General features: G+C 68.8%; 55 protein-coding genes and 2 tRNA genes (2 of these 57 cut by a window edge). 18 read left to right on the top strand and 39 right to left on the bottom strand.

All coding sequences use genetic code 11. The features are described 5' to 3' along the window. Positions 1-956, bottom strand: partial view of a signal recognition particle-docking protein FtsY gene (ftsY, locus tag ACZYYX_RS22940; protein WP_463816922.1) — the 5' portion only. The gene continues 460 nt to the left of window position 1, outside the view; 956 of the gene's 1,416 nt are visible here — the first part of the coding sequence; its start codon is at positions 954-956; its stop codon lies off the left edge, out of view. A gap of 39 nt (positions 957-995) precedes the next feature. On the opposite strand from ftsY, the gene fni reads away from it, so the two are divergent. Next, the gene (fni, locus tag ACZYYX_RS22945) at positions 996-2,057 is read left to right on the top strand and encodes a type 2 isopentenyl-diphosphate Delta-isomerase (RefSeq protein ID WP_463816923.1); all 1,062 of its coding nucleotides are present in this window, start codon (positions 996-998) and stop codon (positions 2,055-2,057) included. Between the two features lie 31 nt (positions 2,058-2,088). Here the strand turns inward: fni and smc are convergent, their stop codons facing one another. From smc to ACZYYX_RS23015, 14 genes are all read right to left on the bottom strand, one after another. Continuing rightward, positions 2,089-5,676, bottom strand: coding sequence for a chromosome segregation protein SMC (gene smc / locus ACZYYX_RS22950; RefSeq protein WP_463816924.1), 3,588 nt, complete (start codon positions 5,674-5,676; stop codon positions 2,089-2,091). A 26-nt stretch (positions 5,677-5,702) separates the two neighbouring features. After that, positions 5,703-5,987, bottom strand: coding sequence for an acylphosphatase (locus tag ACZYYX_RS22955; protein ID WP_241204088.1), 285 nt, complete (start codon positions 5,985-5,987; stop codon positions 5,703-5,705). Beyond that, a complete protein-coding gene (locus ACZYYX_RS22960; protein WP_463816925.1) occupies positions 5,971-6,387 on the bottom strand; it encodes an OsmC family protein in 417 nt (138 codons plus the stop codon). The genes ACZYYX_RS22955 and ACZYYX_RS22960 overlap by 17 nt, the downstream gene beginning before the upstream one ends. Before the next feature lie 100 nt (positions 6,388-6,487). Continuing rightward, complete coding sequence (gene mutM, locus ACZYYX_RS22965) at positions 6,488-7,339, bottom strand: bifunctional DNA-formamidopyrimidine glycosylase/DNA-(apurinic or apyrimidinic site) lyase (RefSeq protein ID WP_463816926.1); 852 nt, start codon at positions 7,337-7,339, stop codon at positions 6,488-6,490. Continuing rightward, positions 7,332-8,033, bottom strand: a complete 702-nt coding sequence (gene rnc / locus ACZYYX_RS22970) for a ribonuclease III (RefSeq protein ID WP_463816927.1) — start codon at positions 8,031-8,033, stop codon at positions 7,332-7,334. The genes mutM and rnc overlap by 8 nt, the downstream gene beginning before the upstream one ends. Further along, positions 8,030-8,620, bottom strand: a complete 591-nt coding sequence (locus tag ACZYYX_RS22975; RefSeq protein ID WP_463816928.1) for a YceD family protein — start codon at positions 8,618-8,620, stop codon at positions 8,030-8,032. The genes rnc and ACZYYX_RS22975 overlap by 4 nt, the downstream gene beginning before the upstream one ends. A 68-nt stretch (positions 8,621-8,688) precedes the next feature. Next, positions 8,689-9,426, bottom strand: coding sequence for a cell division protein SepIVA (gene sepIVA, locus ACZYYX_RS22980; RefSeq protein ID WP_463816929.1), 738 nt, complete (start codon positions 9,424-9,426; stop codon positions 8,689-8,691). Between the two features lie 108 nt (positions 9,427-9,534). After that, positions 9,535-10,101 carry a hemerythrin domain-containing protein gene (locus ACZYYX_RS22985; protein ID WP_463816930.1) on the bottom strand — a complete coding sequence of 189 codons (567 nt, stop codon included), beginning with the start codon at positions 10,099-10,101 and terminating at the stop codon, positions 9,535-9,537. A gap of 75 nt (positions 10,102-10,176) precedes the next feature. After that, complete coding sequence (gene coaD / locus ACZYYX_RS22990) at positions 10,177-10,653, bottom strand: pantetheine-phosphate adenylyltransferase (protein WP_463816931.1); 477 nt, start codon at positions 10,651-10,653, stop codon at positions 10,177-10,179. 60 nt (positions 10,654-10,713) lie between these two features. Further along, entirely contained in the window at positions 10,714-11,280 is a 567-nt protein-coding gene (rsmD, locus tag ACZYYX_RS22995; RefSeq protein ID WP_463817190.1) for a 16S rRNA (guanine(966)-N(2))-methyltransferase RsmD, read from the bottom strand. Further along, the gene (locus ACZYYX_RS23000; RefSeq protein WP_463817192.1) at positions 11,277-14,702 is read right to left on the bottom strand and encodes a pyruvate carboxylase; all 3,426 of its coding nucleotides are present in this window, start codon (positions 14,700-14,702) and stop codon (positions 11,277-11,279) included. Before ACZYYX_RS23000 ends, rsmD begins: the two co-directional genes overlap by 4 nt. A gap of 40 nt (positions 14,703-14,742) precedes the next feature. After that, positions 14,743-15,381, bottom strand: coding sequence for a vitamin K epoxide reductase family protein (locus tag ACZYYX_RS23005; protein WP_463816932.1), 639 nt, complete (start codon positions 15,379-15,381; stop codon positions 14,743-14,745). After that, positions 15,378-16,145 carry a DsbA family protein gene (locus ACZYYX_RS23010; protein WP_463816933.1) on the bottom strand — a complete coding sequence of 256 codons (768 nt, stop codon included), beginning with the start codon at positions 16,143-16,145 and terminating at the stop codon, positions 15,378-15,380. The genes ACZYYX_RS23005 and ACZYYX_RS23010 overlap by 4 nt, the downstream gene beginning before the upstream one ends. Positions 16,146-16,189: 44 nt before the next feature. Beyond that, positions 16,190-17,284 carry an alpha/beta hydrolase gene (locus ACZYYX_RS23015; RefSeq protein WP_463816934.1) on the bottom strand — a complete coding sequence of 365 codons (1,095 nt, stop codon included), beginning with the start codon at positions 17,282-17,284 and terminating at the stop codon, positions 16,190-16,192. Between the two features lie 134 nt (positions 17,285-17,418). On the opposite strand from ACZYYX_RS23015, the gene ACZYYX_RS23020 reads away from it, so the two are divergent. The 4 genes from ACZYYX_RS23020 (at position 17,419) to ACZYYX_RS23035 (ending at position 20,653) form a co-directional block, all read left to right on the top strand. After that, the gene (locus ACZYYX_RS23020; protein WP_463816935.1) at positions 17,419-18,258 is read left to right on the top strand and encodes an aldo/keto reductase; all 840 of its coding nucleotides are present in this window, start codon (positions 17,419-17,421) and stop codon (positions 18,256-18,258) included. An 18-nt stretch (positions 18,259-18,276) separates the two neighbouring features. After that, positions 18,277-18,801 carry a hypothetical protein gene (locus ACZYYX_RS23025; protein ID WP_463816936.1) on the top strand — a complete coding sequence of 175 codons (525 nt, stop codon included), beginning with the start codon at positions 18,277-18,279 and terminating at the stop codon, positions 18,799-18,801. A 135-nt stretch (positions 18,802-18,936) separates the two neighbouring features. Then, positions 18,937-20,337 (top strand): PepSY-associated TM helix domain-containing protein, encoded by a 1,401-nt coding sequence (locus ACZYYX_RS23030; RefSeq protein WP_463816937.1) that lies wholly within the window; start codon positions 18,937-18,939, stop codon positions 20,335-20,337. 58 nt (positions 20,338-20,395) lie between these two features. Then, positions 20,396-20,653, top strand: a complete 258-nt coding sequence (locus ACZYYX_RS23035; protein WP_463816938.1) for a hypothetical protein — start codon at positions 20,396-20,398, stop codon at positions 20,651-20,653. 2 nt (positions 20,654-20,655) lie between these two features. Here ACZYYX_RS23035 and ACZYYX_RS23040 read toward each other — a convergent pair whose 3' ends face one another. From ACZYYX_RS23040 to ACZYYX_RS23050, 3 genes are read right to left on the bottom strand one after another with little or no spacing between them, the layout of a single operon-like run. After that, positions 20,656-21,363: an HNH endonuclease family protein gene (locus tag ACZYYX_RS23040; RefSeq protein WP_463816939.1), complete on the bottom strand. Its 708-nt coding sequence runs from the start codon at positions 21,361-21,363 to the stop codon at positions 20,656-20,658. Further along, positions 21,360-23,597 carry an ATP-dependent DNA helicase RecG gene (recG, locus tag ACZYYX_RS23045; protein WP_463816941.1) on the bottom strand — a complete coding sequence of 746 codons (2,238 nt, stop codon included), beginning with the start codon at positions 23,595-23,597 and terminating at the stop codon, positions 21,360-21,362. The genes ACZYYX_RS23040 and recG overlap by 4 nt, the downstream gene beginning before the upstream one ends. Before the next feature lies 1 nt (position 23,598). After that, positions 23,599-25,236 carry a DAK2 domain-containing protein gene (locus ACZYYX_RS23050; protein ID WP_463816942.1) on the bottom strand — a complete coding sequence of 546 codons (1,638 nt, stop codon included), beginning with the start codon at positions 25,234-25,236 and terminating at the stop codon, positions 23,599-23,601. 221 nt (positions 25,237-25,457) lie between these two features. On the opposite strand from ACZYYX_RS23050, the gene rpmB reads away from it, so the two are divergent. Further along, on the top strand, positions 25,458-25,652 hold the full coding sequence (rpmB, locus tag ACZYYX_RS23055; protein ID WP_014815134.1) for a 50S ribosomal protein L28: 195 nt from the start codon (positions 25,458-25,460) through the stop codon (positions 25,650-25,652). A 25-nt stretch (positions 25,653-25,677) separates the two neighbouring features. Here the strand turns inward: rpmB and ACZYYX_RS23060 are convergent, their stop codons facing one another. From ACZYYX_RS23060 to ACZYYX_RS23070, 3 genes are all read right to left on the bottom strand, one after another. Beyond that, positions 25,678-26,007, bottom strand: a complete 330-nt coding sequence (locus ACZYYX_RS23060; RefSeq protein ID WP_463816943.1) for a hypothetical protein — start codon at positions 26,005-26,007, stop codon at positions 25,678-25,680. A gap of 71 nt (positions 26,008-26,078) precedes the next feature. Then, positions 26,079-26,756 (bottom strand): uracil-DNA glycosylase, encoded by a 678-nt coding sequence (locus ACZYYX_RS23065; RefSeq protein WP_463816944.1) that lies wholly within the window; start codon positions 26,754-26,756, stop codon positions 26,079-26,081. Positions 26,757-26,783: 27 nt separating this feature from the next. Then, on the bottom strand, positions 26,784-27,740 hold the full coding sequence (locus ACZYYX_RS23070; protein ID WP_463816945.1) for a thiamine-phosphate kinase: 957 nt from the start codon (positions 27,738-27,740) through the stop codon (positions 26,784-26,786). 128 nt (positions 27,741-27,868) lie between these two features. Here ACZYYX_RS23070 and ACZYYX_RS23075 point away from each other — a divergent pair, with 128 nt between their 5' ends. Together ACZYYX_RS23075 and ACZYYX_RS23080 are read left to right on the top strand one after the other, a co-directional pair. Next, positions 27,869-28,123 (top strand): Lrp/AsnC ligand binding domain-containing protein, encoded by a 255-nt coding sequence (locus tag ACZYYX_RS23075; RefSeq protein WP_463816946.1) that lies wholly within the window; start codon positions 27,869-27,871, stop codon positions 28,121-28,123. 9 nt (positions 28,124-28,132) lie between these two features. Further along, positions 28,133-28,681 (top strand): DUF3515 domain-containing protein, encoded by a 549-nt coding sequence (locus ACZYYX_RS23080; RefSeq protein ID WP_463816947.1) that lies wholly within the window; start codon positions 28,133-28,135, stop codon positions 28,679-28,681. A gap of 3 nt (positions 28,682-28,684) precedes the next feature. Here the strand turns inward: ACZYYX_RS23080 and ACZYYX_RS23085 are convergent, their stop codons facing one another. The 3 genes from ACZYYX_RS23085 to ACZYYX_RS23095 are packed head-to-tail and all read right to left on the bottom strand — an operon-like array spanning position 28,685 to position 31,899. Continuing rightward, positions 28,685-29,797 carry a D-alanine--D-alanine ligase family protein gene (locus tag ACZYYX_RS23085; RefSeq protein ID WP_463816948.1) on the bottom strand — a complete coding sequence of 371 codons (1,113 nt, stop codon included), beginning with the start codon at positions 29,795-29,797 and terminating at the stop codon, positions 28,685-28,687. A 12-nt stretch (positions 29,798-29,809) separates the two neighbouring features. Beyond that, positions 29,810-30,922 (bottom strand): cystathionine gamma-lyase, encoded by a 1,113-nt coding sequence (locus ACZYYX_RS23090; protein WP_463817194.1) that lies wholly within the window; start codon positions 30,920-30,922, stop codon positions 29,810-29,812. Continuing rightward, a complete protein-coding gene (locus tag ACZYYX_RS23095; RefSeq protein ID WP_463817196.1) occupies positions 30,922-31,899 on the bottom strand; it encodes an NAD(P)H-dependent glycerol-3-phosphate dehydrogenase in 978 nt (325 codons plus the stop codon). Before ACZYYX_RS23095 ends, ACZYYX_RS23090 begins: the two co-directional genes overlap by 1 nt. A gap of 53 nt (positions 31,900-31,952) precedes the next feature. On the opposite strand from ACZYYX_RS23095, the gene cofC reads away from it, so the two are divergent. Genes cofC through mutT1 form a run of 3 tightly spaced genes read left to right on the top strand, consistent with a single transcriptional unit; the run spans position 31,953 to position 35,828 of the window. Next, positions 31,953-32,636 (top strand): 2-phospho-L-lactate guanylyltransferase, encoded by a 684-nt coding sequence (cofC, locus tag ACZYYX_RS23100; protein ID WP_463816949.1) that lies wholly within the window; start codon positions 31,953-31,955, stop codon positions 32,634-32,636. A 54-nt stretch (positions 32,637-32,690) separates the two neighbouring features. Then, positions 32,691-34,898: an RNA degradosome polyphosphate kinase gene (locus tag ACZYYX_RS23105; RefSeq protein ID WP_463816950.1), complete on the top strand. Its 2,208-nt coding sequence runs from the start codon at positions 32,691-32,693 to the stop codon at positions 34,896-34,898. A 33-nt stretch (positions 34,899-34,931) separates the two neighbouring features. Further along, positions 34,932-35,828, top strand: a complete 897-nt coding sequence (mutT1, locus tag ACZYYX_RS23110; protein ID WP_463816952.1) for an 8-oxo-(d)GTP phosphatase MutT1 — start codon at positions 34,932-34,934, stop codon at positions 35,826-35,828. 83 nt (positions 35,829-35,911) lie between these two features. Here mutT1 and ACZYYX_RS23115 read toward each other — a convergent pair whose 3' ends face one another. The 3 genes from ACZYYX_RS23115 to leuC form a co-directional block, all read right to left on the bottom strand. Then, entirely contained in the window at positions 35,912-36,583 is a 672-nt protein-coding gene (locus ACZYYX_RS23115) for an HU family DNA-binding protein (RefSeq protein WP_463816953.1), read from the bottom strand. Positions 36,584-36,784: 201 nt separating this feature from the next. Next, positions 36,785-37,378 carry a 3-isopropylmalate dehydratase small subunit gene (leuD, locus tag ACZYYX_RS23120; RefSeq protein ID WP_463816954.1) on the bottom strand — a complete coding sequence of 198 codons (594 nt, stop codon included), beginning with the start codon at positions 37,376-37,378 and terminating at the stop codon, positions 36,785-36,787. Between the two features lie 17 nt (positions 37,379-37,395). Then, complete coding sequence (leuC, locus tag ACZYYX_RS23125; protein WP_463816955.1) at positions 37,396-38,841, bottom strand: 3-isopropylmalate dehydratase large subunit; 1,446 nt, start codon at positions 38,839-38,841, stop codon at positions 37,396-37,398. A gap of 36 nt (positions 38,842-38,877) precedes the next feature. Between leuC and ACZYYX_RS23130 the strand changes: the two genes are divergently transcribed. After that, positions 38,878-39,579 (top strand): IclR family transcriptional regulator, encoded by a 702-nt coding sequence (locus ACZYYX_RS23130; RefSeq protein WP_335333765.1) that lies wholly within the window; start codon positions 38,878-38,880, stop codon positions 39,577-39,579. Between the two features lie 49 nt (positions 39,580-39,628). On the opposite strand, the gene ACZYYX_RS23135 is transcribed toward ACZYYX_RS23130, so the two are convergent. The 4 genes from ACZYYX_RS23135 to ACZYYX_RS23150 all read right to left on the bottom strand — a co-directional run bounded on the left by ACZYYX_RS23135 (position 39,629) and on the right by ACZYYX_RS23150 (position 42,227). Further along, positions 39,629-39,701 (bottom strand) — tRNA-Glu (locus ACZYYX_RS23135). A 61-nt stretch (positions 39,702-39,762) separates the two neighbouring features. Further along, positions 39,763-39,837, bottom strand: a tRNA-Gln gene (locus ACZYYX_RS23140). Between the two features lie 129 nt (positions 39,838-39,966). Next, positions 39,967-41,442 carry a glutamate--tRNA ligase gene (gene gltX, locus ACZYYX_RS23145; protein WP_463816956.1) on the bottom strand — a complete coding sequence of 492 codons (1,476 nt, stop codon included), beginning with the start codon at positions 41,440-41,442 and terminating at the stop codon, positions 39,967-39,969. Then, positions 41,439-42,227 (bottom strand): fumarylacetoacetate hydrolase family protein, encoded by a 789-nt coding sequence (locus ACZYYX_RS23150; RefSeq protein ID WP_463816957.1) that lies wholly within the window; start codon positions 42,225-42,227, stop codon positions 41,439-41,441. The genes gltX and ACZYYX_RS23150 overlap by 4 nt, the downstream gene beginning before the upstream one ends. Positions 42,228-42,345: 118 nt before the next feature. On the opposite strand from ACZYYX_RS23150, the gene ACZYYX_RS23155 reads away from it, so the two are divergent. Then, a complete protein-coding gene (locus ACZYYX_RS23155) occupies positions 42,346-43,584 on the top strand; it encodes an MFS transporter (RefSeq protein ID WP_463816958.1) in 1,239 nt (412 codons plus the stop codon). Here the strand turns inward: ACZYYX_RS23155 and ACZYYX_RS23160 are convergent. After that, on the bottom strand, positions 43,473-43,961 hold the full coding sequence (locus tag ACZYYX_RS23160) for a MarR family winged helix-turn-helix transcriptional regulator (RefSeq protein ID WP_463816959.1): 489 nt from the start codon (positions 43,959-43,961) through the stop codon (positions 43,473-43,475). The two genes, ACZYYX_RS23155 and ACZYYX_RS23160, sit on opposite strands and share 112 nt — an antisense overlap. A 60-nt stretch (positions 43,962-44,021) precedes the next feature. On the opposite strand from ACZYYX_RS23160, the gene ACZYYX_RS23165 reads away from it, so the two are divergent. After that, entirely contained in the window at positions 44,022-44,348 is a 327-nt protein-coding gene (locus ACZYYX_RS23165; RefSeq protein ID WP_463816960.1) for an antibiotic biosynthesis monooxygenase family protein, read from the top strand. On the opposite strand, the gene ACZYYX_RS23170 is transcribed toward ACZYYX_RS23165, so the two are convergent. The 3 genes from ACZYYX_RS23170 to serA are packed head-to-tail and all read right to left on the bottom strand — an operon-like array spanning position 44,315 to position 47,528. Then, a complete protein-coding gene (locus ACZYYX_RS23170) occupies positions 44,315-44,920 on the bottom strand; it encodes a hypothetical protein (RefSeq protein ID WP_463817197.1) in 606 nt (201 codons plus the stop codon). The two genes, ACZYYX_RS23165 and ACZYYX_RS23170, sit on opposite strands and share 34 nt — an antisense overlap. A 2-nt stretch (positions 44,921-44,922) precedes the next feature. Beyond that, positions 44,923-45,933, bottom strand: a complete 1,011-nt coding sequence (locus ACZYYX_RS23175; protein WP_463817198.1) for a 3-isopropylmalate dehydrogenase — start codon at positions 45,931-45,933, stop codon at positions 44,923-44,925. A gap of 8 nt (positions 45,934-45,941) precedes the next feature. Then, on the bottom strand, positions 45,942-47,528 hold the full coding sequence (gene serA, locus ACZYYX_RS23180) for a phosphoglycerate dehydrogenase (protein ID WP_463816961.1): 1,587 nt from the start codon (positions 47,526-47,528) through the stop codon (positions 45,942-45,944). A 35-nt stretch (positions 47,529-47,563) separates the two neighbouring features. Between serA and ACZYYX_RS23185 the strand changes: the two genes are divergently transcribed. After that, positions 47,564-49,012 carry a phytoene desaturase family protein gene (locus ACZYYX_RS23185; protein WP_463816962.1) on the top strand — a complete coding sequence of 483 codons (1,449 nt, stop codon included), beginning with the start codon at positions 47,564-47,566 and terminating at the stop codon, positions 49,010-49,012. A 433-nt stretch (positions 49,013-49,445) separates the two neighbouring features. After that, positions 49,446-50,720: a hypothetical protein gene (locus ACZYYX_RS23190; RefSeq protein ID WP_463816963.1), complete on the top strand. Its 1,275-nt coding sequence runs from the start codon at positions 49,446-49,448 to the stop codon at positions 50,718-50,720. Between the two features lie 82 nt (positions 50,721-50,802). Here the strand turns inward: ACZYYX_RS23190 and ilvC are convergent, their stop codons facing one another. Genes ilvC through ACZYYX_RS23205 form a run of 3 tightly spaced genes read right to left on the bottom strand, consistent with a single transcriptional unit; the run spans position 50,803 to position 54,234 of the window. After that, positions 50,803-51,804, bottom strand: a complete 1,002-nt coding sequence (ilvC, locus tag ACZYYX_RS23195; protein WP_463817199.1) for a ketol-acid reductoisomerase — start codon at positions 51,802-51,804, stop codon at positions 50,803-50,805. Between the two features lie 47 nt (positions 51,805-51,851). Then, entirely contained in the window at positions 51,852-52,352 is a 501-nt protein-coding gene (gene ilvN / locus ACZYYX_RS23200; protein WP_335333531.1) for an acetolactate synthase small subunit, read from the bottom strand. 31 nt (positions 52,353-52,383) lie between these two features. Next, positions 52,384-54,234 (bottom strand): acetolactate synthase large subunit, encoded by a 1,851-nt coding sequence (locus ACZYYX_RS23205; RefSeq protein ID WP_463816964.1) that lies wholly within the window; start codon positions 54,232-54,234, stop codon positions 52,384-52,386. A gap of 269 nt (positions 54,235-54,503) precedes the next feature. Here ACZYYX_RS23205 and ACZYYX_RS23210 point away from each other — a divergent pair, with 269 nt between their 5' ends. Then, complete coding sequence (locus ACZYYX_RS23210) at positions 54,504-54,893, top strand: PH domain-containing protein (RefSeq protein WP_463816965.1); 390 nt, start codon at positions 54,504-54,506, stop codon at positions 54,891-54,893. 3 nt (positions 54,894-54,896) lie between these two features. On the opposite strand, the gene ACZYYX_RS23215 is transcribed toward ACZYYX_RS23210, so the two are convergent. After that, on the bottom strand, positions 54,897-55,730 hold the full coding sequence (locus ACZYYX_RS23215; protein ID WP_463816966.1) for a DoxX family protein: 834 nt from the start codon (positions 55,728-55,730) through the stop codon (positions 54,897-54,899). Positions 55,731-55,897: 167 nt separating this feature from the next. On the opposite strand from ACZYYX_RS23215, the gene ACZYYX_RS23220 reads away from it, so the two are divergent. Beyond that, on the top strand, positions 55,898-56,633 hold the 5' portion of the coding sequence (locus ACZYYX_RS23220) for a PQQ-dependent sugar dehydrogenase (RefSeq protein WP_463817201.1). The gene runs 368 nt beyond the window's last position; only the first 736 of its 1,104 coding nucleotides appear in the window; its start codon is at positions 55,898-55,900; its stop codon lies off the right edge, out of view.

Consider the following 56,633-nt stretch of genomic DNA (forward strand, 5'->3'; position numbering starts at 1 on the left):
AGCTGATCGGCCGCAGCGGCTCGGAACGTGTCCGCGGCGCCCAACACGACGCGGCGGCCGTCGGCCACCAGCACGCGGGCCAGCTTGCCCACCGTGGTCGTCTTGCCTGTGCCGTTGACACCGACGACCAGCAGCACCGACGGCTTGTCCTCGTGGGGCAGGGCCCTGATCGAGCGATCCATATCGGCCTTGAGCTCGGCGATCAGCACGTCGCGCAGCACCGCGCGGGCGTCGGCCTCGGTGCGGACGTTGGCCGATGCCATTCGCGCGCGCAGTGCGCTCACCACCGATTCGGTGACCACCGGGCCGAGATCGGCGATCAGCAGCGTGTCCTCGATCTCCTCCCAGGAGTCTTCGTCGAGGTCACCGCCGCCGAGCAGGCCCAGCATGCTGCGGCCCAGCGTGTTCTGCGACTTCGCCAGGCGGCCACGCAGCCGGTCCAGACGGCCTTCCGCCGGCGCGATGTCGTCGATCTCGGGGGTGACCGCCGGGGCCGGCGGCTCGTCCGGGACGACCACGTCTGGTTCGGCAACGTCTGGCCCCACAACATCGGGAACCACGACGTCGGGAACCACGGTGTCCGGCGCCTCTACGGGCGGTTCAGGACGGGCCTCGGTGACGGGATCAGGCAGCCGCACGTCGGAGATGCGCCGTTTGGGTGCATCCCGCGGGATGGTGGCATCATCGCCGACGGCGGGCAGTCCGGTGGTGTCAATGCGCTCAGGCGCCTTCGCAGTGCGCGGCGCGGGCGGCTGAGGGGGCGCCTCGGTGGGCGCTGACGCCGAGAACGTGATGCCCGAGGCGGCCTTGTAGCCGCCCGACCGATCGACAGGAGTGGCGGTGTCTCGAGCGGACAGGCTGATGCGACGCCGGCGGTACCGCACCAGGCCCACCACGAGCGCGACGAGCAGCAGGACGGCGATGACCGCAATGGCGATCCAGAGACCCTCACTCACCCGGCCATTGTCGCAGGGGCCCGGAACGGGCCACAGCCGGTGAGCTTCAACCCGGGCTCGGCCCTGCATCAGCGCAAACGCCGCCACATCGATGTCTGCCTGACCGAGGCGGTCGACTACCAGACGGTGACCACGGGCTTCGAGCGCTACCGGTTGCCCTACAACGCGCTGACTCAGACCGACCTGCGTGCGATCGACCTGGGTACCGACTTCCTCGGCCGCCGGCTGCAGGCGCCCGTGCTGATCGGCGCGATGACCGGCGGTGCGGAGCTCTCGGGGATCATCAACCGCAATCTGGCGGCGGCGGCGCAGCAACTGGGCATCGGCATGATGCTGGGGTCGCAGCGGGTGATGATCGACGACGAGGGCGCCGCGGCCAGCTTCGCGGTCCGCGAGGTCGCGCCCGACGTGCTCGTGATCGGCAACGTGGGGCTGGCCCAGGTGTCCCCGGACATGGTGCCCGGGCTGGCGGCCGCGCTACAGCGTGTCGGCGCTGATGCCGTCGCGGTGCACACCAATCCGCTGCAGGAGGCCATGCAGCACATGGGCGACACGGATTTCTCCGGGTCACTGGGCCGGCTGGGCGACGTCATCGGAGCGCTGGACTACCCGGTGATGATCAAGGAGGTCGGGCACGGCATCGGCGCCGTCGCGGCGGCAGAGCTGGTGCGGTATCCGGTGGCTGCGGTCGACGTCGCCGGTGCGGGCGGCACCTCCTGGGCGCGCATCGAGCAGTTCGTCCGATACGGGGAAATCCGCCATCCGGCGCTGGCCGAGTGGGGCATCCCGACCGCACAGGCGCTGCAGGAGGTGCGTCAGACGCTGCCGGACATGCCGCTGGTGGCCTCGGGCGGAATCCGCACCGGCATGGACGCCGCCAAAGCTCTCGCCATGGGCGCGCAGGTCGTCGCCATTGCCCGGCCGTTACTCGCGCCGGCGATCGAATCCGTTGCCGCCGTGGTCGATTGGCTGGAAGTCTTCCTCGAGGAGCTGTTGATCTGCCTGCACGGCAGCGGCGCGGCCGACCTCGCGGCCCTGCGCGCCGCCGGCGTCACCCCCCACTCCGCCCAAACCGACGTTTGGGCGGGAAAGAGCGAGTAGAACCCACCATTACGTCGATCTGGACGCGGCCTCACGACGGGCTGGTGACCAGCTCCTGCCCTCGCATCCGCTGCGAGATGACCGTGGTGATGCCGTCGCCGCGCATCGTGACGCCGTACAGCGCGTCGGCGACCTCCATCGTCGGCTTCTGGTGGGTGATGACGATCAGCTGGGAGCGCTCACGCAGCTGCTCGAACAAGCTGATCAACCGCCGCAGGTTGACGTCGTCGAGCGCGGCCTCCACCTCGTCCATCACGTAGAACGGTGACGGCCGGGCCCGGAAGATGGCCACCAGCATCGCCACGGCGGTCAGCGACTTCTCCCCGCCCGAGAGCAGTGAGAGGCGCTTGATCTTCTTGCCCGGCGGTCGGGCTTCGACCTCGATGCCGGTGGTCAACATGTCGCTCGGGTCGGTCAACAGCAACCGGCCTTCTCCACCGGGGAACAACGTCGAAAACACTTGGGAGAACTCACGTTCCACATCGTTGTACGCCTCGGCGAACACCTGCAGGATGCGGGCGTCGACTTCGGCGACCACATCGAGCAGATCTTTGCGCGCAGCCTTGACGTCCTCCAGCTGAGTCGACAAGAAGTTGTAGCGCTCCTCGAGCGCCGCGAACTCCTCGAGCGCCAGCGGATTCACCCGGCCCAGTTCGGCCAGCTCCCGTTCGGCTCTCTTGGCGCGCCGCTGTTGGGTGGGCCGGTCGTAGGGCATCGGCGCCGGCGCGGTGACCTGCTCGCCGCGTTCACGCGCCTGCTCGTACTCGGCCATCTCGAGCTCGGTCGGCGGCATCGCCACATCGGGCCCGTACTCGGCGACCAGATCGGCCGCCGCCATTCCGAATTGTTCGAGGACCTGCGCCTCGAGCTGCTCGATGCGCAGGGCAGCCTGCGCCTTGGCGACCTCGTCGCGGTGCAGTGCGTCGGTGAGCGCGGCGATCCGGGTGGTGAGCTCGGAGACTTCTTCGCGGGCCTTGCCCAGGGCTGCGGCGCGGACCTGACGTTCAGCGGCGATTTCGTCGCGCACCCTCGACGCCACGCCCACCGCGCTACTCAGCCGTGCCGCGACGAGTCGGCCGGACTCGGCCACCGCAGCGGCTACGGCCGCGGTGCGCACGCGCGCCTCGCGCGCATTCTGGGCCCGCACGCGGGCCTCCCGCTCGGCTGATGCTGCCCGACGGAGCGAATCCGCCCGTCCGCGAACGGCATTGGCGCGTTCTTCAGCCGTGCGGACCGCGAGCCGGGCTTCCACCTCCGCAGCCCGCGCAGCCTCGGCCGCGGCCGTCCATTCCTGGCGGTCGACGGGCTCGGCGTCGAACATCGGCTCCTGCTGGGCGTGGCGCAGTCGCGCCTCGAGCTCGCTCAGTTCGGCGATGGTGCGGTTGCGCCCCGCCTCCAGTTCGTCGCGCTGGGTGATCAGCCGCTGCCATTCGTCGTCGGCGGTGCGGGCCTCTTGCCCCAACCGGCCGAGCTGCTCGTAGATGGCCGAGATCGCCGTGTCCGACTCGTTGAGCGCGGCAAGGGCCTGTTCGGCCGCATCCTGGCGGCTGGCCTGCTCGGCGAGCGCACCGGACAGCGCAGCCGACAGTTCGGCGGTCTGCCGTTCGGCGTCGACGAGCTCGGACCGCGCCTTGTCGACCTCGGACTGGATCTCCAGTGTGCTCGGCTTGCGGTCCGACCCGCCACTGACCCAGCCCGCTCCCACCAGGTCGCCGTCGGCGGTCACAGCACGCAGATCTGGTTGTGCGGCAACGAATTCCAGGGCGGTGCGCAGGTCGTCGACCACCGCGACCCCGGCGAGCATCGCCGTCACAGCGCCGTGCAGGCGCGGCGCGGGTTCCACCACGTCACGCGCCCACACCGCACCGGTAGGCAACGACCGGGGGGCGGCACCCGTCGGCTGCGGCCAGTCGCCCAGCACCAGCGCCGCACGGCCGCCGTCGGAGTCCTTGAGGGCGCGCAATGCATCTGCCGCGCTGCCGATCCCGTCGACGGCAAGAGCGTCGGCGGCCGCGCCCAGCACGGCGGCGATGGCCGATTCGTGACCGGGGGCCACCTTGACCATCGCGGCCAGAGAGCCCAAAAGCCCGCTACCGCTGTGGTTCTGCTGCAGCCAGGCCGCTCCGTCCTTGCGATCGAGCCCGACGGAGAGCGCATCGATGCGGGCCTGCAGGGAGGCGACCTGCCGTTCGGCGGCGCGCTCCGCGGTCTGCAGCTCGGCGACTCGCTCGTCGGCCAGCCGCAGAGCGGTCACGGTCCTGTCGTGGTGTTCGTCGAGGCCGACTTCGCCGGCGTCGAGTTCACTGACGCGGGCCTGCACTGTCTCGAACTCGGCTTGGGCCTGCTGCGCCCGGGTAGCGGCGTCGTCGATGCCTGCGCTCAGCCGCGCAACGGTCTCGTCGATGGACTCGACCCGGGTGCGCATGGTGTCGACCTGGCCGGCGAGCCGCGCCAGACCCTCGCGACGATCAGCTTCGGCCCGCGCCGCCGCCATGTGGGCGCGCTCGGCGTCGGCGGCCACGCGCTCGCGCTCGGCGAGCTCGGCACGTGCGCCGTCGAGCCGTTCGCGCGATTCCTCGAGCTGCTCGAGCAGGGCCTGCTCCTGCTCGGCGATCTCGTCGGCCTGGGCCTCGAGCTCGTCGGGGTCAGGTCCGCTGGACCGCTCGGGTTCGGCGTCGAGGTACTGGGCGCGTTCGTTGGCGATGCGTACGGTGGCCGCGACTCGCTCGGCGAGCGCCGAGAGCCGGAACCATCGCTGCTGCGCGGTGTCGGCACGCTCGCTGAGGTCGGCCACCGCACTCTCGTGGGCGTCCAGTTCCAGGGTGCGAGTCTGCAGCCGCGCGCTGAGTTCGTCGTGTTCGCGGCGCAGCGTGGTCTCGGCCTGGTTGGTGTCGTCGAACTCGGACTTGCGAGTCACCAGGTCGTCTGCGGCAAGCCGCAGGCGGGCGTCGCGCAGATCGGCCTGGATGGTTTGCGCTCGCCGGGCCATCTCAGCCTGCCGGCCGAGCGGTTTGAGCTGACGCCGCAGTTCCGTGGTGAGGTCGGTGAGCCGAGCCAGGTTGGCCGCCATCGAATCGAGCTTGCGTACGGCTTTTTCCCTGCGCTTGCGGTGCTTGAGCACCCCGGCGGCTTCCTCGATGAACGCCCGACGGTCCTCGGGGCGCGATTCGAGGATCTCCGAGAGCTTGCCCTGGCCGACGATCACGTGCATCTCGCGGCCGATGCCGGAGTCGCTGAGCAGTTCCTGCACATCGGCCAAACGGCAACGGCTGCCGTTGATCTCGTATTCACCGGCGCCGTCACGGAACATCCGACGGGTGATCGACACCTCGGAGTACTCGATCGGCAGCGCGTTGTCGGAGTTGTCGATCGTCAGCGTCACCTCGGCGCGCCCGAGCGGCGCGCGCGACGACGTGCCGGCGAAGATGACGTCTTCCATCTTGCCGCCGCGCAGCGTCTTGGCGCCCTGCTCCCCCATCACCCAGGTCAGGGCGTCGACGACGTTGGACTTACCCGACCCGTTGGGGCCCACGACACACGTGATGCCCGGCTCGAAGCGAAGAGTCGTCGGCGAGGCGAAGGACTTGAAGCCCTTCAGCGTCAGACTCTTCAAGTGCATGACGCGTTACCCTACCGTCGCTGACCTCAGCGCTCGGTGAAGCCGGAGAGCGCGTCGGACGCCGCGGACCAGTCGGCGACGACGGTGTCGACACGGCCGGGCGTGTCACCGTGTTCGAGCAGGTCGAGGAGCTTTTCGCAGGCCTCCCGCGGGCCTTGCGCGACCACCTGGACGCGTCCGTCGGCCTTGTTCGCGGCGAAGCCGGTCAGCCCCAGTTCCAGCGCGCGAGAGCGCGTCCACCAGCGGAAACCCACCCCCTGGACGTGACCGTGCACCCAGGCGGTGAGGCGGACCTCACTCTCCCCCAACATCTTTGACCTCAAATGTCACTTCAGTTCCCGATTTCAACGTGCGTCCCACCGTGCACACCGAGTCGATCGCGCGTTCGACGACGGTCAGCAACCGGGCCTTCTCTTCGGGCGACAGGCTGGAGAGGTCGATCTCCAACGACTCCGCGAGATGCGGGTAGCGCTCCTGGTCGCGGTCAGCAGCGCCGGACACCCGGATCGTGGTGCGGTAGTCGTCGCCGAGGCGCCGCCGCAGCGGCTGATCGCTGGACATCCCGCTGCAGGCCGCCAGCGCGATCTTCATCAGTTCGCCGGGCGTGAAGACGCCGTCGACGTCTTCGGAGCCGACGAGGACTTCCGCACCGCGCGTGCTGCGCCCGGTGTAGCGCCGCAGGCCGGTGCGTTCCACCCACAGTTCCGTCATGCCCTATTTCTACAACCCCGTGCGGAATAGCATTCCTGGTCGCCCCCAGCGGCGTGGCGCAGCCATGGCTTCTCACCCGCGCAGGACAACGGCGGGCGCGTCAGCGAGTGCGCGGGCGCGGTTGGCACCGCGGGCAGTAGCACGACGAGCGGTTCATGAACTTCTCCCGCCGCATGATCGCCCCGCACCGCCGGCACGGTTGGCCGTCGCGACCGTACGCGTCCAGCGATCGATCGAAGTACCCCGACTCCCCGTTGACGTTCACATAGAGCGAGTCGAACGAGGTGCCGCCCTGACCCAGCGCGTCGGTCATCACCGCGGTGGCAGCCTCGAGCACCTCGGCCAGCTTGGCTTTCGACAGACCGGACGCCAGCCGCGCCCCGTTGACCTTCGCGCGCCACAGCGCCTCATCGGAGTAGATGTTGCCGATCCCGGACACCACCGTCTGATCGAGCAGTTGGCGTTTGATCTCGGAATGCTTGCGCCGCAACACCGCAACAACAGCGTCGCGATCGAAGTCCGGGTCGAGCGGGTCCCGGGCGATGTGCGCTACGGGCACGGGCACCTCCGTCCCGTCGATGGTCACCATGTCGGCGAGCATCCATCCGCCGAACGTGCGCTGGTCGACGAAGCTGAGCGTGGTGCCGTCGTCCAGCAGTGCGGCGATGCGCAGATGGTTTTCGTTGGGCACGGGACCCAAGAGCATCTGCCCACTCATTCCGAGGTGCACGACCACGGCCGATCCGTCGGAGAGCGTGAGCCACAGGTACTTCCCCCGCCGCCCCGTGCCTGTGATCGTCATGTCGAGCAGACGCGCGGTCAGGTCGGCAGGGCCAGCCTCGTGGCGGCGCACCGCGCGCGGATGGTAAACGCGGACGCCGGTGAGGGTCTTGCCGGTGACGTGCGCGGCCAAGCCGCGACGGACCACCTCGACTTCGGGAAGTTCAGGCATTCCGCTCTTCGGTCAGCGCGTTCCACGCAGCGGCGGCGGCTTTGAGCTCCGCTTCTTTCTTCGTCTTGCCCACGCCGGTGCCGTAGTCCCGCTCGGCGACGACGACGGTGGCGGTGAACTCTTTGTCGTGATCCGGCCCGGTGGAGGACACGACGTAGCTCGGCGCCCCGAGACCTCGGGCCGCGGTGAGTTCCTGCAGGCTGCTCTTCCAGTCCAGACCGGCACCCAATGTGGGTGCGGTGTCGAGCAGTTCGCTGAACAATCGGAGGATCACCTCGCGGGCTACCTCCGCGCCGTGCTCCAGATAGATGGCGCCCAGCAGAGATTCGACACCATCGGCGAGGATGCTGGACTTGTCCGCACCGCCCGAGTTCTCCTCACCCTTGCCGAGCAGCAGGTAGTTCCCCAGGCCCTTGTCCGAGAGCCGCCGTCCGACATCGGCGAGCGCCTGGGTGTTGACGATGCTGGCCCGCAACTTGGCCAGGTCGCCTTCGGACCGTTCGGGGTGACGGTGGTAGAGCTCCTCGGTGATGGTGAGACCGAGCACGGAGTCGCCGAGGAACTCCAGGCGTTCGTTGGTCGGCAGGCCGCCGTTCTCGTAGGAGTAGCTGCGGTGGGTCAGCGCGATCGTGAGCAGATCCGGGGCCAGCCGTACGCCGAGGGCTTCGATCAGTGGTTCGCGGTCGACCGTCACTGCTCGTCTCCGGTCGGCTCGCGGAGCTGGGCGAGTTTGGCCCACCGCGGGTCGATCTGGTCGTGGTGGTGCCCGGGCTCGGCGTCGGCCATCCTCACTCCGCATTCGGGGCACAAGCCGGCGCAGTCAGGGGTGCAGGCCGGGGAGAACGGCAGGGCGAGCCCCACCGCGTCGATGATCGGCTGCTCGAGGTCGACGGTGTCGGTGCCGCCGTCGCGGCCGACCCTGGGGATCTCGTCCTCCTCGGTGGTGGCCTCGGTGGTGCTGTCGGGGTAGGCGTACAACTCCGTCAGGTCGATCGAGACATCGCCGGTGACCGGTGTGAGGCAGCGGGCACACTCCCCTTGGGTGGGCCCGGAGACCGTGCCGGTGACCAGCACGCCTTCGGACACCGACTCCAGCCGGAGCTCCAGGTGCAGGGGCGCGCCCTCGGGGACCGCGATCAGGTCCAGCCCGATACGGAAGGGGCTCGCCACCGTATCCTCGACGGTGATCATCGAGCCGGGCCGCCTGCCGAGCCGGGAGATGTCGATGACCAACGGCGACCGTGATCCCCGGCGCGCCGCAGTGTTAACGCGCGTCGCCATGCCTGCATCGTAGACGCGCCGCCCCGGCGCAATACGGGTGTATGCCGCGAGGGCGGGCAGACGCCCGGTTAGCGGGATACGTAGTCGTGTGTACCGGCGGCGGTGCGCAGCTGATGCCGGCCGCGGCCGACCGATCGGATGGTCCCGTTGAGGAAGTCTTCGAACTCGGCGAGCTTGCTGTCGACGTAGATGTCGCATTCGCCGCGCAGCCGGTCAGCCTCGGCATGCGCCGAGTCGATCATCCGGGTGGCTTCCGCGGTCGCCGTTGCCACGATCTCGGTCTGGCTGACCAGCCGTTGCTGCTCCTTGATGCCTTCCTGGACAGCCTTCTCGTAGGCCATGTTGCCGCTCTCGATCAGGCGGTCGGCCTCCGACTTGGCCCGCCCGGTGCTGGCCTCGTACTCACGCTTGGCGGTGGCCGAGATCCGGGCGGCCTCCTCGCGGGCCTCGGCGACCATGCGCTCGCTGTGCTGGCGCGCCTCGGCGACCATGCGGTCGGCCTGGGCTTTCGCGTCGGCCAGCAACCGGTCTGCCTCCGCGCGGGCGTGGTTGACCATCGAATCGGCCTCGGCATTGGCCGTCGACACCGTCGATTCGGCGTGGTCCTTGGCTTCCCGCAGCATCCCGTCACGGGCATCGAGCACGTCCTGCGCGTCGTCGAGTTCGCCGGGGATGGCGTCCTTGATGTCGTCGATCAGTTCCAGCACGTCCCCACGGGGCACGACGCAGCCGGCCGTCATCGGCACGCCGCGGGCCTCTTCGACGATGGCACCCAATTCATCGAGCGCTTCAAAAACTCGGTACACGGCGACACCCTCCAGGCGTAGTTGTTAGTGACCAGTGTGCCTGGTGTTACGCCTGTGACTCGGCTTCCTGTCCGGTGTGTCGCCGTCGATTCGGCGGCGCGATCGTATTCAGCGCAGTGCAGCGCCGATCGCGTCCCTGGCGCGGTCGAGCATCGAGGCGAACGGACCCACCGCGAAGTTGAGCTTCGCCGATTCGACGCCCGGGTGCGGGCGCGTGGGCGCGATCGCCTCGGCGGCGCGCACCGCGGCGGCAAGTCCCCTGAGCTCGGTTTCGTCGAGGTCCTTCTTCAGTGAGGTGAACTCCTCGGTTTCCTCGCGCTCGGCGTGCTCGAGCACCGCCTCGCGGAACGCGGTCAATTCGACGATGAACTCGTCGGAGGCGATGTCGAGCGACTCCAGCTTCGACAGTTGCTCTTTGGCTTCGTGCTCCTCGCGCAGCCGGGCATCGACGACGGCGTCCCCGGCCGCTCCGTCGCGACGGGCGCGCGGATGTACGACCATCTCCTCGGCCGTCTCGTGAACGGCGAGAAGCTGGCGCAGTTCGACGAACGCCGTCTCGCGGGCCTTCGGCTCGGAGGCGTGCAGGACCTCCTCGAACAAGTCCTTGATCAGATTGTGCTGGTCGCGCAGGAACGCCACGACGTCGTCGGTCGATTGCACGAATGTCTCAACCACGGCAGATACCTCCGTCAACGGGATGCGGCGCGCGGGCTGTCGCGCCTGCGCTTTCACTACCCGCCGACGTCGGCGTCAACCGCTCAGTTTCGCCTGCAGTCGGGCGTTGACGGCCGCGGGCAACAGATCGGAGACGTCGCCACCCAGTTGGGCGACCTCTTTGGCCAGCGACGACGACACGAACGAGTACCGGGGCGTGGTGGCAACGAAGAACGTGTCCACGCCGGCGACGTGCTTGTTCATCTGCGCCATCTGCAGCTCGTACTCGAAGTCGGTGCCGGTACGTAGACCTTTCACGATCGCGGTCAACCCACGGTCCTTGACGAAGTCGACGACCAGGCCGCTGCCTGACTCCACGCGCAGATTCGACAGATGCGACGTCGATTCGGCGATCATCTCGATGCGTTCCTCGACGGCGAACATGCCCTTCTTCGCCGGGTTCACCAACACCGCGACGACGACCTCGTCGAACTGGGCGGCGGCGCGTTCGAAGATGTCGATGTGCCCCAGCGTCACCGGGTCGAAGGATCCCGGACAGACAGCTCCGCTCATGGACGACGACGCTAGCAGGGGGTGGGCGTACCCAGGCGGGGGTTGTGGTCGTGGTCGAACTCAGTCCGCGGTGCCGATCTCCAGGCGCGTGTCACCGTAGCGGCGGGGTGAGTCCGCCGACCATCCGGCGGGCCAGGCGATCTCGGCCGCGCCGGTGGGGCGTTCGACGACGGCGACCGCACCGGGCGCTGTCCAGCGGTGAGTGACCAGATCGCCCAGTAGCGCTTGCACCGTGGCGGTCGACACCTCATAGGGCGGGTCGGCCAGCACCAGGTCGACGGGCCGTGGCGCCGGACCCGCCACCACACTCGCTGCCGGCGCGCGCCGCACCTGCGCTCCCCGTGCTCCCAAAGCGGCGATGTTCTTCTCGATGACCGCGGCCGCCCGGGCGTCTGATTCGACGAACACCGCCGAGCGGGCCCCGCGCGAGAGCGCCTCGAGTCCCAGCGCGCCCGACCCCGCGAACAGGTCGAGTACGTCAAGTCCCTCGAAATCCACCCGCGCGGCGAGCATGTTGAACATCGACTCCCGGACGCGGTCGGTGGTGGGCCGGGTTCCGCGGCCGGACTTCTGTTGCGGCACGGCGATTCGGCGCCCGCCGTATGCGCCGGCGATGATCCGGGTCAGCTGGCGTCCTCGGTGTTCCCGCGACCCGCCGATCCGACGACCACGAGCAGGTCACCGCCCTCGACCTGCGCGGTGGCCGAAACAGCGACGCGTGCAACGGTTCCGGCCTTGGGTGCGGTGATCGCGGCCTCCATCTTCATCGCCTCGATCGTCGCGATGGTCTGGCCGGCCTCGACGGTGTCTCCCTCTGCCACGCCGACGGTCACCACGCCGGCGAACGGGGCCGCGACGTGGTCGGGGTTGGTGCGGTCGGCCTTCTCGGCGGCGGGGACATCGCTGGCGACGCTGCGGTCGCGGACGACGACGGGACGCAGCTGCCCGTTGATGATGCACATGACGGTGCGCATCCCGCGCTCGTCGGGATCGGAGATCGCCTCGAGCCCGATGAGCAGCTGCACCCCCCGCTCGAGCGTGACGCGGTGCTCGTCACCGTGGCGCAGTCCGTAGAAGAACTGGTTGGCCGACAGGCTCGACGTGTCGCCGAATTGTTCCCGGTGCGCCTCGAACTCCTTGGTGGGGCCGGGGAACAACAACCTGTTCAGTGTGGCCTGCCGCTGCGGGCCCTCCTGGCCGAGGGCTTTCTCGTCCTCGGCGCTGAGCTCTTCGGCCGGCTTGGCCGCCGCACGTCCGGCCAAGGCCTTGGTGCGCAACGGCTCCGGCCAACCCCCAGGAGGGTCGCCGAGTTCACCGCGCAAGAATCCGATGACGGAGTCCGGGATGTCGAAACGGTCTGGCTCGGCGGCGAATTCGTCAGCAGTCACACCAGCGCCCACGAGCGCCAGGGCGAGATCACCGACCACCTTCGACGACGGGGTCACCTTCACCAGCCGCCCCAGGATTCGGTCGGCACCGGCATAGGCGGCCTCGATCTCCTCGAAGCGGTCGCCGAGACCCAGCGCGGTGGCCTGCTGGCGCAGGTTCGACAGCTGACCGCCGGGGATCTCGTGGGTGTACACCCGCCCCGTCGGCGTCGTGGGTCCGGCCTTGGCGACGTCGAAGGGCGAGTACACCTTTCGCAGCGCCTCCCAGTAGGGCTCGAGCTCACAGACCGCCGCGAGCGACAGACCGCTGTCGTATTCGGTGTGCGCGGTCGCCGCCACGATGGAGCTCAGGGCCGGCTGGCTGGTGGTGCCTGCGAGCGGCGCCGAGGCGCCGTCGACAGCGCTCGCGCCCGCCTGCCATGCCGCAAGGTAGGTGGCCAGCTGCCCGCCGGGAGTGTCATGGGTGTGCACATGCACCGGCAGGTCGAAACGACTGCGCAAGGCGCGGACCAACATCGCGGCCGCCTGTGGCCGCAGCAGCCCGGCCATGTCCTTGATCGCGAGCACGTGCGCACCGGCGTCGACGATCTGCTCCGCAAGCTTCAGGTAGTAGTCCAGCGTGTAGAGGTTCTCCCCCGGGTCGGACAGGTCGCCGGTGTAGCTCATCGCGACTTCTGCGACGGCGGTACCGGTTTCACGCACTGCGTCGATGGCTGATCGCATCGAGTCGACGTTGTTGAGCGCGTCGAAGATCCGGTAGATGTCGATGCCGGTGGCCGTCGCCTCCTGCACGAAGGCATGCGTCACCGACTCCGGATAGGGGGTGTAGCCCACCGTGTTCCGGCCGCGAAGGAGCATCTGCAGGCAGATGTTCGGCACGGCTTCGCGCAGGGCCGCCAGCCGCTCCCAGGGGTCCTCCTTGAGGAAGCGCAGCGCCACGTCGTAGGTCGCACCGCCCCAGCATTCGATCGACAGCAGCTGCGGGGTCAGCCGCGCGATGTAGGGCGCGACCATCAGTAGGCCGGAGGTCCGGATGCGGGTGGCGAGCAACGACTGATGCGCGTCACGGAACGTGGTGTCGGTGATGCCGACCGACTTCGACTCACGCATCCACCGCGCGAACCCCTCGGGCCCGACTTCGGTCAGCAGGTGCTTGCTGCCCCGCGGCGGCATCGTGTCGAGGTCGATGGACGGCAGCTTGTCGTTCGGATACACCGACGATGTCCGCGGTCCGTGGGGCTGGTTGACCGTGACGTCGGCCAGATAGTTGAGGATCTTGGTGCCGCGGTCGGCGGGGGCACGCGCGGTGAGCAGATAGGGCCGTTCATCGATGAATGACGTCGTGACCCGGCCTGCACGGAAGTCGGGATCGTCGACGACGGCCTGCAGGAACGGTATGTTCGTCGACACCCCGCGCACCCGGAACTCGGCGAGCGCTCGATGAGCGCGGGCCACCGCGGTGTCGAAATCCCTTCCGCGACAGGTCAACTTGACCAACATGGAGTCGAAGTGGGCGCCGATCTCCGCGCCGAGCACAGCACCGCCGTCCAGGCGGATGCCCGCACCACCGGGTGACCGGTAGGCCGTGATGCGGCCCGTGTCGGGCCGGAACCCGTTGGCGGGATCCTCGGTGGTGATCCGGCACTGCATCGCGAATCCGCGAGGCGCGGTGAGCATGTCCTGGCTCAGCCCGAGATCGGCGAGCGTCTTGCCCGAAGCGATGCGCAGCTGGCTCGCCACCAGGTCCACGTCGGTGATCTCCTCGGTCACCGTGTGCTCCACCTGGATTCGCGGGTTGCACTCGATGAACACGCGGTGGCCGCGCTCGTCGAGCAGGAACTCCACGGTGCCCGCACACGAGTAGCCGATGCCGCGGGCAAACGCGACCGCGTCCTCGCAGATGCGCTGCCGCAGTTCGGCGGGCATGTTCGGGGCCGGCGCCAGCTCGATCACCTTCTGGTGTCGACGCTGCACGCTGCAGTCGCGCTCGAAGAGGTGCATGACGTTGCCGTCGGTGTCGGCGAGGATCTGCACCTCGATGTGGCGGGGGTTGAGTACCGCCTGCTCCAGGTACACCGTCGGGTCGCCGAACGCCGACTCAGCCTCGCGGCTGGCGGCGTCGACTGCTTCGGCCAGTGCGCCGAACTCGGTGACCCGCCGCATGCCGCGGCCGCCGCCTCCCGAGACCGCTTTCACGAAGAGCGGGAACTCCATGTCGCGCGCTGCGGCGACCAGCTCGTCCACCGACGAGGACGGTGCCGACGACGACAGCACCGGCAGACCCGCGGCCCGGGCGGCCTCGATGGCACGTGCCTTGTTGCCGGTCAGCTCGAGGACGTCGGCACTGGGACCGACGAAGGTGATGCCGGCGGCCGCACACGCCGCGGCCAGTTCGGGGTTCTCCGAGAGGAATCCGTACCCAGGGTAGACCGCGTCGGCGCCGGCCTCCAGCGCGACCCGCATGATCTCGTCGACCGAGAGATACGCCCGCACGGGGTGCCCGGTCTCCCCGATCTGATAAGACTCGTCGGCCTTGAGCCGGTGCAGGGAATTGCGGTCTTCGTACGGATACACCGCCACCGTGGCGATGCCCATCTCGTAGGCGGCACGGAACGCCCGAATGGCGATCTCACCACGATTGGCGACGAGGACTTTGGTTATCTGGCCGGGCACGGTTCACCTTAACCCGCGCTGGTGCAGGTCAGATCAGTGTCGACCAGTAGTTCCAGAACCGTTCCAGGATCAACAGCACCACCGCGGTGAACCACAGTGCCACCAGCGACCAGCGCCACGTGTAGACCCCGCGCACCACCACGTTGTCGCTGCGCTGCGGCGCCACGGCGATCGAGGTGGCGACCACGAGAAGCGGAATCGTCACGCTCCAGACCACCATGCAGTACGGGCACAGCGCCCCGATTCGGTAGAGGCTCTGGAAGATCAACCAGTGCACGAACACCGTGCCCAGCGCTGCGCCGACAGCCAGCCCCGCCCAGTACCAGCGAGGCAGCGCCACCCGGGCGACGGCCAACACACCGGTCACCACTACCACGGCGAAGCCGACGATGCCGAGCAGGGGGTTGGGGAAGCCGAACACCGAGGCCTGGGGGGTGATCATCACCGAACCGCAGGACAGAACCGGATTGATGCTGCAGGACGGTACGTAGTCCGGGTTGATCAGGATCTCGATCTTCTCGATCGTCAGCGTCAGCGCGGACGCGAGCCCGATGACACCGGCGATCAGGACCCACCACGCGCTGCGGCGCGACACCGCGACATCACCCGTCCCGCCGTCCGACGACGGGTCGGCCTGCTCGACGGGTCCTGCCGCGGTGACGGTCATGACGCGGGAGCCGGTGCGGGTGCGGGCGGTGCGGCCGCCAGACCGGGCACGTCACCGACGATGCTGCGCAGCTTGGTGATCAGCTCGTCAGGGGTGCTGTATTGATAGTCCTCGCCGTTGATCCGGACGGTCGGCGTGGCCTTGATGTTGGTGGCGCCCGCCAGCCCCTTCACCATGTCGACGAAGCGACCCTTGCTGATGCACTCGGGGACGGTGCCTGCCGCGCCGGCCTGCCGCGCCACCTCGATCAGGCGGGCGTTGTCGGGGTAGCTGGACCCGGTCTCGCTCGGCTGCTGGGCATACAGCGCGGCATGGAATCTGCGGAAGGCGTCGTTCGACTCCGCGGCCACGCAATACGCGGCCCCACCGGAGCGTGACGAGTAGTTCTGGTTCTGCGGCCGGTCGAGAATGCTGACCATGTAGTAGTCGGCGGCGATCACACCGGCGTCGACGAGCTTGTTGATCGTCGGACCGAACTGCTGCTCGAACGCGCCGCAGTGCGGGCACAGGAAGTCTTCGTACATCGACACCACGGCCTTCGGCTCGTCGGTGCCCTCCTTCTTGATGACACTCGCCGACGCCACCCGGATGGACTGCGCCTCGCCGGCGGTGGGCTGGTCGTCGGCGGACATCACGATGTAGAGCACCAAGACGACCGCGAAGACGACGACGACCGAGGTCAGACCGATCTGCACGAACAGGTTGCGCTTGCGATCGGCCGCCTTCAGGTCGTACCGCGCGTTCTTCTTGGGTTTCGTGGCCACGTGGACAGACTACCGGCGGCTCGATGGACGGGGCGGTGGCCTCATCAGACGCGACTCAGATGTGCCCGCATCGCCGAGATCACATCGGCGGTGGCCGTGGCGCTGGCCCCGCCGAGGGTGAAGAAGTTCGCGAACCCGTGCACGACGGCGCCGTACTCGCGGTAGTCGACCGGGGTGCCGGCCGCGCGCAGCGCGTCGGCATAGAGCCGACCCTCGTCGCGCAGCGGGTCGAAGCCGGCAGTCGCGATGAGCGCGGGAGCGAGGCTGGAGTGGTCGGCGGCGAGCAGCGGGGACACGTCAGGGTGGTCTCCGCCGACCGACGCGCCGTCGAGGAACCGGGTGGTGAACCAGTCCGTGTCACGTTGGGTCAGGAAGAAGCCGCTGGCGAACAGGGTCCGCGACCGGGTCTGGGCGCCGTGATCGGTGACGGGATAGAGCAGCAACTGAAGCGCGGGCTGCGGCGCGCCGAGGGCGCGGGCGCGTAGCGCCACCACCGCGGACAGATTGGCACCCGCGCTGTCGCCACCCACGGCGACCCGCTGCGGATCGGCGCCGAGTTCTGCGGCGTGGTCTCGGGCCCACAGGTAGGCCGCGCAGGCGTCGTCGGCGCCGGAGGGTGCCTTGTGTTCGGGCGCGAGCCGGTAATCCACCGACAGCACGTGGACCGCACCGGACCGGCAGATCTCCCGGCACAGGTCGTCGTGGGTGTCCATGCTGCCGATGGCGTGGCCGCCACCGTGGAAGAACACCAGCAGCGGAGCGTCGGGCTCGGCGGTGCGGTAGTGCCGGGCGCGGATCGGACCGGCCGCACCGCTGACCGTCAGGTCGCGCACCCGGGTCACCGGGATGCGGCGCGCGAAACTGGCAGACAACAGCTCCAACTGGGCACGCGCCGCCGCGACGTCATCGCCGTTGACCAGACCGTCGAGCCCGATGGCTTTCTGCCCGGCCAGCATCAACTGCAGGGTGGTGTCCAGGGTGTTGCCGTCGATGACGATCGATCGACCACCCAGCATCGCTCGCTTCACGGGTTCCGGGATGCGCGGCAGGGCGCGCAGTGTCAGACCCGCGATGGCGTTGGCGGCAACGTCACGACGCCGGGCCCGCGGCTGTGCGGTACGAGTGAGCGTCTCGGTCATGTGGTGGTCCTTTCGCCGGCGGAACCCGATGAGCGCAGGCCCTGCGGCATGGCGCTGATTATGCGGGGTAATACTGCGGCAATATAGTCAGTCATCACGCATCGCAAGCCCCCCACTTCAGCAGAGAAGGTGACATGACTTCGGCGGCCGCAATCCCCACAGTCACGCTCAACGACGACAACACGATGCCGGTGATCGGCCTCGGTGTGGGCGAGCTGACGGATTCCGAGACCGAACGATCGGTTCGCACGGCGCTCGACGCCGGCTACCGCCTCATCGACACCGCGGCCGCGTACGGCAACGAGGCAGCGGTGGGTCGCGCCATCGCGGATTCGGGCGTGCCGCGCGACGAGGTGTTCGTCACCACGAAGTTGTCGCCCGAGGAGTTCGGCTTCCAGTCCTCCCAGGATGCGCTCAAGGCCAGCCTGCAGCGGCTCGGGCTCGATTACGTCGATCTCTACCTGCTCCACTGGCCGGCCGGCGACGAGGGCAAGTACGTCGACAGCTGGGGCGGCCTCATGAAGGCCAAAGAGGTCGGCGACACCCGCTCGATCGGCGTGTGCAACTTCCACGAACACCACCTCGACGACATCATCAGCCTCTCGTTCTTCACCCCGGCGGTGAATCAGATCGAACTGCACCCCCTGCTGAACCAGGCCGAGTTGCGGGCGGTCAACGCCGGGCACGGTATCGCCACCGAGGCCTACGGCCCGCTCGGCGTCGGCCGGCTCCTGGAGCACCCCGCGGTGGCGGCGATCGCCGAGGCCCACAGCCGGACGCCGGCGCAGGTGCTGATCCGCTGGAGCATTCAGCTGGGCAACATCGTGATCCCCCGCTCGTCGTCGCCCGAACGCATCGAGGCCAACTTCGACGTGTTCGGGTTCGAGCTCTCCGACGAGCAGATGGCATCGTTGAACGGACTCAACGACGGCACCCGGTTCCGGCCGGATCCGGAGTCGTACACGGGCGCCTAGCCCGATAGGGTGCGTGGCGTGACCAGGCCCGCCGCGCGTGCGCGTCAGCTGCGAGGCGCGCTCGTCGGGGTCGCCTCGGCCATGATGACGACCGGCGCGCACGCCGCCGGCGGCGGTGGACTTCCGCGCGGTCCCGCGTTGATCGTCGTCCTGCTGATCTGCCTGACCGCCGGCGCTCTGGCCACCTGCGTTCGGTCGGACCGCGGGGCGTACGCCGTGACCGCGGCGGCCCTGTGCGGCGCGCAACTGTCAGGTCACCTCGCGATGGCGATGGCGGCCCACCACCATGGCAGCGCACTCGGTTGGTCGATGGCCGCGGCACATCTCGGCGCTGCCCTGCTGCTGGCGGCCGCGATCACATCCGTCGAATTCCTCTACGCGGTGTGTGTTTCCGTCCTGTGCTGGGTGCGTCTGTTCGCACGACGAGCACCGCGGCCTTCTGCACCCCGCACCCGCTATCGCGTGACGACGGCGCGGCCTCGCCCGGTTCCGATCGGCGGGACGGGTATGCGGGCCCCGCCGGCGCTGTCGCCGGCCTGCTAGCGGCCCCCACTTCCCGTCATCGACGCGCAGCGTGCGCTGCGCTCGTCTGTCGGCTGCGCCCGGATCACCGGCGCAGCCTTCCGTTCGTGTTCTTCCCCACCAGTGCGTCCGCGCGCCCATTCCGAAAGTCCTGTCATGACCCTGTCCGACGACACCGTCGAACCCCTGTCCCCCGCCGTCCCGTCACCTCCTTCTCGACGCGATGGGCGTCCCCTCCTCGTTCGCCTGCACTTTTATGCGGGCGTCCTCGTCGGGCCGTTCCTGGTCGTCGCCGCGCTCACCGGCGGCCTCTACGCCGTGGCGCCGAGCATCGAGCGCGTCGTCTACCGCGATCTGCTGTCCGTCGACACTCGGTCTCCCATCCCCCTCGACGAGCAGGTGCAGCGCGCGCGTGCCGCTCACCCGGATCTCCCGATCAGCTCCGTGCGCCCGGCGGCCTCGGCGGGTGACACCACACGCGTCTCGCTCGCTGATCCGGCACTGCCGCAGGATCATTCACGCACGGTGTTCGTCGACCCGGGCACCGGCCAGATCCTCGGCGAACAGGTGACGTGGTTGGGATATCTGCCCGTCAGCACGTGGCTCGACGGTCTGCACCGCCACCTGAATCTCGGCGAACCCGGCCGGATCTACAGCGAGATCGCCGCATCGTGGCTGTGGGTGGTGGCACTCGGCGGTACCGCGCTGTGGGTGAGCAAGGCCGCCCGGGACCGTCACCGCGGGCGCCGCGGCCGCATCGTCGGTGTGGAGCGCAGCGCCACCGGACGGACCCTCACGATGAACTGGCATGGGGCGACCGGCATCTGGCTGCTGGGTGGACTGGTGTTCCTGTCCGCCACCGGTATCACCTGGTCCACCTACGCCGGCGCGCACGTCACCGAGATTCGGTCGGCATTCAATTGGCAACGACCACAGGTGAACACGGAATCCGCCGATCCGCACGCCGCGCATCACGGCGGCGCGACGGCCGATGCCGGTGCGGTCGACTACTCCGGGCTGGTGGCTGCCGCGGCCGCGCACGGCGTGCACGCCCCGGTCGAGATCACGATGCCCGCCGAGCCTGGTCGAGCCGCCACGGTGTCCGAGGTCGACGCGCCGTTCCGCCTGACCACGAACGTGGCCGCCGTGAACCCCCGCGACCTCTCGGTGGGCAGCGTCGTCGACTACTGGCGGGACTACTCGACCATGGCCAAGCTCGCCGACTGGGGCATCCGGGCCCACATGGGCTTCCTGTTCGGCCTGCTCAACCAGCTCCTGCTGCTGGCGGTCGCGGTCGGCCTGTTGACGGTCATCGTGCGTGGATATCGAATGTGGTGGCAGCGCAGGCCCACTCGCGGCTCAGCCTGGGCACTCGGGCGGCCACCTGCCCGCGGCGGCCTGCGCGCGGTGCATCCCGCGGTTGCCGCTGTCGTCGTGGTCGGCGCGGTCGCGGTGGGTTGGTTTCTCCCCCTGCTGGGCTGGACCCTGGCCGGTTTCGTGGTGGCCGATGTCCTCGTCGGGTGGTGGAAACGTCGAGCCGCCGGCAGAAGCCTCTAGCGCGAGCGGCCGCGACGGGGTGCAATGAGAGCACGCTCTCTCGGCGAAAGGGACGACCATGCCGACACGGATTCTCATCACCGCTGCGCTCGCCGCGCTCACGATCGGTGCGGCGCTGTCGACCGTCTCGGCTCCGGCATCTCAGGTCGCCCAGCAGCCGTGGGACCCCGGCTGCTGGGGGCCGTTCGCCTGGGGCTCGAATGAGTGCGACTGGTCGCCGACCTCGGGCCCCTCGTCGGGTGGTCCCTGGGATCCGTCGGTGACCGGCCCCGGTCAGTTCAACCGGTCCGGAACCGGTTCTGGCTCGAGGCCCTGACCTCAGCCCGTCGGGCAGGTCGCTGCGGCATCGCGCAGCACCGGCACCGACGGCGCGTCAACCGGTAACCCGTAGCCGCGCAGAACGGCGATGAACTGCATCGCGTACTGGCAGTGGAAGGCTTGATTGGGGGGCATCCACAGGGCAGGCTCCTTGTCCCCCTTGTCCTGGTTCGCCGGGCCGTCGACCGCGAGCAGGTTGGCCGGATCGTTGGCGAACCGGGCGCGCAGGTCGTCCGGCCAGCCTCGCGCTCCGAGATCCCAGGCCAGCGCCAGCGGCACGATGTGGTCGATCTGGACGGCCGCGCCGACCTGATTGCCGCGGGTGAACGCCACCACGACGCTGGTGTACGGGTCGAGAAGGGTGCCTGTGGCCACCGCGGTGGGACACCGCTTGATCGCGACGTAGGTCTTCTCCTGCAAGTCCCGGTCGAGGATGTCATTGCGGGTGTCGCAGCCGTTGTGTCCGCCGGGGGCCGTGGTGTCGTCGGTCCACGATTCGCCGAACGCGTCTCGGCGGTAGTCGTGGCTGCGGACGCGCGCGGGGATCTCGGCGACGCCGGCGAGGACGTCGACACCGGGTGCGACAGTGGGAATGTCGGCCTGGGCGATGAACCGCGTCGCACCGCGCGGTGACGTGCCGACCTGGACGGCGACGACGACGGCCAGCGCGGTGGCGACCGTGAGCCACAGCAGCTGCCGACGGGTCACGACATGTCCAGGTACTGGACGCGGTCGGCGTCGACGAACGGCGCCGACAGCGTCGCCATCCCGGGGTCCTGCGGATCGTGTTCGAACACCTTCTCGCACAGCTCTTTTGCCGTCTCGATGATCTCGCGGTGGCTGGCCAGTGACAGGAAGCGCAGCGTGATCGCGCGGCCGGACTGGTGCAGGCCCAGCACGTCGCCTTCGCTGCGCTCGAGCAGGTCGAGGTCGGCGAGAGCGAACCCGTCCAGAGTGCCGGCGACGGCCGTGAGGCGCTGACCCGCCTTCGAGGTCTGAGGCAGGTTGGTGGCCAACAGGCACAGGCTGGGATGCTGCCCGCGCCCGATCCGGCCACGCAGCTGGTGCAACTGGCTGATGCCGAAGCGGTCGGCGTCCATCACCACCATCACGGTGGCGTTGGGCACGTCGACGCCCACTTCGATCACCGTCGTGCACACCAGCACATCGATGTCGCCGGCGCGGAACGCCGACATCACCGCGTCCTTGTCGTCGGCCGCGAGCCGGCCGTGCATCAGGCCGAGCCGCAGCCCGGCCAATGGCCCGTCGGCCAACCGCTCGAACATCTGGACCACCGTGACCGGCGGCGGCCCACCCTGTGCAGCGTCCCCGGTGTTGTTGCCGCCCTTGCCCTTGGCCGGTTTGTCGTTCTCGTCGATGCGGGAGGCCACCACATAGGCCTGCCGGCCGGAGCGGACTTCCTCCACGACCCGCTGCCAGGCACGCTGCAGCCACGCCGGCTTCTCCCTGACGAAGATCGCGGTCGTGGTGATCGGCTGACGGCCGCGCGGCAGCTCCCGCAACGTGGAAGTCTCGAGGTCTCCGTAGACCGTCAGCGCCACGGTCCTCGGGATGGGCGTCGCCGTCATCACCAGAAGGTGCGGCGTGATGCCCTCAGGAGCCTTGGCGCGCAACCGATCTCGTTGCTCGACCCCGAACCGGTGCTGCTCGTCGACGACGACCATGCCGAGGTTGTCGAATTCCACGCCGTCCTGTAGCAGTGCGTGCGTCCCGATCACGATGCCGGCGGTCCCGCTTGCCACCTCCCGGCGTGCATCGCGCTTCTGCTGCGCCGACATCGAGCCGGTCAGCAGCGCCACCGCGGTGGCCTGGTCGGTGGCACCGAGCTGCCCGGCCGTCGCCAGCGGGCCCAGCATGGCGCGGATCGACTGGGCGTGCTGGGCGGCAAGCACTTCGGTCGGCGCGAGCAGTGCGCACTGATAGCCGGCGTCGATCATCTGCAGCATCGCCAGCAGCGCGACAACCGTTTTGCCGGAACCGACTTCGCCCTGCAACATCCGGTTCATCGGGTGCACGCCGGCCAGCTCAGCGGAGATCACGTCGAGGACCTCACGCTGGCCAGCGGTCAGTTCGAACGGCAGCTGCGCCGCCATCGCAGCGGCAAGACCGTCGTCGCGGGGGTCGGCCGCGGGCCCGGTTCCGGAGAGCTCGCTGTGCCTGCGCACCACCAGGCCCCACTGCAGCCCGATCGCCTCGTCGTAGGTGAGGCGTTCGATCGCCCGTTCGCGTTCGCGGGTGTCCTCGGACATGTGCACTGCGCGCAGCGCGGCGTCCTCGGACATCAGATCGTGTTCTCGGACAACCCATTCCGGCAGCGGATCGGGCACCGGGTCGAGCACCGCGAGCATCTGACGCATGCAGGCGTAGATGTCCCAGGTCTGCACCTTGGATGTCGCCGGATAGATCGGGAAGTATTCCTTCTCGAACGCGGCCAGAACGTCGGTGCCGCCTGCGGCATCGGCGATCGTCGACAGGGATTTGGTGCCCTTGGCGGTACCGTCCTCGCGCAGGATCAGAAACGCGGGGTGGGTGAGCTGCATGACGCCGCGGAAGTATCCGACCTCGCCGGACAGCATCACCTTGGTGCCCTCCACCAGAGAGTGTTTGAGGTACTTGGCGTTGAAGAAGGTGGCGGTGACCTTGGGCTTGCGCCGCCCGAGCGTCACGACCAGGAATTCGCGCTTGGGCTGCCGGTTGGTCCACCGCAGGGTGGCCTCTGTGATGACGTCGACGAACGTGACGTGCTCGCCTTCTTCGAGGTCGAGCTCCTCCCCCTCGTCGCGCACGCTCATCGCGTCGCTGTACTTGCGAGGGAAGTACCGCACCAGGTCCCCGCAGGTGCGCAGCCCCAGATGCTCCTCCAGCGGCTCGGCAGCCTTACGACCCAGCACGAAGTCGAGCCGATCACTCAGTGTCGCCACGTCATTCGACTCCGATCAGCAGCACATCGCCGCCGTGGCCGGTGTGAAAGCTCACCATGTCGGTTCCCGGATGTTCGCGCCGGACGTGCTCGGCCAGGGCGTCGGCGACGTCGGGCTGCACGCCGGCACCGGTGAGCACTGTCACCAGCTCGCCACCGGCGGCCAGGAGCAGGTCGATCAGCCCTGCGCCCACGTCGGCCACGCTGTCGCTGACCAGGACCACCTCGTCGCCGGCGATGCCCAGTCCGTCGCCCGGCCGGCATGCACCCGCCCACGTCAGGGCCTCTTGCGCAGCGACGCGCACCGATCCGTAGCGAGCCCCCGCCGCGGCCCTGGCCATCGTGTAGCTGTCGTCGACGAGTTCATGACCGGGGTCGTGGACGGCCAGCGCCGCCAGACCCTGAACCATCGAGCCGGAGTACACGGGCACCATGGTGATCCCCCGGGCCGAGGCCACGGCCCACCCGGCGAGCAGCTCCTCGGCGGCGACGTAGCCGTTGGGCAGCACCATGACCTGTTCGGCGCCGGTGTTCACCAGCGCGTGCAGCAGGTGGTGTGCGCTCACGGGCAGTCCGGGTTCCGGCCGCAAGATCTGCGCACCCTCGCTGGTGAAGAGCTCCTCGGCACCGTCGCCGTCGACGACGGCCAGCACCGCGCGTTCCCGCGCCCACCCGCCGGCGGGATGGCGGTCGGCCCCTCCGGTCAGCGACGTGATCTGGATGCGGCTGGGCCTGCCGACCTGGAGGGCGGCCTCCACGGCGGCACCCGCGTCGTCGACGTGGACGTGCACCGAGTACTGGCCCGCCTCCGCCGAGGCGGCGATGGCGACGGACTCCCCGAGCTCGTCCAGGCGCGCGCGCAGCACCTCCACTGCCGCCCGCTCGGCGCCGCTGAGCAGGTACATCACTTCGAACTGCGGGGTCGGGGCGGTCGCCGCGTGGGCCGCCTCGACCGCGGGTGTCTCGACGGGTTCGGGCCGGTACCGCGGCCGCGGTCGGGCGTGCCCGGTGAGCGTGGTGGTCAGCGCGTCGAGGAGCACCAGCAGGCCGCGCCCGCCGGCGTCCACCACACCGGCGTCGGCGAGCACGTCGAGCTGGCTGGGGGTGCGGTCCAGCGCGGCGACGGCCGCCTGGGCGGCAGCGGCCACCACCGCGGCCACGTCCTCCTGTTCGTCGGCCTCACGGGCGGCGGCGTCGGCGGCGTCCTGCAGCACCGAGGTGATGGTCCCGGGGACGGCCTCACCCATCGACGTGACGACCAGGGTGACGGCGTGACGCAGCGCAGCGGCCAACAGCGGGCCGTCGATGTCGGCGATGACGCGGTCCTCGGTGGCAGCGGCGGTGACGTCGGCCACCGCACGCAGGATCTGCGACAGGATCACCCCGGAGTTGCCGCGGGCGCCGCGCAGTGCTCCGTCGGCCAGCGCGGCCGCCACCTCGGTGACGTCGTCACCGGCGCTGCAGGAGTCGGCCTGCGCCCAGGCGGCGCGCATCGTGAACAGCATGTTGGTGCCGGTGTCGGCGTCGGCGACCGGGAAGACGTTCAGTGCGTTGATCTCGTCGGTGTGGCTGATCAGGTCCGACACCGCGGTGTGTGCCCAGCGCCGCAGCGTCGACGCATCGAGCCGCCGAGCCGACATCCTCACCTCCGAACGCCTGGGCGCCGCTACGCCGGTGCATGCGCCGCGCCGGCGCCAGCCTAGCCATTGCGTCGGACAGGGAAGAGGGACGAGTTCGGTCCTGTTGACAGCCATGGATGCCGTTTTGGCGAACCTCGGGGCGGCCCGGTAGTCTGATCGGGTTGTCGGGTCACCCGTCAGGTCGTTGACCCCCAAGCACTGACTTACGAGGAGTTCTCACTATGGCTGCCGTGTGCGATATCTGCGGGAAGGGCCCCGGCTTCGGTAAGTCGGTGTCGCACTCCCATCGCCGGACGAGCCGTCGGTGGAATCCGAACATCCAGTCGGTGCGCGCGGTGGCCCGTCCGGGCGGAAACAAGCAGCGCGTCAACGTGTGCACGTCGTGCCTGAAGGCCGGCAAGGTCACTCGCGGCTGATCAAGCCGGCTCGACGAACCGCCCCTCAGGGGCACATGAACGCGAACGGCGGGCAGACGAACGTCCCCGGCGGAAGCGGACCTTCTGCATAGACGCCGGGTTGCCCGGACACCTGGTGATATTCGTGGCAGACATTCATGTCCCAGGTGGCAGCGAGCGCTTCGGTCCGAAAGCTGATCGGATCTCCAGGACACCACGTGCCGTGGCACGCCGGGTCGCATCGAACGTTGTCGGGCTGCGCCGCGGCGATCTGCAATCCCAAGGCAGGAAGCCACATCGTGGCGGCCGCGCCGACGGTCGAGAGTGCGGCGCCCGCGAGAATCCGGGTGAGCGAGCGGGTCGAGGTCGTGATCATGACGGAAGTACACACCGCGGGCACCGGCTACCGATCCCAATTCGCAGGATTCCCACAGGTTCGGCCGTTCGTCAGGGCAGTCGCCAATCCACGGGCTCCGCACCCATCTGCGCCAGCATGTCGTTGGCGCGGCTGAACGGCCTCGACCCGAAGAAGCCCCGCGACGCCGACAGCGGCGACGGATGCGCCGACTCGATCACGGCGGTATCCCCCAGCATCGGCTTCAGCGTCGCGGCATCTCGCCCCCACAGCACCGCCACCAACGGCCGGTCCCGGGCCACCAGGGCCCGGATGGCGCATTCGGTGACGGCCTCCCACCCCTTACCCCGATGCGAGGCCGGCGTGCCGGGTCGCACGGTCAGCACCCTGTTCAGCAGCATCACGCCCTGTTCGGACCACGGGGTCAGGTCACCGTTGGCCGGCGCCGGGTAGCCGAGGTCCTGCTGGTATTCGGTGTAGATGTTGGCCAGGCTGCGCGGCAGCGGACGCACATCGGCACCGACGGAGAAGCTCAGTCCGACGGCATGACCGGGAGTCGGATACGGGTCCTGTCCGACGATGAGGACGCGAACGTCGTCAAAGGGATAGGAAAAGGCCCGCAGCACCTGCGACCCAGTCGGGAGGTAGCGGTGTCCGGCGGCCAGTTCGGCGCGAAGGAACTCCCCCATCTCGGCGACGCGGGCATGCACGGGTTCCAGGGCAGCTGCCCAGGACTCGTCGATCAACTCCTGCAGCGGGCGTGCGGTCACGACAGGCCAACTTAGTGCCCCCGCGGTTCAGTAGGACTGCCAGCCCGCACTGCCCGGCCATGCCGCGCCGTCCACGGTGACCTCACCCGCGCCGAATGCCGCTGCGGGACCCTCGACCCGTCCGATGATCCGCCAGCCCGGCGGGGGCTCGGCAGGGAAGGTGGCCACCAGCGCGTGATCTTCACCACCGCCGAGAACCCACTGCCGAGCGTCCGCCGCTGCGGCTTCTGCAGCCGGTCCGAGCACGTCGAGGTCGGTGCGCAACAGCTCGAGGGACAGGTCGATGTGGACACCTGATGCGGCCGCGATGTGCCCGAGGTCGGCGAGCAGCCCATCGGAGACGTCGGTCATCGCGGTGGCACCCGCGCGGGCTGCGACGACGCCCTGACCGTAGGGCGGAGCCGGCACCAGGTGGCGCCGCCGCAGGGCATCGAATCCGTGGATGTCGTTGTGCCACAGTGCATACCCGGCACCCGACCACCCGATGTCCCCCGCCAGCGCGACCACGTCACCGGGCATGGCACCGCCGCGCAGCACCGGTGGGTGGCCATCGAGGTCACCCAGCACCGTCACCGAAATGACCCACTGCGGGGCGGCGACCATGTCGCCACCGACGATGCCTGCCCCCAGTCGCGCCGCCTCCTCCCACAGCCCGTCGGCCAGTGCAACGGCCTGACCGGTGTCGGTGTCACCCGGTGCGCCGAAGCCGACGACGAACGCGGTGGCGCGGCCGCCCATCGCCTCGATGTCGGAGGCGTTCTGCGCGATGGCTTTTCGGCCCACATCGTGCGGTGTCGACCAGTCGAGCCGAAAGTGCCTGTCCTGTACCAACATGTCGGTACTCACCGCGGTCGCGCCCCCGCCGGCGAGAACGGCGGCGTCGTCGCCCGGGCCGACGACGACGAACGGTGGTTGCCGGCGCCCGGCGACCAGACGGTCGATGACCGCGAACTCCCCGTCTCCTGCCAGCGTGCCGTCGGCCATGACTGCTCCCTCGCCTGTTGGATCGTGGCCTGAACCCTGGGCTCACCTGCGGTACGGTCCCCACAGAGCTTATGCGGCGCCGTCGACGCCGCCGGCGATGAGTACAGACCGAACGGAGGGATCGCGGCGTGGTCGAGGCTTTCGTGCTCATCCAGACCGAAGTCGGCCGTGCCGAGATCGTTGCCAAACAGCTCGCCGGTCTCGCCGGTGTGCTGTCGTCGGAGTCCGTGACCGGACCCTACGACGTGATCGTGCGGGTGGGGGCGCCGACGCTGGCCCAGCTGACGTCGGGTGTGGTGCCCGCCGTGCAACAGGTGGCGGGCATCACCCGGACGTTGACGTGCCCGATCGCCGTCCCGATTGGTGAGGTCGCCCGCCCGTAGAGTGTCGCCATGACCGACACGACCGGCGACGGTCCGCCCCGCGCTGCGCTCGTCGCGGCGATCGTGCTGGCAGTCGGAGCGGCCGTCGGCTTCCTGGTGTTCGCGACGGTCACACAGCACCGGCAGGGCCCCGCACCCGTAGCACTCTCGAGCGTGCCGGCTCCCCGTGCGGACGGTCCCGACTGCGCCGCTCTGGTGGAGAAGCTGCCCGACGAGTTGGGCGATTACCGGCGCGCACCACTGGTCGATCCCGCGCCGGCGGGGGCGGCCGCATGGCAGCGTGACGACGGCGGCGAACCGCTGGTGCTGCGGTGCGGCGTGGAACGCCCGACCGACTTCGTGGTCGGCGCCCCGCTCACCGTGGTCGACGCGGTCTCGTGGTTCCAGGTGCAGGATTCAGCCGACACCGAGCGAGCCACGTGGTTCGCGGTGGACCGGCCCGTCTACGTGGCGTTGACCCTGCCCTCCGGCTCAGGGCCCGACGCCATCCAGACGGTGTCGAAGACCCTGGCCGACGCGTTGCCGGCGCGACCGGTCGATCCCGGCCCGGCCACGTAGCGGCTAGCGCAGGCCGGTGCCGCGGGCGACGGCGGTGTCGACCATCGTGGCGAGCAGGGTCGGGTAGTCCAGCCCGCTGGCCGCCCACATGCGCGGATACATCGAGATCGTGGTGAAGCCCGGCATGGTGTTGATCTCGTTGATGACCGGGCCGTCGTCGGTGAGGAAGAAGTCGACGCGGGCCAGTCCCTGGCAGTCGATGGCCTGGAATGCCCGGATCGACAGTGCGCGGATCTCGTCGGCGACGTCGTCGTCCACCTTGGCCGGGACGTCAAGTTCGGCCGCGTCGTCGAGATATTTGGTCTCGAAGTCGTAGAAGCCGTCGTCGCGGCCACGCACACCGGCGACGCGGATCTCGCCGACCGTGCTGGCGCCGAGGCGGCCGTCGGGAAACTCCAGGACTCCGCACTCGAGCTCGCGGCCGAGAACGGCGGCCTCGACGATCACCTTCGGGTCGTGGCGCCGCGCCAGCTCGATCGCGGCCGGCAGCAGATCCCACGAAGTGACGCGACTGACCCCGATCGACGAGCCGCCGCGGGCGGGCTTGACGAAGACCGGCAGCCCGAGCCGCTCGCGGTCGGTCAGCGACACCAGCGACTCTGTGGTGTCCTGGGGCCGCAGCACGATCTGGTCTCCGATCGGCAGGTCGGCGGCGGCCAACAGCTTCTTGGTGAACTCCTTGTCCATCCCCACCGCGCTCGCGAGGACGCCCGCGCCGACGTACGGCACTCCGGCCAGCTCGAGCAGGCCCTGGATGGTGCCGTCCTCCCCGTAGGGGCCGTGCAGCACCGGGAACACGACGTCGACCGAGGCCAGTACCTCGCCGGCGGCCTCCCCCATGGACAGCAGTTGCCCGCGCCGGGCCGGATCGGGAGAGAGCGCGAGCGCGGTTCCGGACGCCTCGCTCACACCGGGCAGCGAGCCGTCGGTGATGGCCAAGCTCTCAGGGCGGCCGTCGCCGAGCACCCAGGATCCGTGCGGGGTGATCCCGACGGCGACCACCTCGAACCGCTGCGGGTCGAGGTTGCGCAGGATGCTGCCTGCGGAAACACACGAGATCGCGTGCTCAGAACTCCGTCCGCCATAGACGACGGCAACGCGGGTGCGGGCAGTCACAGTCTGGAGAGGCTACCGGCCGACCCCGGCGAGGGCCGACTCGATATCGGCGAGCAGGTCGTCGGTGTCCTCGATTCCACAGGAGATGCGGGCGAAGCCGGCTGGTACCGGATCGCCCCACCGCGCCCTGCGGTCGACCGAGGTGTGCACGCCGCCGAAGCTGGTGGCTCCGACAACCAGCGCACTGCGGCGCACCAGCTCGTGCACCGCATCAGCGTCGGCCAACTCGACCGAGACGATGCCCCCGAAGCGACGCATCTGCCGGGCGGCGACGGCGTGGGACGGATCGTCGGGCAGACCGGGGTAGCGCACGGCCGCGACCGCGGGATGCGAGCGCAACATCATCGCCAGCGCCGCGGCGTTCTGGCATTGCCGTTCGAACCGCAGGCCCAGGGTGCCCAGGCCGCGCAACACCAGCCACGCCTCGAACGCACCGAGGATCGGCCCGGCGAGGAGCCGCTCGCGCTGCAGCCGGTCCATCACGTCGGTCCGGTTACCGGCGACGTAGCCGGCGAGCAGATCGTGATGCCCGGCGAGCGCCTTGGTGGCGCTGGCCACCACGAGATCGGCGCCGAGCGAAAGCGGTTGCTGTCCCAGCGGTGTCGCCGTCGTGTTGTCGACCACGAGCAGCGCGCCCCGGGGCCGGCACTGCATCGCCAAATGGTGCAGATCCACGACATCCAGGACCGGGTTCGACGGCGTCTCGGCCAGCACCACGTCGGCGTCGCGGGCTGCCTCGCACATGTCCTCGCTGCGAGCCTGGACGACGGTGACCCCGCGGGGGGCGAGGTATTCGGTGGCGTAAGCCCGCACCAGGTAGTAGCCGTCAGCCGGAACGACGAGCGTGCTACCCGGTTCGCTCACCACCCGCAGCAGGGATGTGATCGCCGCCATGCCCGATGCGAACGTCACCGCTGCGGCGGCGCCTTCGAGCTGCGCCAGGGCCGATTCCAGCTGCCGCCACGTGGGATTGTGTCGCCGGCCGTAGCTGTCGAGCGCGTCGTCCTCGTCGGCATCGATGTGGTAGACCGACGCCGGCACCGGTACCGGACCCACCGGTTGACCGGGAACATGTTCGCCAGCAATCGCTTTCAAGCTCCGCGTGGAATCCCCGTATGTCATCATCACTCCGGTTTCGTCGAACGGCCGAGCAACAGAGACACTGCATCCTCCACCGACAGACCCTTGTGGCACACCCCGTGCACGGCCTCGGTCAGCGGCATCTCGACGTCGTAGCTCGCCGAGAGCGCCAGCACGGACCGGCACGAGGTCACGCCTTCGGCGACGTGGCCGCCGGTGGCGGCCAGCGCTGCCTCCATCGTGCCGCCCTGCCCCAACCGCTCTCCGAAGGACCGATTGCGCGAACGCGGGGACATGCACGTCGCGACGAGATCCCCGATGCCGGCCAGACCTGCCAGTGTCGCCGGTTTGGCGCCCAACGCGATTCCGAGCCGCATGATCTCGGCCAGCCCGCGGGTGATGATGGCCGCGGCGGTGTTCTCCCCCAGCCCCGCGCCCGCAGCCATCCCCGACGCGAGGGCGATCACGTTCTTGCACGCTCCGCCGATCTCGGCACCGATGACATCGGCGTTGGTGTAGGGCCGGAAGTACCCGGTGGCCAGCGCCCGCTGCAGCGCCACCGCGCGACCCGAGTCACTGCACGCGATGACGGTCGCGGCGGGCTGTTCGGCGGCGACCTCGCTGGCGAGATTGGGACCGGTCACGACGGCCACGCGAGCGGCGTCGACACCGGTCACCTGCACCACCACCTGGCTCATCCGCATCAGTGTGTCCAGCTCGATGCCCTTGGCGAGGCTCACCAGGGTGGTGTCCGCACCGAGATGCGGCGTCCACTGGGTCAGATTGGCGCGCAGCGTCTGCGACGGTACGGCGAGCAGCACGGTGCATGCGCCACTGAGCGCCTCGGCGTAATCGCCGGTGGCCCGAATGGAGGTGGGCAGCGGGCCGTCGACGTATCCGGGATTGCAGTGCGTCCGGTTGATCTCGGCGGCCCGCTCCGGATCACGCGCCCACAATCTCACCCCGTTGCCGGCATCGGCCAGCACCTTCGCCAGGGCCGTGCCCCATGCTCCTGCACCCATCACCGCAGCCTCGACCACGGCTGCAACACTAGTCGGGAATAACTGCTGGCAGGATGGCGCTCGTGACCGGCATGAACACCTTTCCGGGCGCGCGCGTGCGAAGCAGGGACGCGGGCGTCAGTGTGGTGATCGCGGTCAAGCGGCTGACCGCGGCGAAGACGCGCCTTGCGCCGGCGTTCCCGCCGGCCACCCGCGGCGGTGTGGTCCTCGCCATGCTCGAGGACACGATCGCCGCTGCCATTGCCGTGCCGGCTGTCCGGTCGGTCATCGTGGTCACACCCGACGCCGATGCCGCGGCCGCCGCCGGCCGCCTGGGCGCGCTGGCCCTGGAGGATCCGACACCGGCTGGTCATCACGATCCGCTCAACCACGCGTTGGCCGCGGGGGAAACGCTGGCCCGTGACAGCACCACCAATGTGGTTGCCTTGCAGGGAGATCTGCCCGCCTTGCGCGAGTCGGAGCTGGCCGAGGCGATCACCGCGGCGGGTGCGCACCGGCGAAGTTATGTGGCCGACCGCCATGGCACGGGGACGGCTGCGCTGTTCGCATTCGGCGTACCGCTTCGCCCTCTGTTCGGTGCTGACTCCGCCGCGCGCCATCGCCGTTCGGGTGCTGCCGAATTGACCGGCGCCTGGCCCGGGCTGCGATGCGACATCGACACCGCGCAGGACCTCGCCGACGCCCGTCATCTTGGGCTCGGGTCGGCGACCTCGCAGGTGATCGGCGCACTGCGGTGAGCGCGAGTCCCTTCTGCTAGCCGCGGCGCCGGTGGATAGGGAATCATCGGGGGCATGACCGAAGCGCAGACCCGGCCGGACCCCGCGGAGACCACGGCAGACACGGTGGCGGACTCCGTGGCGGACTCGGTGGCGGACACCACCGAATCGGCGGTGCCCGATACCGCACCCGAAGCGCCACCGGCCGCGACCGCGCCCCCGGTCGAGAACCCACTTCCCGAAGACCGTTATCTGAACCGCGAGTTGAGTTGGCTCGACTTCAACGCCAGAGTCCTCGCGCTGGCGGCCGATCCGTCACTGCCGCTGTTGGAACGCTTGAAGTTCCTGGCGATCTTCGCGTCCAATCTCGACGAGTTCTACATGGTTCGCGTCGCCGGCCTCAAACGCCGCGACGAGATGGGTTTGTCGGTGCGCTCGGCCGACGGCCTGTCTCCCCGTGAACAACTCCGCCGGATCAGCGAGCGCACCCAGCAGCTCGCCAGTCGGCACGCGCATGTGTTCCTGGACGCGGTGCGCCCGGCGCTGGCCGACGAAGGCATCGTGATCGTGACGTGGGCCGAACTCGACGACGACGAACGCAGCCGCCTCTCGACGTACTTTCACGAGCAGGTGTTCCCGGTGCTGACTCCGTTGGCCGTCGATCCTGCGCACCCCTTCCCGTTCGTGAGCGGCCTGAGCCTGAACCTCGCGATCACCGTCAAGCACCCGGACGGTGGACAGCACTTCGCGCGAATCAAGGTGCCCGACAACGTGGACCGCTTCGTCGAGCTCGCCGCCCGCGAGGGGACCACCGACGTCGCACGCTTCCTGCCGATGGAGGAACTGATCGCCGCGTTCCTCCCCGTGCTGTTCCCCGGCCTGGAAATCGTGGAGCACCACGCGTTCCGGATCACCCGCAACGCCGACTTCGAGGTGGAAGAGGACCGCGACGAAGACCTGCTCAAAGCCCTCGAACGAGAGCTCGCGCGGCGCAGGTTCGGTTCCCCCGTGCGGCTCGAGGTCTCCGATGACATGACCGAGGGCATGCTGGAACTGCTGCTTCGCGAACTCGACGTGGCCGCGGGCGACGTCGTGGAAGTGCCGGGACTGCTGGACCTCTCGTCGCTGTGGCAGGTCTACGGCGTCGACCGGCCGGCACTCAAGGACCGTCCGTTCGTGCCGGCCACGCCCCCGGCGTTCGGCGAACGGGAGACACCCAAGAGCATCTTCTCGACGCTGCGCGACGGTGACGTGCTGGTGCACCATCCCTACGACTCGTTCTCCACCACGGTGCAACGGTTCATCGAGCAGGCTGCCGCCGATCCCAATGTGCTCGCGATCAAGCAGACGCTCTACCGCACCTCGGGTGACTCACCGATCGTCAATGCGCTGATCGATGCCGCCGAAGCGGGCAAACAGGTCGTGGCGCTGGTCGAGATCAAGGCCCGGTTCGACGAACAGGCCAACATCAAGTGGGCGCGCGCACTCGAGCAGGCCGGCGTGCACGTGGTGTACGGGCTCATCGGACTCAAAACCCATTGCAAGACATGCCTGGTCGTCCGCCGCGAAGGGTCGATGATCCGTCGTTACTGCCACATCGGCACCGGCAACTACAACCCCAAGACCGCCCGGCTGTACGAGGACGTGGGTCTGCTGACGGCCGCCCCGGACATCGGCGCGGACCTCACCGACCTGTTCAACTCCCTCACCGGGTACTCCCGCAAGGAGTCCTACCGCAACCTGCTCGTCGCGCCCTTCGGCGTGCGCCGCGGCATCGTCGAACGCATCGACCGCGAGATCGCCGCCACCCGTGACGGTGCCGAGGGTCGAATCCGGTTGAAGGCCAACGCATTGGTCGACGAGCAGGTCATCGACGCGCTGTACCGGGCATCCCAGGCCGGCGTCCGGGTCGAGGTGGTGGTGCGCGGCATCTGCGCGCTGCGGCCCGGCGGGGAAGGATTCTCGGAGAACATCGTGGTGCGCTCGATCCTCGGTCGGTTCCTCGAGCATTCACGGATCATTCACTTCCGCGCCATCGATGAATACTGGATCGGCAGCGCCGACATGATGCATCGTAATCTGGACCGCCGCGTCGAGGTCATGGCGCAGGTCAAGGATCCGCGATTGACGACCTCGCTGAACGACATCTTCGAATCCGCCATGGATCCGCGGACGCGCTGCTGGGAGCTCGGCGCCGACGGCAAATGGACGGCATTGCCTCAGGAAGGACAGACCGTGCGCGATCATCAGGTCTCGATGATGGAAAGCCACCGCCATCCGTGATCGGCCGATTCACCAGAGTGGGTACGTGACGCCGTGAAGACCGAACCCATCCTGGCCGCCGGCGCTGTTCTGTGGCGCCCGCAGGAGTCCACGGGTCATCCGGAGATCGCTGTGGTCCACCGTCCGCGGTATGACGACTGGTCCCTCCCCAAGGGGAAACTCGAACGCGGTGAGATCGAACCGGTCGCTGCCGTTCGAGAAATAGAGGAGGAGACGGGCTTCCGCGCCCATCTCGGGCGTCATCTGACGACGGTCAGCTATCCCGTCAAGGACACCACGAAGAAGGTTCGGTACTGGGCTGCCCGCACGGTCACAGGCGAGTTCGCGGCCAACGACGAAGTGGACGAACTGAAGTGGCTTCCCCTGGAGCACGCGATGAGCCAGGTGGACTATGCGCTGGATCGCAAGGTGCTGCGCCGGTTCGGCAAATCGCCGGTCGACACATCCACGGTGCTCGTCGTCCGGCACGCCACCGCGGGAAGCAAGAAGCGGTACTCCGGCGACGATCGCAAGCGCCCGCTCGACAAGAACGGCCGCGCCCAGGCCGAGGCGCTCGTGGATCTCCTGCTGGCGTTCGGGGCCGGCCAGTTGTTCGCTGCCGACCGGGTCCGCTGCCATCAGACCCTCGGACCTCTCGCCGAAGAGTTGGGCGTCCCGGTGGTCACCGAAACCGCCTTGACCGCAGAGGCATACGCGGAGAAGCCAAAGAGGGCTCGCCAGCGGGTGTTGGAGATCGCCGAGACCGCGTCTCACCCCGTGATCTGCACGCAGGGCGAGGTCATCCCCGATCTGATCGCGTGGTGGTGTGAGCGCGACGGTGTGCGCCCCGCCAAGTCACGCAATCGCAAGGGCAGCACCTGGGTACTGACGCTGGCAGGTGGACAGCTGATCAGCGCTGACCACCTCAGCTCACCGCTGGCGTCCCGCTAGCCCGACACGCGACGACGCCGTGAGCCTTGGCTCACGGCGTCGCCTGAAACTGCGTCGTCTGAAACTTCGGTGTCTGAAACCGATTACTTGCGACCGCGCTTGGCCGGAGCCTTCTTGGCAGGCGCTGCCTTCTTCGCAGGTGCGGCCTTCTTGGCGGGAGCCTTGGTCGCGGCCTTCTTGGCCGGGGCCTTGGTCGCGGCCTTCTTGGCGGGCGCCTTGGTCGCGGCCTTCTTGGCAGGAGCCTTCTTGGCAGGCGCTGCCTTCTTCGCAGGTGCGGCCTTCTTGGCGGGAGCCTTGGTCGCGGCCTTCTTGGCCGGGGCCTTGGTCGCGGCCTTCTTGGCCGGGGCCTTGGTCGCGGCCTTCTTGGCCGGAGCCTTGGTCGCAGCCTTCTTGGCCGGCGCCTTCTTTGCCGCCTTGCGGGCGGTGCTCGATGCGGTCACTCCGCGCTTGACGGCGGGACCCTCGGCCGGAAGCTTCTGCGCACCGGAGACAACAGCTTTGAACTGAGCGCCGGGGCGGAAGGCCGGAACGGACGTGGGCTTGACCTTGACCGTCTCACCCGTGCGGGGGTTGCGGGCAACACGGGCGGCGCGGCGGCGCTGCTCGAAGACACCGAAGCCGGTGATCGTCACGCTGTCACCCTTGTGCACGGCGCGCACGATGGTGTCGACGACGTTCTCCACGGCGGCGGTCGCTTGCCGACGATCCGAGCCCAACTTCTCCGTGAGTACGTCGATGAGCTCTGCCTTGTTCATGCAAAACCTCCGGGAACTGTGGTCCTCTCTGGACCGACTAGAGGACACGGTAAACCCATTACCCGTTGATTTCCAAGAGCCACGCGCAATTTCAGGCCGCGTCAGCGAACTTTTTTCAATCCGCTTGGCCCCCTTCGGGTCCTACCGGGCCGCCGCAAAAGTGGATTGCAGAGCGGATATTTCACCGCGCAAGCCTGCCGTTCAGGACGTCAGAGTACGCGGTTTCCACTCTGGGCGGTGCGCCTCGTAATCCTCGATCTGATCGAGTTTCCGCAGCGTAAGGCCTATATCGTCGAGTCCTTCGAGCAGACGCCACGCGGTGTAGTCATCAATCTTGAAGGGCACCACCATCGTTTCGGCGGCGATGGTCCGATCTTGAAGATTGACAGTGATTTCCGTGCCCGGCCGCTGCTCGATGATTTTCCACAACAATTCCACATCGTCTTGTGCGACTTCGGCCGCCAACAGTCCGGCCTTGCCGGCGTTGCCCCGGAAAATGTCAGCGAATCGTGACGAGATGACCACCCGGAAGCCGAAGTCCATCAGCGCCCAGACCGCGTGTTCGCGCGACGAACCGGTCCCGAAATCGGCCCCCGCCACCAGAACCGAACCGCGGTCGAACGGCGACTGATTGAGCACGAACGACGGATCGTTGCGCCAGGCCGCGAACAAACCGTCCTCGAATCCCGTGCGGGTCACGCGTTTCAGATAGACCGCCGGGATGATCTGGTCGGTGTCGACATTGGTGCGGCGCAGCGGCACGCCGATCCCGGTGTGGGTGGTGAAGGCTTCCATGTCAGCGTCTCCGTTTTTCAGTGTGTGGGCGCGGGGATCAGATCGGCCGGGGACGACAGGGTGCCCCGGACGGCGGTCGCGGCGGCGACTGCCGGCGACACCAGGTGTGTGCGACCACCTTTGCCTTGCCTGCCCTCGAAATTGCGGTTCGACGTCGAGGCACAGCGCTCGCCGGGGGCGAGCTGATCGGGGTTCATGCCCAGGCACATCGAGCAGCCGGCCTGGCGCCACTCCGCGCCTGCGGCGGTGAAGATCTCGCCGAGACCTTCGGATTCGGCCTGAGCGCGCACCCGCATGGAGCCGGGCACGATCAGCATCCGGACGCCGTCGGCGACAGATCGATCGCGAAGCACGTCGGCCACCACCCGCAGGTCCTCGATCCGGCCGTTGGTGCAGGAGCCGACGAACACCGCGTCGACCGGGATGTCGCGCATGGGGGTACCCGCCGCGAGACCCATGTATGTCAACGCCTTTTCGGCAGTCTCCCGCTGGCTGTCGTCGAACATCGCTTCCGGATCGGGTACCGCGCCCGACAACGGCACCCCTTGGCCGGGGTTGGTGCCCCAGGTGACGAACGGGCTCAGCGTCGAGGCGTCGATGTGGACCTCGGTGTCGAATTCGGCGCCCTCGTCGGTGCGGAGCTCACGCCATGCGGCCACCGCGTCGTCCCACGCGGCACCCGTCGGCGCGTGCTGGCGCCCCTTCAGGAACGCGAAGGTGGTGTCGTCCGGTGCCACCATGCCGGCGCGAGCGCCCGCCTCGATGCTCATGTTGCAGATCGTCATCCGGCCTTCCATGGACAGCGATTCGATGGCGCTGCCCCGGTATTCGATGACGTGTCCCTGCCCGCCGCCGGTTCCGATCTGCGCGATCACCGCGAGGATGATGTCCTTGGCGCTGACGCCGGGCGGCAGTTCGCCGTCGACGGTGACGGCCATGGTCTTGAACGGCCGCAACGGAAGTGTCTGGGTGGCCAGCACATGTTCGACTTCCGACGTACCGATGCCCATGGCCAAGGCGCCGAACGCCCCGTGGGTCGAGGTGTGGCTGTCACCGCACACGACGGTCATGCCGGGCTGCGTGAGACCCAGCTGCGGACCGATGATGTGGACGATGCCCTGCTCGGCATCCCCCATCGGATGCAGACGGATCCCGAACTCGGCGCAGTTGCGGCGCAACGTCTCCACCTGAGTCCGGGACACCGGGTCGGCGATCGGCTTGTCGATGTCGACGGTAGGCACGTTGTGGTCCTCGGTGGCGATCGTCAGGTCGGGCCGCCGCACCGGCCGTCCCGCCATCCGCAGCCCGTCGAATGCCTGGGGGCTGGTCACCTCGTGCACGAGGTGCAGATCGATGTAGATGAGATCCGGTTCGCGGGCATCACCCTCACCGTTGCCCGCGACGACGACGTGATCACTCCACACCTTCTCGGCGAGAGTCCGCGGGTTGTTCGCGATGTCCATTGACCATCTCACAATCTGGGAAGCTAGTATCTCCTTGTGAGACAGGATAGCGGTATCGGCGTGCTCGACAAAGCGGTGGCCGTCCTGCACGCGGTCGCCGAGTCCCCCTGCGGTCTGGCCGATCTGTGCGATCGCACCGCCCTGCCCCGCGCGACCGCACACCGGCTTGCCGTCGGACTGGAGACGCACCGGCTGCTCGCGCGCGACGCCGACGGGCAGTGGCGCCTGGGCCCAGCGCTCGCCGAGCTCGGCAGCCACGTCCGCGACCCACTCGTGTCGGCGGGCGCCGTGGTGTTGCCCCGCCTGCGCGAACTCACCGGTGAGAGTGTGCAGCTGTACCGAAGGGACGGGACTGCACGCATCTGCATCGCCGCGCTGGAACCGCCTGCCGGTCTTCGGGATACGGTGCCGATCGGCGCGCGTCTGCCGATGACGGCCGGCTCGGGGGCCAAGGTACTGCTGGCATACGCCGACCCCGCCACCCAGCGCACCGTCCTTGCCGATGCGGCGTTCACCGACCGCGCGCTCGCCGAGGTGCGCAAGCGCGGCTGGGCGCAGAGCGCGGCAGAACGGGAACCCGGGGTGGCGAGCGTGTCGGCGCCGGTCCGCGACGGCCGCGGCGCCGTGGTCGCCGCTGTGTCGGTGTCCGGGCCGATCGACCGGATGGGACGGCGTCCGGGCGCGCGCTGGGCGGCCGATCTGGTGGCCGCCGCCGACGCCCTGACCCGGCGGCTCTGAAGGCCCCGACATGAAAAACTCGCAGGCCTTCAAGGCCTGCGAGCAGATGTACCCCCGATGGGATTCGAACCCACGCTACCGCCGTGAGAGGGCGGCGTCCTAGGCCGCTAGACGACGGGGGCTAGAACTCTTTCCGGACGGTCAGCATAGCCGAGACACACAGTGCTGACCTAATCCGCACATTGGCTGGGGTACCAGGACTCGAACCTAGAATGGCTGAACCAGAATCAGCTGTGTTGCCAATTACACCATACCCCATTGGCAGCCCGTCACCGCAGGTCACGGGCCATTTTGCGGCCCCAGCGCCTCGCGATGGTGCCGCGTTGCGCCGTTGTCCGGGCCGACGAGCACACTACCAAAGATTTCCGGGTGCTTTCTCCACCCCCGTCACACCGCCGCCGCAGCATGGTCTCGGCCTGCTCGCAGCCGCGCCAGCGTGCGGTCACGCCCCAGCAGCTCCAGCGATTCGTAGAGCGGCGGGCTCACCGACGAGCCGGTCACCGCGACGCGGACGGGTCCGAACGCCTTGCGGGGCTTGAGTTCGAGCCCGTCGATCAGCGCGACCTTGAGCGCCTCCTCGATCTGCGGACTGCTCCACTCCCCGAGCGCCTCGAGAACGCCCAGGGCGGCCTCGAGAACCGGCACCGCGTCGGGCCGCAGTTCCTTGCCTGCCGACTTCTCGTCGAGCGCGAAGGACCCGTCGTCGAGGAACTTGAGGAGCCCCCAGGCGTCGCCGAGAACCACGATGCGCGTCTGCACCAGTGCGGCCGCTTCGGCGAAGGCGGCGTCGTCGAGCCCGGTGTCGTGGTCGTGGGCGCGGAAATACTCGCCCAGGCGGCGGGTGAACTCGTCGGTCTCGAGCATCCGGATGTGCTCGGCGTTGAGTGCGTCGGCCTTCTTCTGGTCGAATCGGGCCGGATTGGAGTTCACGTCGGCGACGTCGAACGCCGCGACCATCTCCTCGATGCTGAAGATGTCCCGGTCGTCAGCGATCGACCAGCCCAGCAGCGCAAGATAGTTGAGCAGGCCCTCGGGAATGAATCCGCGCTCACGGTGCAAGAACAGATTGGACTGCGGGTCGCGTTTGGACAGCTTCTTGTTGCCCTCGCCCAGCACCGGCGGCAGGTGAGCGAACCGAGGCGCGCCGTCGGCGATGCCGAGCCGTTCGAGCGCGGCGTAGAGCGCCAGCTGCCGCGGGGTCGAGGGCAGGATGTCTTCACCCCGCAACACGTGGGTGATCTTCATCAGCGCGTCGTCGACCGGATTCACCAACGTGTACAACGGTTCTCCGTTGCCCCGCGTCAGCGCGAAGTCCGGGATCGAGCCCGCGGGAAAGGTCGTCTCTCCCCGCACCAGGTCGTCCCACGTGATGTCGGTGTCGGGCATCCGCAGCCGGATGACCGGCGAGCGGCCCTCGGCACGCAACTCCGCCCGCTGCTCGTCGGTGAGGTCGCGATCGAAGTTGTCATAGCCCAGCTTCGGGTTGCGCCCCGCCGCGAGATGCCGAGCCTCCACCTCCTCTGCGGTGGAGAACGCCTCATAGGCCTCCCCCGCCTCGAGCAGTCGCGCCAGAACATCGGTGTAGATCTCACGCCGGCCCGACTGCCGGTACGGCTCGTACGGCCCGCCGACCTCTGGCCCTTCGTCCCAGTCGAGGCCGAGCCACCGCAGCGCATCGAGCAGCGCCCGATAGCTGTCATCACTGTCACGCGCGGCATCGGTGTCTTCGATGCGAAACACGAAGGTGCCGCCGGTGTGCCGGGCGTAGGCCCAGTTGAACAACGCGGTACGGATCAACCCGACATGGGGGGTGCCCGTCGGAGACGGACAGAACCTGACTCTGACGTTCGGCGGGACGGTCACGATTTTCCTTTGCGCACAACGGGATTGGTGAGTGTTCCGATGCCTTCGACGCTGATGCTGACGCTGTCGCCGTGCTCGAGGGGGCCCACACCCTCGGGCGTTCCGGTCAGGATCAGGTCCCCGGGCAGCAGCGTCATGACCGCCGAGATCCACTCGATGATCGCGCCGATGTCATGGATCATCAACGATGTTCGGCTGCGCTGCTTGACCTCACCGTTGACCTCGGTGCGGATCTCGAGATCGGACGCGTCCACATCGGTGACGATCCAGGGGCCGACCGGACAGAACGTGTCGTGGCCCTTGGCGCGCATCCACTGGCCGTCCTTCTTCTGCTGATCACGTGCCGACACGTCGTTGGCGATCGTGTAACCGAGGATGTTCTCCGCGGCGCGCGAGGCAGGCACGTCCTTGCACGGACGGCCGATGACGGCGGCCAGTTCGCCCTCGAAGTGCACCGGATGGGCGTCGGCGGGGAGCTGGATCGGCGTGCGGGGTCCGATGATCGCGGTGTTGGGCTTGAGGAAGATGATGGGATCCTCGAAGGTGCCGCCGCCCATCTCCTCGATGTGGGCGGCGTAGTTCTTGCCCATGCAGACGACCTTGCTGGCCAGGATCGGCGCCAGCATGCGGACGTCGGCCAGCGGCCACTGCCGGCCGGTGAATGTCGGTGTGCCGAACGGGTGCTCGGCGATCTCACGGGCGATCGCCTCCCCGGGCTCGTCGACCGGCCCTTCGATGGAGACAAAGGCCACACCATCAGGGCTGGCGATTCGACCAAGACGCATGGCAGTCAGCCTAGCGCCAGCACCCCGCGCGCAAGCGGGCGCACAGCCGACGCGAAGCGGGTCTCAATATGTGAGATATCAGTTCAATAATGTGAGATGCCCGTGCCACCATGGCGGTATGGACACCTCCTCGATCAGCACCGCGCGGCGCTGGTCCATGTTGATCGTCGCTCTGGCCGCCACGTTGTGCGCCAACGTCTTCATCAACGGTGTGGCCTTCCTCATACCGACGCTGCATCGTGAGCGCGGCCTGGATCTCGCACAGGCAGGACTGATGTCCGCGCTACCCAGCCTGGGCATGGTGGTGACCCTGATCGCGTGGGGTTACGTCGTCGACCGGTTCGGCGAGCGGACGGTGTTGACCCTGGGTTCGGCGTTGACCGCCGCCGCCGGCTTCGGTGCGGCAGCCGCGGACTCGCTGCCGACGGTCGGAGTCTTCCTCTTCCTGGGCGGGATGGCGGCGGCGAGCAGCAACACCGCCAGCGGCCGCTTGGTGGTCGGCTGGTTCGACGCGGAAAAGCGTGGTCTGGTGATGGGCATCCGTCAGACCGCCCAGCCGCTGGGCGTCGGCGTCGGCGCGCTGGTGATTCCCCGACTGGCCGAATCCAGCGGGGTGTCGGGCGCGCTGCTGTTCCCTGCTGCCGTCTGCGCGGTCTCGGCGGTCGTGTGCGCCGTCGCGGTGCTGGACCCGCCGAGACCGGCGCGCGCCGAGGCCAGTGAGACCGACCTCGCCAACCCCTACCGAGGGTCCAAACTGCTGGTTCGCATCCATCTGACCTCTCTGTTGCTGGTGGCGCCGCAGGCGATGGTGTGGACCTTCACGCTGGCCTGGTTGATCACCGACAGGGGCTGGTCCGCCGGCTCCGCGGGCGCGATGGTCACCGTCGCGCAATTGCTGGGTGCCGGCGGACGAATCGCGGCCGGGCGGTGGTCGGACTTCGCCCTACGGCGTTCTGCAGACGTGCTGAGCTCGCGGATGAGACCCATACGCACGATCGCCGCAGCCGCGTCGGTGTCGATGGGGCTGCTGGCGCTGACCGATTGGCTGGACTCCCCCGCCAGCATCGCGCTCATGATCGTCGCGTCGGTGGTCACGGTGTCGGACAACGGGCTGGCCTTCACCGCCATCGCCGAGGTCGCCGGCCCGTTCTGGAGCGGGCGCGCCCTGGGCACGCAGAACACCACCCAGCTGCTGACCGCGGGCGTCACTCCGCCGCTGTTCGGCGCGCTCATCACCGCGGCCGGCTACCCCACGGCCTTCGCGGTGTGCGCGCTGTTCCCCTTGCTGGCGATTCCGTCGGTGCCTGCGACGCGTTCGAGGTTCTCGGCACAGCGCAGCAGCGACTCCGCGAGCTGACGGCGCTCTGCCGCCGGCATGCCCTCTGTCATCGACGCGTCGACAGCGCTGACCGCGTCGTGCGCCGCGGCCAACCGCGCCTGTCCCTCGACGGTGAGCTCCAGCGCACGCGCGCGGCCCGGTCGGCTCGTTGCGGCGTCGGCGATCAACCTCCCGCCCCGCAGGGCGCCGAGGAGGTCCTGCAGCGACTGCCGGGTCACGAAACACAACCGGGCGAGTTCGGCGGCCGACGCGTCTGGATGATCAGCGAGCGCGCGCAGCACCGCGTACTGGGACATCGACAGCCCGGTGGGCCGCAACGCCGAATCACAGCGGCGCCGCAGCGACTGCTGGACCCGTTTGACCAGATATCCGACCGCGTCTTCCACATCCGTCATGACAGGAACCTTACACAGGTGTACGGTTGCTTTGTAAGGAAGCTGACATAAGGAGGACAGATGCCCACGATTCAGACGAACAGCCCCTGGACCACCCTGATCAACGTGTTCACCGTCGCCCCGGAGCGCGCGGAGGCGCTCGCCGGCGTGCTCACCCGCGCCACCGAGGAGGTGATGCGCCATCTGCCGGGCTTCGGCTCTGCCAGCATCCACATCAGCCGCGACCGGACCCGCGTGGTGAACTACGCACAGTGGGACACCGCGGAGTCATTCGTCGCGATGCAATCGAATCCGGCTGCGCGAGAACACATGACGGTGGCCGCCGAGATCGCCGACGACTTCCAGCCGCATCTCTACGACGTGGCGTCGGTGCACGAACGCGACTGACGCCGGCGCGGGAGCAGCACCAGGGCGGCAACCAGGAAACAGAGCGCACCGACGAAGGTGCCGAGGTTGGCCAGCCTCTCGTCCTCGGTGACGCCTGTCGTGCGCACGAACGCAGCACCGGCCGACACGGCGAACGCCACACACCCGATCATGTTGATCACAGCGGAACGCCAGTCGCGGGACTGCAGATCGATCAGCGCGCCCACCGCCGCCATGCCGAGGACGCCACTGACCAGAAATGCCGTGGACCCGAAAACGTCGGGTACCCAGACATAACGCCGCTCACTGGCGACCGCATGCGCCCACACCGACGCCCCTGTGCTGAGGTTGAACAGCACGGTCCCGACGAATTGCACTGCCGCGCTGAACCATTCCGAGCTATGTGCACGGTCGCTGCGGAACAGTTGAATCCAGGCCGCAGTCGTGAAGAACCACGACCCGCAAAAGCACAGCAGATTCGCTCCGCCCGCACCCAGCCACGCCGGGACACCGGGCGCGGTCGCCAGCGCGAACAGCGACGAGCCGACGACGAACAGCCAGCACTGCGCAGACAGTGTGGCCAGCCGCCGGATGGCTACAGCTTTCCGAGGATGCGCTCGCCGACCTGGGCGGTGGTCAGCGACTGATCACCCCGGGTCGCGAGATGCTCGGCGACCGCCGCGTCGACACGGGCCGCCGCGTCGAGCTCGCCGAGGTGGGCCAAGAGCAACGACACGCTCATGATCGCCGCCGTCGGGTCCGCGATGCCCTGCCCGGCGATGTCGGGTGCGCTGCCGTGCACGGGCTCGAACATCGACGGATTGGTCAGCGTCGCGTCGATGTTGCCGCTGGCCGCCAGCCCGATGCCACCGCACACCGCCGCGGCGAGGTCGGTGATGATGTCGCCGAACAGATTGTCGGTGACGATCACGTCGAACCGGCCGGGATCGGTGACCATGTGGATCGTCGCCGCATCGACGTGCTGGTAGGCCACCTCGACGTCCGGATACTCCGCAGCCACGGACTGCACGGTGCGCCACCACAGCGATCCGGCGTGGGTCAGCACATTGTTCTTGTGCACCAGGGTCAGATGCTTACGGCGGCTCTGCGCACGGTGGAACGCGTCGAGCACCACACGGCGCACGCCGTAAGCGGTGTTGACGCTGACCTCGGTCGCGATCTCATGGGGGGTGTCCACCCGGATCGCACCGCCGTTGCCGGTGTAGGGACCCTCGGTGCCCTCGCGCACGACGACGAAGTCGATCTCCGGGTCGCCGGCCAGCGGACTGCGCACACCGGGGTACAGCCGGCCCGGGCGCAGGTTGACGTGGTGGTCGAGCTCGAAGCGGATACGCAGCAGCAGACCGCGTTCGAGCACCCCGCTGGGCACCGAAGGGTCACCGATCGCCCCGAGCAGGATCGCGTTGTGCGCCTTGAGTTCGTCGAGGACCGAGGCGGGCAGCACCTCGCCTGTCTTGTGGTACTGGCGCGCGCCGAGTTCGTACTCGGTCTTCGCGACTCCGGGGCGGACGGCGTCGAGCACCGTGAGCGCCTGACCGATCACCTCCGGACCGATCCCGTCGCCGCCGATCACCGCGAGTTTCAACGGAGCGCTCATGTCAGGTCGACCACTTCCAATGTCGCAGCGTTGACGTCCCGGCCGATGGTGGCCAGAACGTCGTCGGGCACGTTCCGGTCCAGGCGCAGCATGATCGTCGCACCCTGACCGTCGGCGTCCTGGCTGAGCTGGGCGGCCAGGATGTTGACCTCGGCGCTGCCGAGCAGCGTGCCGATCTTGCCCAGCGCGCCGGGTTGGTCGTCATAGTTGACGATCAGGTTCACGCCTTCGGCACGCAGATCGAGGTTGCGGCCATTGATCTGGACGATCTTCTCCACCTGCTGCGGACCCGACAGCGCGCCGGCCACGTTGACCGTGCTGCCGTCGGCGGCCACGGCGCGGACGTCGACGACGCTGCGGTGGTTCGGGCTCTCCGATTCGGTGTCGATGGACGCTTCGACGCCGCGCTCGGCGGCCAGCGCCGGGGCGTTAACGAAGGTGACCGGATCCTCGATGACCGCTGAGAACAGACCGCGCAACGCCGAGAGGCGCAGCACCTCGACCTCCTCGCTGGCCAGCTCGCCGCGCACCTGGACGCAGAGGTTCGTGGGCAGCTCTGCAGACAGCGCACCGACGAGCAGCCCGAGCTTGCGGACCAGATCCAGCCACGGCGCGACCTCTTCGCCGACTGCACCGCCGCCGACGTTGACCGCGTCGGGCACGAACTCACCGGCGAGCGCGAGCTTGACGCTGGCGGCCACGTCGGTGCCGGCGCGATCCTGGGCCTCGGTCGTCGATGCGCCGAGGTGCGGCGTCACCACCACCTGGGGCAGCTCGAACAGCGGGCTGTCGGTGCACGGTTCTGTGGCGAACACGTCCAGACCGGCACCGCGCACATGACCGCTCGTGATCGCGTCGGCCAGCGCCTGCTCGTCGATGAGTCCGCCTCGCGCGGCGTTGACGATGATGACGCCCTGCTTGGTCTTGGCCAGCGCATCCTTGCCGATCAGCCCTGCCGTCTCCTTGGTCTTGGGCAGGTGCACCGAGATGAAGTCTGCGCGGGCGAGGAGCTCGTCGAGGCTGAGCAGCTCGATGCCGAGCTGCGCCGCGCGGGCGTGCGAGACGTAGGGGTCGTAGGCGGTGATGTGGGCGCCGAACGCGGCCAGCCGCTGGGCCACCAGCTGGCCGATCCGTCCGAGGCCGACGACGCCGACCGTCTTGCCGAAGATCTCGGTGCCGGAGAACGACGACCGCTTCCACGTGTGCGCGCGCAGGGTGGCGTCGGCGGCCGGGATCTGACGGGCCGCCGACAGCAGCAGCGCGAGCGCGTGCTCGGCGGCGCTGTGGATGTTGGAGGTGGGGGCGTTGACGACCAGCACACCGCGGGCGGTGGCGGCGTCGACGTCGACGTTGTCCAGTCCCACACCGGCGCGGGCGACGATCTTCAGCTTGGGCGCTGCGGCCAGGACCTCGGCGTCGACGGTGGTGGCCGAGCGCACCAGCAGCGCGTCGGCTTCGGCGACGGCGGCCAGCAGCTTCTCCCGGTCCGGGCCGTCGACCCAACGGACCTCCACCTGGTCGCCCAACGCTTCGACGGTCGAGGGGGCCAGCTTGTCGGCGATCAATACCACGGGCAGACTCACGAGGCCTCAGCCTAGTGGGCTGTAATGATCGGGTGGTGAGCGGGGAAAGCGGCACCAACGTCACGGTCGTCGGAAGCGGGCCCAACGGGCTGGCTGCCGCGGTGATCTGCGCACGGGCCGGCCTGTCGGTCCGGGTGATCGAGGCCCAGCCCACCGCCGGCGGCGGCGCTCGCTCGGCGCCCGACCCGGAGTATCCCGGCGTCGTCCACGACATCTGCTCGGCCGTTCACCCGTTGGGGGTGGCCTCCCCCTTCTTCGCCGAGTTCGATCTCGCGGCGCGCGGCGTGGAGCTGCGCACCCCGGAGGTGTCGTATGCGAACCCGCTGCCCGACCGGCCGGCCGCGGTCGCCTACCGCTCGTTGGAGCGCACCTGCGCGGAATTGGACGACGGCGCCTCCTGGCGGCGCCTGTTCGGCCCGCTGACCGAGCACGTCGACGGGGTGCTGGGCTTCTTCCTCGGCGACAAGCGGTCGCTGCCACCGGACCTGCTGACCACGGTGCGCGCTGGGGTGCGGGTGCTGGCGATGGGCAGCCCGGCGTGGGGCCTGCTGCGCGGCGAGGACGCCCGCGCGCTGTTCACCGGCGTTGGCTCGCACGCCATCTCGCCGATGCCCTCCCCCGTCAACAGCGGGGCGGGCTTGATGCTCGGGACGGTGGCGCACACCGCGGGATGGCCGGTGCCCGTCGGCGGCACGCAGGTGATCGCCGACGCGCTGATCGCTGATCTGGTGGCTCACGGCGGCGAACTGGTCCTCGGCGAACCCGTGACCGCACCGCCCGGCGGGGTCGTCATCTGGGACACCGCCCCGACGGCCCTGCTCGACATCTACGGCGATGCGGTGCCGGCGAGATACGCACAAGCGTTGCGGCGTTATCGATTCGGACCTGGCGTCTGCAAGGTGGACTTCGTGTTGGCCGGCGAGATTCCCTGGCGCGACCCACGTCTGGCGCAGGCGGGCACCCTGCACATGGGTGGCACGCGTGCGCAGATGGCACTCGCCGAGGCCGAAGTCGCCGCGGGCCGCCATGCCGAGATGCCGATGACACTGGCCGCGCTGCCGCATGTGGTCGATCCGTCCCGTATCGATGACCAGGGTCGCCGCCCGCTGTGGACCTACGCGCACGTGCCCGCGAATTCGACCGCCGACCTCACCGAGACGATCACCGGACTGTTCGAGCGTGCCGCGCCCGGCTTCCGCGATCTCGTGGTCGCCGCGCGGTGCGTGCCGGCCGCCCGGATGGCCGACCACAACGCGAATTACGTCGGCGGTGACATCATCGTCGGCGGCGCAACGCTGTTCGCTGCCATGGTCGGACCCACTCTGCGGCTGAACCCGTGGACGACGCCGATTCCCAGGGCGTACCTGTGTTCGGCGGCGACGCCACCGGGCACCGGTGTGCACGGGATGGCCGGCTACTACGCGGCACGCACGGTGCTACGCCGTGAATTCGGCATCACCACGATGCCGCGCCTCGCGCCCTGATTCCGCGAAGGTCGATCGCGAAGACTTCTCGAAATCGAGTAGTCCAATACTCATTCCCGGACAGCAAAGTCGTCATACGCTCCCCGCGTACGTAAACAGGCCATTCTGGCGAACAGGGGAGAAACTCGTGTCGTTTTCAAAATCTACCATTGGCGGACGGCATCGCCGGGCGTCCGACACATCATCGCGCACGAGGTTGATCGCCTGTGCCACAACGTCTATCGGCGCACTCGCGATAGCGGGTGGCGTTGCTGGCGGCATCGCGCCTCCCGCGAGCCCGATTATTGGTTCCGCGGTTGCAGCAAAGGCGAGCAGCCAACAACCGCGTCACGCGTCGGGCGTCGTTCCCGCCGCGGACCTCGCCGTTGCCCTAGCCGCCCTGACGACCGGGACGCCCAGCGGTGCCGGGTCGCGTGCCGCGGCGCCCGCCAACGTGACGCCCACCGAGATCCCGGTGACCGGTGCGCTGTCCGACTTCATCAGCTCGACCGGCACTCGCGCCCCGCGGCATCTCCGGATCGTCGAGTCCACCATCGTGTCCGCACCGCTGCCGAAGACATCGATACGAAATCGGTCCGACGACAACGCAGCTGACACGACGCGCATCGCATCGGCCACGCTCGCCGGTCCCGACGGCGTCAGGGTGGGGCTGCTGTTCACGTTCACCAAGACCGCCGAGGGCCTGACCGTGGTCGACCGATTCGGCGTGATGTGGATCGGCAACGGCGCAGACGGCGTGCTGCCGGGAGAGGCCGGACAGGACGGCGGGCGACTGTTCGGCAACGGCGGCAATGGCGCCGACGGTCTCGACGGCACAGCTACAACGGGTCCCACAGCCGGTGGAAATGGCGGGAAGGGCGGTCTGTTCGGTGGAACAGGCGGCAGCGGCGGCAAGGGCGGAGACGGCGCTACCGATGAATTTGGCGTCGCGAGTGCCGGTGCGAAGGGCGGCAACGGCGGCGCGGGCGGCCGCTTCAAGGGCGACGGCGGTGACGGCGGTGAGGGCGGCCTCGGCGGGAACGCCGTGTTCGGTCCCGGCGCGAACGGCGGCAACGGAGGCAGTGGCGGCAAAGCCGGTCTTTTCTCGGGCACCGGCGGCGACGGCGGGGCAGGAGGCGGAGGCGGCGAAGGTAGCTTCGGGGCGGGGACCCCGGCGACTGCGGGCGGAAACGGCGGCAGCGGCGGTAGCGGTGGTGCCGGTGCCGCCTTCGGCGGTGACGGCGGCGCCGGCGGTGCAGGCGGCGGCGGGGGTGACGGCGGCGACGGAAGCAACAGCGGGTCTGCCCCGAGACCCGGCGCGAGAGGCGCTGACGGTGGTGCGGGCGGAACCGGCGGAACGGGAGGCGCTGCCGGCGGGAGCGGAACCGGTGGCGACGGCGGCCTCGGTGGCGGGGGCGGCCGAGGAGGCATAGGCGGCACGGGCAACGTGACCAAGCCTGGCGGAGAGGGCGGCACCGGCGGCGAAGGCGGTTACGGAGGAGACGGTGGCGCCGGGACGTCGCGGGGCGCAGACGGCCAGGGCGCGACGGGTGGCCCCGGCGGCTCCGGTGGTCGCGGCGGACATGGCAACTCGCCGGATGGCAACTCCAACGCCGGCAATGAAGGAACCCCGGGCACCGGCGGCCACGCCGGACAGGCCGGCAGCGGGCGTGACGGTGGCGCCGGCGGCAGCGGTGGCACCGGCGGCACCCCCGGCGCCGGCACATAGGGCGCCACCTGTCACCCTGCGAACGCTTTCGGTGTAGTTCGTCACGCCCAGCGTGACGAACTACACCGAAATCACGACGAAATCAGGCGGTTTCGGTGATCGGGCGGTCGACCCAGCTCATCAGGTCGCGCAGCTTCTTGCCGGTGACCTCGATCGGGTGCTCGGCGTTCTCCTTGCGCAGGCCCTCGAGTTCCTTGTTGCCACCCTCGACGTTGGCGACCAGCCGCTTGACGAACGTACCGTCCTGGATGTCCTTGAGGATGTCCTGCATCCGCTTCTTGGTGTCGGCATCGATGACCCGCGGGCCCGACAGGTAGCCGCCGAACTCCGCGGTGTCGGACACCGAGTAGTTCATGCGCGCGATGCCGCCCTCGTACATCAGGTCGACGATCAGCTTGAGCTCGTGCAACACCTCGAAGTACGCCATCTCCGGCGCGTAGCCCGCCTCGACCATGACCTCGAAGCCGGTCTTGACCAATTCCTCGGTGCCGCCGCACAACACGGCCTGCTCACCGAAGAGGTCGGTCTCGGTCTCTTCCTTGAAGGTGGTCTTGATGACACCGGCGCGCGCGCCACCGATCGCCTTCGCGTAGGACAGTGCGAGCGCCTCGCCCTCACCCCTGGGGTCCTGATCGACGGCGATCAGACAGGGCACGCCCTTGCCGTCGACGAACTGCCGGCGGACCAGGTGGCCCGGGCCCTTGGGCGCGACCATGCCGATCGTGACGTTGGCCGGCGGCTTGATCAGACCGAAATGGATGTTCAGGCCATGGCCGAAGAACAGCGCATTGCCGTCTTCGAGGTTCGGCTCGATGTCGTTCGTGAAGATCTCTGCCTGCGCGGTGTCCGGCGCGAGGAGCATGATGACGTCGGCCCACTTGGCCACCTCGGCCGGGGTATCGACGTCGAGGCCCTGCTCGGTGACCTTCTCGCGGGACTTCGACCCCTCCTTGAGGCCCACCTTCACCTGCACCCCGGAGTCGCGCAGGCTCAGTGAATGCGCGTGCCCCTGGCTGCCGTAGCCGATGACGGCGACCTTGCGGCCCTGGATGATCGACAGGTCCGCGTCGTCGTCATAGAACATCTCAACTGCCATTGTCGTGGATCTTCTTTCTACTCTGTGCTTTTCAGCTACTTGGTGCCGATTCCGCGGGGGCCACGCGACAGCGACACCACACCGGACTGGACGATTTCTCGGATACCGTACGGCTCCAGGACGCGTAGCAGCGCCTCGAGCTTGGCCGGGGTACCGGTGGCCTCGACGGTCAACGACTCGTTGGACACGTCGACGACCTTGGCGCGGAACAGGTTCACGGCTTCGATGACCTGACCGCGGGTGGTGGCATCGGCGCGCACCTTGATCAGTGCGATCTCCCGCGACACCGCGTTGTCCTCGTCCTGCTCCACGATCTTGATCACGTTGACGAGCTTGTTGAGCTGCTTGGTGATCTGCTCGAGCGGCGAATCCTCGACGTCGACGACGATCGTCATCCGCGAGAGGTCCTTCTGCTCGGTGGCACCAACAGCCAGCGAGCAGATGTTGTAGCCGCGCCGTGAGAACAGCGACGCCACGCGAGCGAGCACGCCGGGCTTGTCCTCGACGAGCACCGACAGGGTGTGGATGGTGCTCATCAGAGCCCTCTCTTCTTCGCGCAAGCGCTCATCAGGCGTGCCCCTCTTCGTTGTCGAACAGCGGTCGGATTCCGCGCGCCGCTTGGATCTCGTCGTTGCTGGTACCTGCGGCGACCATCGGCCACACCTGAGCATCAGCGCCGACGACGAACTCGATGACCACCGGGCGGTCGTTGATCTCGCGCGCCTGACGGATCACGTCGGCGACGTCCTCTTCGCGCTCGCAGCGCAGCGCGACACAGCCCAGCGCCTCGGAGAGCTTCACGAAATCGGGGATGCGACGGGTGTGGGTGGCCAGATCGGTCTGGCTGTAGCGCTCTTCGTAGAACAGCGTCTGCCATTGCCGCACCATGCCGAGGTTGCCGTTGTTGATCAGCGCGACCTTGATCGGCACACCTTCGATGGCGCAGGTGGCCAGTTCCTGATTCGTCATCTGGAAGCAGCCGTCTCCGTCGATGGCCCACACCTCGGCCTCCGGGCAACCCATCTTGGCGCCCATCGCCGCGGGCACCGCGTAGCCCATCGTGCCGAGACCGCCGGAGTTGAGCCACGTCTTGGGCTTCTCGTATTTGATGAACTGCGCTGCCCACATCTGGTGCTGTCCCACGCCGGCCACGTAGATCGCGTCGGGGCCGGCGATCTTGCCCAGCGTCTCGATCACGTACTCCGGCGACAGGCTGCCGTCGCTTTGCGGTCCGTAGCTCAGCGGATAGGTCGACTGGATTCCGCTCAGGTACTCCCGCCAGTTGTCCAGCGGGGTCGAGCCGAGATCACTGTCGCGCCGGAGAGCCTCGACCAGATCGGTGATGACCGCCTTCACGTCGCCCACGATCGGCACGTCGGCGTGGCGGTTCTTGCCGATCTCGGCGGGATCGATGTCAGCGTGGATCACTTTGGCTTCGGGCGCAAAGGAATCCAGCTTGCCGGTCACCCGGTCGTCGAAGCGGGTGCCCAGCGCGATCAGCAGATCGCTGCGCTGCAGCGCCGCCACCGCGGCCACCGTGCCGTGCATACCGGGCATGCCGAGGTTCTGCGGATGGCTGTCGGGGAACGCGCCGCGGGCCATCAGCGTGGTGACCACCGGGATGCCGGTGAGCTCGGCCAACGCCAGCAGCTCCTCGGACGCCTCGCCGCGGATGACGCCGCCGCCGACGTAGAGGACCGGCTTGCGGGCGGCCGCGATCAGCTTGGCGGCCTCACGGATCTGCCGGTTGTGCGGCTTGGTGTTCGGCTTGTAGCCGGGGAGTTCGAACTTCGGCGGCCAGGCGAAGGTGCACTGGCCCTGCAGCACGTCCTTGGGGATGTCCACGAGCACCGGGCCGGGCCGGCCGCTGGAGGCGATGTGGAACGCCTCGGCGATGACGCGCGCGATGTCGTCACCGTTGCGGACCAGGAAGTTGTGCTTGGTGACGGGCATGGTGATGCCGGAGATGTCGGCTTCCTGGAAGGCGTCGGTGCCGATGAGGCTGCGGCCGACCTGACCGGTGATGGCCACCACGGGGATCGAGTCCATGTAGGCATCGGCCAGTGGGGTCACCAGGTTGGTGGCGCCGGGGCCCGAGGTGGCCATGCACACACCGACGCGGCCGGTGGCGTGGGCGTAGCCGCTGGCGGCGTGACCGCCGCCCTGCTCGTGCCGGACCAGCACGTGGCGCAGCTTCACCGAGTCGTAGAGCGGGTCGTAGACGGGCAGCACCGCACCGCCGGGGATGCCGAAGATGACGTCGACGTCGAGTTCCTCGAGGGCACGGATGACGGCTTGTGCGCCGGTGAGCTGAAGTGGCGCAACGTTTTTGGGTTGCGGCGTGGTGGGGGCGGCGGTACGAGTCCCGTTGGCCGGGTTCGCCGGCTGCTCAGGTGCTCGCGTGGTGGGTGCGCTCACGGTGTCCTCTTGTGTCCTGTCCGGCCTGTGTGGCTTGGGTAGATCTTCTCAAATCAGTGCTGGGGCAACAAAAAACCCCCGTCAGCCGGGAGGCTGAGCGAGGGTTGCGCGTCGATGCGGTTGTGCTATGCCCGGACCAGGGCTAGCGCGGCATCAACGCGCAACCCAATTACTACGAGAGAGTCCAGGACCTGCATAGCTCCCGACGGTAGCTCGCGAACCGGACTTCGGTCAAATTCCCGCCTCCGCCGGGATGGGATGATGGGCAGATGGCATCCACCGCGTCGCCCGCCCCGGTCGTGATCCGCATATCCCCCATGGCGCATCTCGCCGTCGCCCTTTTCGCGCTGGCCCTGCTGTCCATCGTGTTCGCCGGGCCCGGCTGGTTCGCCGTTCTGTTGGTGGTCCCCGTCGCGCTGTCGGTCGCGGTCGCGCGCTACCGCACGGTCGCCGACCGCGACACCGTCACCGCACGCACCCTGTTCGGGACGCAGACGATGCGCTGGGAGGACATCGACGGGTTGCGCTTCGGCAAGAAAGCCTGGGCTCTGGCGCGGCGCACCGACGGCAGCGAGACCGCGCTGCCTGCCGTCACCTTCGCGAGCCTGCCCGTGCTGACGGCCGCGAGCGGCGGCCGGGTGCCGAATCCCTACGAGTAGCGCTCAGGTCAGCGGGTTCGCGCCGTTGAGCAGCACCCAGATCGCGACGCCGGCGCCGATTCCGAGAACCAACGCGGCGAAGGAGCCGAGGAACGGCCGGCGAGCCCATCCACGCCCGGCGTCGAGGCCGTAGCGCCCGGGCCCGGTGAGGATGATCGCCGCGACCGCCGCGACGAGAAGGACCTGGTACTCGTGGCCGTCGGTGAGGAACGCCGACAGTCGCGCATCGTTGTGGGCCTCGACCGCCTCGGCGAGCACCCCGTTGATCAGGTAGGCCAGCGCGCCCGCCGCCGCCACCGGAGTGAACAGCCCCAGCACCAGCAGGATGCCGGCCGCGATCTCGCCGCCCGCTGCGACGTAGCCCAGGATGTCGGCGTACCGGAACCCCACGCCGTCGAGGTAGTCGCGGAATCCGCCCAAGCCGGGACCGCCCCACAGCCCGAACAGGTTCTGCAGTCCATGACCCACCAGCAGGGCGCCGACGGCGACGCGCAGCACCAGCAGACCGAGGTCCTGGGTGCCGCGGCGATCCCGCGCGCGATCCTCGTCGAAGACGCCGACCTCGGTCGGCGCTACCGCCGGCGACCCGTAGGAGCCGGGTGCGAGACCGGCGCTCGGCTGCACGTACGGGAGGGGTTCGGCGTCGCCCAACAGCCCGAACGGTTGCTGATCGGACGGTTTGGCGGTGTCGTAGCGTGGGATCGCCGTGGTCTCGAAGTCGCCGCCGTAGTGTTCCGAGGGCAGATCGTCCTCGGGGTCCACCAGACGCGCCGACGCAGGCCGGCCACTCGAGTCGGCGGGCCGCTGCCAGGGTTGCGAGTCATGCGGGCTGGTCACACCAGTCAGGGTAAGTGCTGCTCAGGTAGTGGCCGGGAATTCGCTCGGCGCGCCCGACCACGTGTTTTCGCGCTGGTGAGGACTCCCCGACCAGGTGGGCGCGCGGGCGCCGTGGCGAGCACTGCGCAACGATCCGTAATCTGGCTCGCATGAGTCGACGCCGCTCGATGCGGACCGCCACGGTGGTGGCCAGTGCTGCGCTGATCGGCATCACCGGCTGCGCGCGCTTCGATTCGGCCCAGTCGCAGCCCTACACGACGGAGCCGCAGATGGCGCCGGGCGCCACCTCGACGCCGCCTCCCCCGCCGCCCCTGCCCGCTCAACCGTTCCCCAAGCAGTGCCCCGCCCCCGGGGTGATGCAGGGCTGCCTGGACAGCACCAGCGGGCTGATCATGCTGCCGGACAGCCAGTCGGCGCTCGTCGCCGAACGGGTCACCGGCGCGGTCAAGCAGGTCGCCACGAAGGCCGAGCCGTTCGTCAAGATGACGATCCCGGTCGACGGCAGCGGCGATGGCGGGCTCATGGACATCGTGCAGTCGCCCACCTACCAGCAGGATCGGCTGACCTACGCCTACATCAGTACGCCGACCGACAACAGGGTGGTGCGCATCGCCGACGGTGACGTGCCCAAGCCGATCCTGATCGGCATACCCAAGGGCGCCACCGGCAACTCGGGGTCACTCGTGTTCACCAGCCCCACCACGCTGATGGTGCAAACCGGCGACGCAGGCGATCCCGCGCTGGCATCGGATCCCAGTTCGATGGCGGGCAAGCTGCTCCGCATCGAACAGCCCACCACGGTCAACCAGGCACCCACCACCACCGCACTGTCGGGCCTGGGGCCCGGTGGGGGTATGTGCATCGACCCGTCCGACGAATCGCTGTACGTCACCGACCGCACAC

It is taken from the genome of Mycobacterium sp. IDUB_1 (assembly GCF_055419625.1).

Excerpts from the sequence above, each read along its gene's own strand:
- rpmB (WP_014815134.1), top strand. The coding sequence starts at position 25,458 with ATGGCTGCCGTGTGCGATATCTGCGGGAAGGGCCCCGGCTTCGGTAAG.
- ACZYYX_RS23090 (WP_463817194.1), bottom strand. The coding sequence starts at position 30,922 with ATGATGACATACGGGGATTCCACGCGGAGCTTGAAAGCGATTGCTGGC.
- leuC (WP_463816955.1), bottom strand. The coding sequence starts at position 38,841 with ATGGACATCGCGAACAACCCGCGGACTCTCGCCGAGAAGGTGTGGAGT.
- ACZYYX_RS23060 (WP_463816943.1), bottom strand. The coding sequence starts at position 26,007 with ATGATCACGACCTCGACCCGCTCGCTCACCCGGATTCTCGCGGGCGCC.
- ACZYYX_RS23105 (WP_463816950.1), top strand. The coding sequence starts at position 32,691 with ATGACCGAAGCGCAGACCCGGCCGGACCCCGCGGAGACCACGGCAGAC.
- ACZYYX_RS23035 (WP_463816938.1), top strand. The coding sequence starts at position 20,396 with ATGCCGACACGGATTCTCATCACCGCTGCGCTCGCCGCGCTCACGATC.
- ACZYYX_RS23015 (WP_463816934.1), bottom strand. The coding sequence starts at position 17,284 with ATGACCGAGACGCTCACTCGTACCGCACAGCCGCGGGCCCGGCGTCGT.
- ACZYYX_RS22960 (WP_463816925.1), bottom strand. The coding sequence starts at position 6,387 with ATGACGGAACTGTGGGTGGAACGCACCGGCCTGCGGCGCTACACCGGG.
- ACZYYX_RS23030 (WP_463816937.1), top strand. The coding sequence starts at position 18,937 with ATGACCCTGTCCGACGACACCGTCGAACCCCTGTCCCCCGCCGTCCCG.
- ACZYYX_RS23160 (WP_463816959.1), bottom strand. The coding sequence starts at position 43,961 with ATGACGGATGTGGAAGACGCGGTCGGATATCTGGTCAAACGGGTCCAG.
- ACZYYX_RS23165 (WP_463816960.1), top strand. The coding sequence starts at position 44,022 with ATGCCCACGATTCAGACGAACAGCCCCTGGACCACCCTGATCAACGTG.
- ACZYYX_RS23115 (WP_463816953.1), bottom strand. The coding sequence starts at position 36,583 with ATGAACAAGGCAGAGCTCATCGACGTACTCACGGAGAAGTTGGGCTCG.
- mutM (WP_463816926.1), bottom strand. The coding sequence starts at position 7,339 with ATGCCTGAACTTCCCGAAGTCGAGGTGGTCCGTCGCGGCTTGGCCGCG.
- ACZYYX_RS23070 (WP_463816945.1), bottom strand. The coding sequence starts at position 27,740 with ATGGCCGACGGCACGCTGGCAGGAGACGGGGAGTTCGCGGTCATCGAC.
- ACZYYX_RS22975 (WP_463816928.1), bottom strand. The coding sequence starts at position 8,620 with ATGGCGACGCGCGTTAACACTGCGGCGCGCCGGGGATCACGGTCGCCG.
- ACZYYX_RS23005 (WP_463816932.1), bottom strand. The coding sequence starts at position 15,381 with ATGACCGTCACCGCGGCAGGACCCGTCGAGCAGGCCGACCCGTCGTCG.
- ACZYYX_RS23080 (WP_463816947.1), top strand. The coding sequence starts at position 28,133 with ATGACCGACACGACCGGCGACGGTCCGCCCCGCGCTGCGCTCGTCGCG.
- ilvC (WP_463817199.1), bottom strand. The coding sequence starts at position 51,804 with ATGTTCTATGACGACGACGCGGACCTGTCGATCATCCAGGGCCGCAAG.
- ACZYYX_RS23095 (WP_463817196.1), bottom strand. The coding sequence starts at position 31,899 with ATGGGTGCAGGAGCATGGGGCACGGCCCTGGCGAAGGTGCTGGCCGAT.
- ACZYYX_RS23020 (WP_463816935.1), top strand. The coding sequence starts at position 17,419 with ATGACTTCGGCGGCCGCAATCCCCACAGTCACGCTCAACGACGACAAC.
- ACZYYX_RS23155 (WP_463816958.1), top strand. The coding sequence starts at position 42,346 with ATGGACACCTCCTCGATCAGCACCGCGCGGCGCTGGTCCATGTTGATC.
- ACZYYX_RS23050 (WP_463816942.1), bottom strand. The coding sequence starts at position 25,236 with ATGTCGGCTCGGCGGCTCGATGCGTCGACGCTGCGGCGCTGGGCACAC.
- ilvN (WP_335333531.1), bottom strand. The coding sequence starts at position 52,352 with ATGAGCACCATCCACACCCTGTCGGTGCTCGTCGAGGACAAGCCCGGC.
- ACZYYX_RS23150 (WP_463816957.1), bottom strand. The coding sequence starts at position 42,227 with ATGCGTCTTGGTCGAATCGCCAGCCCTGATGGTGTGGCCTTTGTCTCC.
- leuD (WP_463816954.1), bottom strand. The coding sequence starts at position 37,378 with ATGGAAGCCTTCACCACCCACACCGGGATCGGCGTGCCGCTGCGCCGC.
- cofC (WP_463816949.1), top strand. The coding sequence starts at position 31,953 with ATGGCGCTCGTGACCGGCATGAACACCTTTCCGGGCGCGCGCGTGCGA.
- ACZYYX_RS22955 (WP_241204088.1), bottom strand. The coding sequence starts at position 5,987 with ATGTTGGGGGAGAGTGAGGTCCGCCTCACCGCCTGGGTGCACGGTCAC.
- ACZYYX_RS23210 (WP_463816965.1), top strand. The coding sequence starts at position 54,504 with ATGGCATCCACCGCGTCGCCCGCCCCGGTCGTGATCCGCATATCCCCC.
- smc (WP_463816924.1), bottom strand. The coding sequence starts at position 5,676 with ATGCACTTGAAGAGTCTGACGCTGAAGGGCTTCAAGTCCTTCGCCTCG.
- coaD (WP_463816931.1), bottom strand. The coding sequence starts at position 10,653 with ATGAGCGGAGCTGTCTGTCCGGGATCCTTCGACCCGGTGACGCTGGGG.